The 41,428-nt window shown below is 67.9% G+C and carries 45 protein-coding genes and 1 pseudogene (1 of these 46 only partly in view); 24 read left to right on the top strand and 22 right to left on the bottom strand.

What is annotated here, in order from left to right; all coding sequences use genetic code 11:
- Nucleotides 1-113: pseudogene (locus LCF40_RS12325) on the top strand (IS1595 family transposase); the annotation flags it as partial.
- 1 nt (nucleotide 114) lies between these two features.
- On the opposite strand, the gene LCF40_RS12320 reads toward LCF40_RS12325, so the two are convergent.
- Nucleotides 115-327 (bottom strand): hypothetical protein, encoded by a 213-nt coding sequence (locus tag LCF40_RS12320; protein WP_224828658.1) that lies wholly within the window; start codon nucleotides 325-327, stop codon nucleotides 115-117.
- 82 nt (nucleotides 328-409) lie between these two features.
- Here LCF40_RS12320 and LCF40_RS12315 point away from each other — a divergent pair, with 82 nt between their 5' ends.
- Genes LCF40_RS12315 through LCF40_RS12305 form a run of 3 tightly spaced genes read left to right on the top strand, consistent with a single transcriptional unit; the run spans nucleotide 410 to nucleotide 3,263 of the window.
- On the top strand, nucleotides 410-781 hold the full coding sequence (locus LCF40_RS12315; RefSeq protein WP_114578297.1) for a response regulator transcription factor: 372 nt from the start codon (nucleotides 410-412) through the stop codon (nucleotides 779-781).
- Entirely contained in the window at nucleotides 778-1,866 is a 1,089-nt protein-coding gene (locus LCF40_RS12310) for a HEAT repeat domain-containing protein (RefSeq protein ID WP_224828657.1), read from the top strand. The genes LCF40_RS12315 and LCF40_RS12310 overlap by 4 nt, the downstream gene beginning before the upstream one ends.
- On the top strand, nucleotides 1,857-3,263 hold the full coding sequence (locus LCF40_RS12305; RefSeq protein ID WP_114578295.1) for a glycosyltransferase family 2 protein: 1,407 nt from the start codon (nucleotides 1,857-1,859) through the stop codon (nucleotides 3,261-3,263). Before LCF40_RS12310 ends, LCF40_RS12305 begins: the two co-directional genes overlap by 10 nt.
- On the opposite strand, the gene LCF40_RS12300 is transcribed toward LCF40_RS12305, so the two are convergent.
- From LCF40_RS12300 to LCF40_RS12290, 3 genes are all read right to left on the bottom strand, one after another.
- Nucleotides 3,161-3,751 carry a hypothetical protein gene (locus LCF40_RS12300; RefSeq protein ID WP_224828656.1) on the bottom strand — a complete coding sequence of 197 codons (591 nt, stop codon included), beginning with the start codon at nucleotides 3,749-3,751 and terminating at the stop codon, nucleotides 3,161-3,163. The genes LCF40_RS12305 and LCF40_RS12300 overlap by 103 nt on opposite strands.
- A gap of 135 nt (nucleotides 3,752-3,886) precedes the next feature.
- The gene (locus LCF40_RS12295; protein ID WP_114578293.1) at nucleotides 3,887-4,945 is read right to left on the bottom strand and encodes a CNNM domain-containing protein; all 1,059 of its coding nucleotides are present in this window, start codon (nucleotides 4,943-4,945) and stop codon (nucleotides 3,887-3,889) included.
- Nucleotides 4,946-4,990: 45 nt separating this feature from the next.
- Nucleotides 4,991-5,521 (bottom strand): DUF6789 family protein, encoded by a 531-nt coding sequence (locus LCF40_RS12290; RefSeq protein ID WP_224828655.1) that lies wholly within the window; start codon nucleotides 5,519-5,521, stop codon nucleotides 4,991-4,993.
- A 280-nt stretch (nucleotides 5,522-5,801) separates the two neighbouring features.
- Between LCF40_RS12290 and LCF40_RS12285 the strand changes: the two genes are divergently transcribed.
- Together LCF40_RS12285 and LCF40_RS12280 are read left to right on the top strand one after the other, a co-directional pair.
- A complete protein-coding gene (locus LCF40_RS12285) occupies nucleotides 5,802-8,870 on the top strand; it encodes an FAD-binding and (Fe-S)-binding domain-containing protein (protein ID WP_224828654.1) in 3,069 nt (1,022 codons plus the stop codon).
- Nucleotides 8,871-8,955: 85 nt separating this feature from the next.
- A complete protein-coding gene (locus LCF40_RS12280; protein ID WP_114578291.1) occupies nucleotides 8,956-9,219 on the top strand; it encodes a DUF8006 family protein in 264 nt (87 codons plus the stop codon).
- Here LCF40_RS12280 and ahbB read toward each other — a convergent pair whose 3' ends face one another.
- The gene (gene ahbB / locus LCF40_RS12275) at nucleotides 9,220-10,257 is read right to left on the bottom strand and encodes a siroheme decarboxylase subunit beta (RefSeq protein ID WP_114578290.1); all 1,038 of its coding nucleotides are present in this window, start codon (nucleotides 10,255-10,257) and stop codon (nucleotides 9,220-9,222) included.
- Nucleotides 10,258-10,376: 119 nt separating this feature from the next.
- Between ahbB and LCF40_RS12270 the strand changes: the two genes are divergently transcribed.
- Both LCF40_RS12270 and LCF40_RS12265 read left to right on the top strand, forming a co-directional pair.
- Nucleotides 10,377-10,814, top strand: coding sequence for an SHOCT domain-containing protein (locus LCF40_RS12270; protein WP_224828653.1), 438 nt, complete (start codon nucleotides 10,377-10,379; stop codon nucleotides 10,812-10,814).
- 115 nt (nucleotides 10,815-10,929) lie between these two features.
- Nucleotides 10,930-11,994 carry an anthranilate phosphoribosyltransferase gene (locus LCF40_RS12265; RefSeq protein WP_224828652.1) on the top strand — a complete coding sequence of 355 codons (1,065 nt, stop codon included), beginning with the start codon at nucleotides 10,930-10,932 and terminating at the stop codon, nucleotides 11,992-11,994.
- Between the two features lie 7 nt (nucleotides 11,995-12,001).
- On the opposite strand, the gene LCF40_RS12260 is transcribed toward LCF40_RS12265, so the two are convergent.
- Nucleotides 12,002-13,579, bottom strand: coding sequence for an acetolactate synthase large subunit (locus LCF40_RS12260; protein ID WP_114578287.1), 1,578 nt, complete (start codon nucleotides 13,577-13,579; stop codon nucleotides 12,002-12,004).
- Nucleotides 13,579-14,979 carry an NAD-dependent succinate-semialdehyde dehydrogenase gene (locus LCF40_RS12255; protein WP_342764187.1) on the bottom strand — a complete coding sequence of 467 codons (1,401 nt, stop codon included), beginning with the start codon at nucleotides 14,977-14,979 and terminating at the stop codon, nucleotides 13,579-13,581. Before LCF40_RS12255 ends, LCF40_RS12260 begins: the two co-directional genes overlap by 1 nt.
- Nucleotides 14,980-15,168: 189 nt before the next feature.
- Here LCF40_RS12255 and LCF40_RS12250 point away from each other — a divergent pair, with 189 nt between their 5' ends.
- Nucleotides 15,169-15,720, top strand: a complete 552-nt coding sequence (locus LCF40_RS12250; protein WP_114578328.1) for a peptidylprolyl isomerase — start codon at nucleotides 15,169-15,171, stop codon at nucleotides 15,718-15,720.
- Between the two features lie 33 nt (nucleotides 15,721-15,753).
- Here the strand turns inward: LCF40_RS12250 and lysA are convergent, their stop codons facing one another.
- The 5 genes from lysA to dapA all read right to left on the bottom strand — a co-directional run bounded on the left by lysA (nucleotide 15,754) and on the right by dapA (nucleotide 20,743).
- Entirely contained in the window at nucleotides 15,754-16,977 is a 1,224-nt protein-coding gene (lysA, locus tag LCF40_RS12245) for a diaminopimelate decarboxylase (RefSeq protein WP_114578285.1), read from the bottom strand.
- A gap of 68 nt (nucleotides 16,978-17,045) precedes the next feature.
- Nucleotides 17,046-18,122, bottom strand: a complete 1,077-nt coding sequence (locus LCF40_RS12240) for a phosphotransferase family protein (RefSeq protein WP_198667944.1) — start codon at nucleotides 18,120-18,122, stop codon at nucleotides 17,046-17,048.
- 54 nt (nucleotides 18,123-18,176) lie between these two features.
- Nucleotides 18,177-19,016 carry a 2,3,4,5-tetrahydropyridine-2,6-dicarboxylate N-succinyltransferase gene (locus LCF40_RS12235; protein WP_114578284.1) on the bottom strand — a complete coding sequence of 280 codons (840 nt, stop codon included), beginning with the start codon at nucleotides 19,014-19,016 and terminating at the stop codon, nucleotides 18,177-18,179.
- Between the two features lie 42 nt (nucleotides 19,017-19,058).
- Nucleotides 19,059-19,826: a 4-hydroxy-tetrahydrodipicolinate reductase gene (gene dapB / locus LCF40_RS12230; RefSeq protein WP_114578283.1), complete on the bottom strand. Its 768-nt coding sequence runs from the start codon at nucleotides 19,824-19,826 to the stop codon at nucleotides 19,059-19,061.
- Nucleotides 19,823-20,743: a 4-hydroxy-tetrahydrodipicolinate synthase gene (dapA, locus tag LCF40_RS12225; RefSeq protein ID WP_114578282.1), complete on the bottom strand. Its 921-nt coding sequence runs from the start codon at nucleotides 20,741-20,743 to the stop codon at nucleotides 19,823-19,825. Before dapA ends, dapB begins: the two co-directional genes overlap by 4 nt.
- Nucleotides 20,744-21,132: 389 nt before the next feature.
- On the opposite strand from dapA, the gene LCF40_RS12220 reads away from it, so the two are divergent.
- From LCF40_RS12220 to LCF40_RS12205, 4 genes are read left to right on the top strand one after another with little or no spacing between them, the layout of a single operon-like run.
- The gene (locus LCF40_RS12220) at nucleotides 21,133-21,957 is read left to right on the top strand and encodes a M48 family metallopeptidase (protein ID WP_114578281.1); all 825 of its coding nucleotides are present in this window, start codon (nucleotides 21,133-21,135) and stop codon (nucleotides 21,955-21,957) included.
- 51 nt (nucleotides 21,958-22,008) lie between these two features.
- Nucleotides 22,009-22,506 carry a LabA-like NYN domain-containing protein gene (locus LCF40_RS12215; RefSeq protein ID WP_114578280.1) on the top strand — a complete coding sequence of 166 codons (498 nt, stop codon included), beginning with the start codon at nucleotides 22,009-22,011 and terminating at the stop codon, nucleotides 22,504-22,506.
- Nucleotides 22,503-22,970, top strand: coding sequence for a PUA domain-containing protein (locus tag LCF40_RS12210; RefSeq protein ID WP_114578279.1), 468 nt, complete (start codon nucleotides 22,503-22,505; stop codon nucleotides 22,968-22,970). Before LCF40_RS12215 ends, LCF40_RS12210 begins: the two co-directional genes overlap by 4 nt.
- A 55-nt stretch (nucleotides 22,971-23,025) precedes the next feature.
- Complete coding sequence (locus LCF40_RS12205; RefSeq protein WP_114578278.1) at nucleotides 23,026-24,024, top strand: ICP22 family protein; 999 nt, start codon at nucleotides 23,026-23,028, stop codon at nucleotides 24,022-24,024.
- Between the two features lie 18 nt (nucleotides 24,025-24,042).
- Here the strand turns inward: LCF40_RS12205 and LCF40_RS12200 are convergent, their stop codons facing one another.
- Nucleotides 24,043-24,438 carry a hypothetical protein gene (locus LCF40_RS12200; protein WP_114578277.1) on the bottom strand — a complete coding sequence of 132 codons (396 nt, stop codon included), beginning with the start codon at nucleotides 24,436-24,438 and terminating at the stop codon, nucleotides 24,043-24,045.
- A gap of 95 nt (nucleotides 24,439-24,533) precedes the next feature.
- Between LCF40_RS12200 and LCF40_RS12195 the strand changes: the two genes are divergently transcribed.
- The 3 genes from LCF40_RS12195 (at nucleotide 24,534) to LCF40_RS12185 (ending at nucleotide 26,620) form a co-directional block, all read left to right on the top strand.
- Entirely contained in the window at nucleotides 24,534-25,337 is an 804-nt protein-coding gene (locus LCF40_RS12195; protein WP_224828651.1) for an alpha/beta fold hydrolase, read from the top strand.
- 94 nt (nucleotides 25,338-25,431) lie between these two features.
- Complete coding sequence (locus LCF40_RS12190) at nucleotides 25,432-25,815, top strand: nascent polypeptide-associated complex protein (RefSeq protein ID WP_114578275.1); 384 nt, start codon at nucleotides 25,432-25,434, stop codon at nucleotides 25,813-25,815.
- Between the two features lie 67 nt (nucleotides 25,816-25,882).
- A complete protein-coding gene (locus LCF40_RS12185) occupies nucleotides 25,883-26,620 on the top strand; it encodes a methyltransferase domain-containing protein (RefSeq protein ID WP_114578274.1) in 738 nt (245 codons plus the stop codon).
- A 211-nt stretch (nucleotides 26,621-26,831) separates the two neighbouring features.
- Here LCF40_RS12185 and LCF40_RS12180 read toward each other — a convergent pair whose 3' ends face one another.
- Both LCF40_RS12180 and LCF40_RS12175 read right to left on the bottom strand, forming a co-directional pair.
- On the bottom strand, nucleotides 26,832-27,140 hold the full coding sequence (locus tag LCF40_RS12180) for a transcription factor S (protein ID WP_114578273.1): 309 nt from the start codon (nucleotides 27,138-27,140) through the stop codon (nucleotides 26,832-26,834).
- 43 nt (nucleotides 27,141-27,183) lie between these two features.
- Nucleotides 27,184-27,438 carry a DUF5789 family protein gene (locus tag LCF40_RS12175; protein WP_114578272.1) on the bottom strand — a complete coding sequence of 85 codons (255 nt, stop codon included), beginning with the start codon at nucleotides 27,436-27,438 and terminating at the stop codon, nucleotides 27,184-27,186.
- A gap of 105 nt (nucleotides 27,439-27,543) precedes the next feature.
- Between LCF40_RS12175 and LCF40_RS12170 the strand changes: the two genes are divergently transcribed.
- The 5 genes from LCF40_RS12170 (at nucleotide 27,544) to LCF40_RS12150 (ending at nucleotide 31,059) form a co-directional block, all read left to right on the top strand.
- A complete protein-coding gene (locus LCF40_RS12170; protein ID WP_114578271.1) occupies nucleotides 27,544-27,729 on the top strand; it encodes a DUF7525 family protein in 186 nt (61 codons plus the stop codon).
- Nucleotides 27,730-27,816: 87 nt separating this feature from the next.
- Nucleotides 27,817-28,041 (top strand): DUF7123 family protein, encoded by a 225-nt coding sequence (locus LCF40_RS12165; protein WP_114578270.1) that lies wholly within the window; start codon nucleotides 27,817-27,819, stop codon nucleotides 28,039-28,041.
- A 49-nt stretch (nucleotides 28,042-28,090) separates the two neighbouring features.
- Complete coding sequence (locus LCF40_RS12160; protein WP_114578269.1) at nucleotides 28,091-28,525, top strand: SRPBCC family protein; 435 nt, start codon at nucleotides 28,091-28,093, stop codon at nucleotides 28,523-28,525.
- Nucleotides 28,522-29,364, top strand: coding sequence for a carbon-nitrogen family hydrolase (locus LCF40_RS12155; RefSeq protein WP_114578268.1), 843 nt, complete (start codon nucleotides 28,522-28,524; stop codon nucleotides 29,362-29,364). The genes LCF40_RS12160 and LCF40_RS12155 overlap by 4 nt, the downstream gene beginning before the upstream one ends.
- Before the next feature lie 231 nt (nucleotides 29,365-29,595).
- Nucleotides 29,596-31,059 carry a polysaccharide deacetylase family protein gene (locus tag LCF40_RS12150; RefSeq protein ID WP_114578267.1) on the top strand — a complete coding sequence of 488 codons (1,464 nt, stop codon included), beginning with the start codon at nucleotides 29,596-29,598 and terminating at the stop codon, nucleotides 31,057-31,059.
- Between the two features lie 3 nt (nucleotides 31,060-31,062).
- Here the strand turns inward: LCF40_RS12150 and LCF40_RS12145 are convergent, their stop codons facing one another.
- On the bottom strand, nucleotides 31,063-31,353 hold the full coding sequence (locus tag LCF40_RS12145) for a hypothetical protein (RefSeq protein WP_114578266.1): 291 nt from the start codon (nucleotides 31,351-31,353) through the stop codon (nucleotides 31,063-31,065).
- 248 nt (nucleotides 31,354-31,601) lie between these two features.
- Here LCF40_RS12145 and LCF40_RS23225 point away from each other — a divergent pair, with 248 nt between their 5' ends.
- Entirely contained in the window at nucleotides 31,602-31,736 is a 135-nt protein-coding gene (locus tag LCF40_RS23225) for a hypothetical protein (protein WP_263623671.1), read from the top strand.
- A gap of 221 nt (nucleotides 31,737-31,957) precedes the next feature.
- A complete protein-coding gene (locus LCF40_RS12140) occupies nucleotides 31,958-33,361 on the top strand; it encodes a dihydroorotase (protein WP_224828650.1) in 1,404 nt (467 codons plus the stop codon).
- A 26-nt stretch (nucleotides 33,362-33,387) separates the two neighbouring features.
- Here LCF40_RS12140 and LCF40_RS12135 read toward each other — a convergent pair whose 3' ends face one another.
- The 6 genes from LCF40_RS12135 to LCF40_RS12110 form a co-directional block, all read right to left on the bottom strand.
- Entirely contained in the window at nucleotides 33,388-34,419 is a 1,032-nt protein-coding gene (locus tag LCF40_RS12135) for an LLM class flavin-dependent oxidoreductase (protein ID WP_114578264.1), read from the bottom strand.
- On the bottom strand, nucleotides 34,416-35,651 hold the full coding sequence (locus LCF40_RS12130; RefSeq protein WP_114578263.1) for a Zn-dependent hydrolase: 1,236 nt from the start codon (nucleotides 35,649-35,651) through the stop codon (nucleotides 34,416-34,418). The genes LCF40_RS12135 and LCF40_RS12130 overlap by 4 nt, the downstream gene beginning before the upstream one ends.
- Before the next feature lie 172 nt (nucleotides 35,652-35,823).
- Nucleotides 35,824-36,255: a hypothetical protein gene (locus LCF40_RS12125; protein ID WP_114578262.1), complete on the bottom strand. Its 432-nt coding sequence runs from the start codon at nucleotides 36,253-36,255 to the stop codon at nucleotides 35,824-35,826.
- Nucleotides 36,255-37,796 (bottom strand): uracil-xanthine permease family protein, encoded by a 1,542-nt coding sequence (locus tag LCF40_RS12120; protein WP_198667943.1) that lies wholly within the window; start codon nucleotides 37,794-37,796, stop codon nucleotides 36,255-36,257. The genes LCF40_RS12125 and LCF40_RS12120 overlap by 1 nt, the downstream gene beginning before the upstream one ends.
- Before the next feature lie 280 nt (nucleotides 37,797-38,076).
- Nucleotides 38,077-39,138 carry a TIGR03842 family LLM class F420-dependent oxidoreductase gene (locus tag LCF40_RS12115; RefSeq protein WP_114578261.1) on the bottom strand — a complete coding sequence of 354 codons (1,062 nt, stop codon included), beginning with the start codon at nucleotides 39,136-39,138 and terminating at the stop codon, nucleotides 38,077-38,079.
- A 159-nt stretch (nucleotides 39,139-39,297) separates the two neighbouring features.
- On the bottom strand, nucleotides 39,298-40,773 hold the full coding sequence (locus LCF40_RS12110; protein ID WP_114578260.1) for a CoA-acylating methylmalonate-semialdehyde dehydrogenase: 1,476 nt from the start codon (nucleotides 40,771-40,773) through the stop codon (nucleotides 39,298-39,300).
- Nucleotides 40,774-40,941: 168 nt separating this feature from the next.
- Here LCF40_RS12110 and LCF40_RS12105 point away from each other — a divergent pair, with 168 nt between their 5' ends.
- On the top strand, nucleotides 40,942-41,428 hold the start of the coding sequence (locus tag LCF40_RS12105) for an aminotransferase family protein (RefSeq protein WP_114578259.1). The gene runs 851 nt beyond the window's last position; only the first 487 of its 1,338 coding nucleotides appear in the window; it begins with the start codon at nucleotides 40,942-40,944; the stop codon falls past the right edge of the window.

Raw genomic sequence — 41,428 nt, 5'->3', positions numbered from 1 at the left:
AGCAGGGCTTGGAGCAGGCCGCTCGCACCTTCGGGCTTCTGCGCTCTCTGAACCTCGTCGGAGCCCCGATCCACAGCCTGGTCGACTGTATCGCTGTCACCGTGTTCCGCTAATCTACACAAGAGCGATCCTCGCAGTGGCGCCGCCGGCGTCCTCGAGACGATCGCGGCCAACGGTGCCGACGTCGCGGTCCTCGATACCGGGACGGAAGGGGTCGACGCGGAACTCGTCGCGGCGCTGCGGGACCCGGCGGAGCCGGCCCACCTCCCGCTGGTGGCCGTCGGCCCGCCGCCGACCGGCGGCGAGTGGACGGCGATCACGGGCCACGATCAGTTCGCCCACCGGCCGCTCTCGACGGTCGAACTCGCGGGCGAGGTGGTGTCCGACCTCTCGCGGAGGGGAGCGACGGATGGCTGAACGGGTTCTGGTCTGTGAGGACGACGAGCACGTCCGGGAGTTGCTCGCCTACCGCCTCGAGACCGACGGCTACGACGTCGTGGCGATCGACGACGGCGAGGACTGCTGGGAGCGCCTCGAGGGGGCCGACGAGCTTCCCGACGGGCTCGTCCTGGACCTGATGCTGCCGGGGCTCGACGGCTTCGGAATCCTGAGCCGGCTGCGCGACCACGACGACCTCGAGGAGCTTCCGGTGGTCATGGTCACCGGCCGCGGGTTGGAACGCGACGTCGTTCGGGGGTTCGAACTCGGCGCCGACGACTACGTCACCAAGCCGTTCAGTCCCTCGGAGGTCTCCGCGCGGCTGGGGCGGCTGGTCCGATGAACGCTCTCGGGAGCGCCTTCGTAGCCATCGTCGCCGCGACCGCCGTCGTCGGCGCGCTCGCGCTCGTGGTCTCGATCCTCCTGGCCCGGTTCGACCGCCGGCGCGAGCGGGCCCGTCCTCGCCTGGTCGAGGAGTTGTTCGCCCGGCTCGACCGGCCGGACCCGAACTGGTCGGGGTGGGTCGGGGAGCTGTCGCTCACCGAACGGTTCGTCCTCCGGCGGCTTCTCGCCCGCTACCTCCGCCAGCTCCGCGGGCGCGAGCGCGACCGGCTCGTCGACCTCGCCGAGGCCCTCGGGGTCGGCGACCGCGCGGTCGACCTGCTCGCCAGCCGGACGGTGACCAGCCGGCTCCGGGGACTGATCTGGCTGACCCTCCTCGAGCGCGACGTTCCGACCGAGCGCCTCCGGGAGCGCTGTACGGACCACCCCGCGACCCGTGCGGGAGCCGCCCGCCTGCTCTCCGTCGCCGGCGGACCCGACGCCGCCCGCGACGGGACCTCGCTCCTGTTGTGGTCGGGCGAGGAGCGGCTGTCGGTGTTCGGACTCGACACGCTCTACCGGCTCAATCGCCGGGACGCGACCCCGCTGCTGGCTCACGCCGACGCGGAGGCGACCTGGTGGTCGGAGGGGCTGGTGGTCCAGACCCTGACCGTTCTCGCTCACTGCCAGGCGACCGAGCGGACCGACCGGTTCGCGTGGCTCCCCGCGCTCCTCGACCACGACTCGCCACAGGTGCGGGCAACGGCGCTGTCGGCGTTCGCCCGCCAGGGCTGGCGCCGGGAGCTCCGCGAGCGCGTCGACGCCGAGCGGGCGCTCGCGGACCCGGAGCCGGCGGTCCGGACGGCGGCCTACGAGCTGTTCGGCAAGTGGGGCGACGGTGAATCGGTCGACTGGCTCCGGTACGGCGTCTACAACGATCCCGACGACCGCGCCCGGCTGGCGGCCGCCCGGACCCTCCGGCGGGTCGGCGGGCTCGAGAGCGTGACCGACGGGACGGGCCAACCGGACGAGGCGGTCGCGCGGACCGTCGCGTGGGCCGGGGCCGAACGACGGACGCCGAGGAGGGTTGCGACCGGATGGACGTAGCCGCCGGCGTCTCGACGGCGCTCTGGCTCGCCAGTTGGTTTTTCGTGCTCTACTTCGCGCTCGTCAACGGCAGCTACCTGCTGATCCACCTCGTCTCGATCGCGGTTCTGGCGGGCAACGTCCGCGACTGGCTGATCGAACCGGCCTACGAACCACACAACTCGCCGTTCCTGCCGGGGATCAGCGTCGTCGTCCCCGCCTACAACGAGGAGGTGACGATCGTCGAGACCGTCCGGTCGCTTCGCAACTTAGAGTACGGAAACTACGACCTCGTCGTCGTCAACGACGGTTCGACCGACGCCACGCTCGACGTACTCGTCGAGTCCTTCGACCTCGAGCCGATCGAGGCGCCGGTCCCCGTCGACCTCCCCTGCGAGGAGGTCCGGGGAGTCTACCAGTCCCCGCGGATCGACCTCGTCGTCATCGACAAGGAAAACGGCGGAAAGGCGGACGCCCTCAACGCGGGCGTCTTCTTCACCGACCAGCCCCTGTTCTGTGCCGTCGACGCCGACACCGTCATCGAGCGGGGGGCGCTTCTGGAGGTCGCCGAACCGTTCCTCCGGGATCCCGACCGGACGATCGCCACCGGCGGCGCGGTCCGGGTCGCCAACGGCTGTTCGATCGGCCGCGGGGTCGTCCGGGAGGTCGGACTCTCGAGGAATCGTCTGGCGAACCTCCAGGTCGTCGAGTACCTCCGGGCGTTTCTCTCGGGACGGATCGGCTTGAGCGGGATCGGTGGCCTCCTGATCATCTCGGGGGCGTTCGGCCTCTTCCGGACCAGTGCCGTCCGGGAGGTGGGCGGGTACTCGACGGACACCATCACCGAGGACATGGAGCTGATCGTCCGGCTCCACCGCGAGTTCGCGGGCGAGGACTACCGGATCGAGTTCGTCCCCTACCCCGTCGTCTGGACGGAGGTGCCCGCCTCGCGGGCGGTACTGGCCCGCCAACGGGGCCGCTGGTTCCGGGGAATGGTCGAGACGCTGTGGATCCATCGCCGGATGATCGGCAATCCGAACTACGGCGTCATCGGGCTCGTTGCGCTCCCCTTTTTCCTCCTCGTCGAGACGATCGGCCCGCTGATCGAGGGCGTCGGCTACCTCCTCGTCCCGATCGCCTTCCTGCTCGGGATCCTGAACGCCCCCTTCTTCCTGCTCTTCCTGGGGATCGCCGTCGGCATAGGCACCCTCCTGTCGTGGCTCTCGGTGCTGAACGAAGTCGTCAGCTTCCGGCGCTACCGGAACCCGCGGGACATCGCCAGGCTGCTCGGCTACGGCCTCGTAGAGCACGTCCCCTACCGACAGTGGAAGTCCTGGATCGCCTGGGTCGCGGTCGTCCGGTACCTCCGCGGGGAGGGCGGGTGGGGGGAGATGATCCGGGTCGGCTTCGACCAGTAGGTGCTCCCGCCGGGACGCTTACGTGTCGATGCCCCCGCTGAACCGTTCGGGCGTTCCGAGAGTTCGTCGAACCGATTCCGGTTTCGGCGGCGGCGTCGGCTTTCTCCGGGGAGGCGCTCGACCGCCACGAGGTCGCCCTCGTCGTCGAACCACGAGAGGAGGGCGTCGCACTCGCTTGCGCCGGGGAGGATCGGGTCGTCGGTCTCGAGGACGGCCCGGTCTTCGCTCTCGACGAGGATCACGACGAACCGTCCGTCGACGATCCGGTCAACGATCGCGATCGCGGCGTCGGACGAGGTCGCAAACGGCGGACCCGTGGCCTCCCTGGGTGGGTGCCCTCCACCCTCGCGGCCGGGCGGTTCCGGGCCGGGCGGCCCGCTCCCGTCGCGGACACTGGTTGCCGTTCCGAACAGCGAGGCGAGGGCGATCGCCGCGAGCGTTCCCAGCACCTCCAGCACCGTCCGCCGTCCGTAGGCGCGGTCGGACATGGCCCGCCTGGCCCCGTCATCGCGTAAAAACTCCGGGATCGACGGGAGCTCCGAGGAGATGGACGAGGGAGTGTCGTGGACCGCCCTCTCGAGGACGGCCGTCGAGAGTCGAGACCTGCCGCCGGGAAGAGAGACTTAGTCCAGTTGTTCGCGGTCGATGGGGTCTTCGATCTCGCCGACGACCTCCTCCAGGAGATCGGTGACGGTCACCAGCCCGACGACCTCGCCGTCCTCGATCACGAGCGCGAGCTCCTGGTTTTCGGCCTGGAACTGATCGATCGCGTCGCTGACGTCGGCGTCGGGCGACAGCGTCATCGGCGGCGTCGCGATCTCGGCGAACCCGATCTCGCCGGACGCGAGTTCCTCGCGGTGTTTGGCGAACAGCGGCGAGTAGATGACGCCCTCGAAGTCGGTCAGTTTCTCGCCGACGAGGGGGTACCGGGTCCGGGGGCTCTCGGCCATCCGTCGGACGTTCTCCTCGACGGAGTCGGCCGTCGAGAGGGTGACGATCTCCTCGGCGGGCACCATCACGTCACTGACGGGCTGTTCGCCGACGTAGAGGGCGTTCATCACCTCGCCACGGCGTTCCTCGCTCAGGTCGCTCTCCTCTAGCACCGTCCCGAGACTGTTTCGCAGGTCCGCCCGGGACTCGATGACCTCCGTCTCGGTCTCGGTCCAGGAGCCGGTCATCTCGATTCCGAACAGCCGGAGGGTCCCCTTTGCGACCCAGTCGCCGAACTTGATCAGCGGCGAGATCAGCCACGCGAACCAGTACAGCGGGCCCGAGCCGTACTCACAGACCTGCTTCGAGCGCTCGACGCCGAGGTAGGTCGGCGTCTGCTCGCCGTGGGTGAGGTGGACCATGTTGATGAGGAAGAAAGCGAGGAGGGAGCCGGCACCGATCGAGGCCAGCCAGGTGTTCTGGAAGAACGGCTCGAAGATCGCGGCCAGCCCCGGTTCGGCGACGATCCCGAGGGCGATGCTGGTCCCCGAGATCCAGATCTGACAGGTCGTCAGATAGATCTCGAGGTTGTCGGTCATCTCCCAGGCCCGCCGGAGTCCGGGGGTATCGAACTCGGACTCGGGATACTGTCGCGCCCGGGTGAGGCCGAACTCGATCGCGACGAAGTAGGCGTTGATCAGAATGAGCGCGACCCCGGCAAACAGCCGCGCACCGATCTCGAGGGGTTCCATCACCGGCCCGTACCGACCCGCGCCATAAATGAGTACGGAATCCGATCAGTTGCCGTCGTCGTACTCGTATTCGGCCTCGGGGTCCTCGACCCCCTCGGCTCGCGAGCCGACCCAGGCGCCGAGCGAGATCCCGTAGACGAGGTGGGCGGCGTGAAAGAGCGCGAGTTCGTCCGCCTCGAGTCTGATGTCGAGTAGTTCGTCGAGCATGACCTGCGAGCCGAAGGCCGACATGGCCATTCCGTAGACGGCGCCCCAGACGAGCCCGCGCTGTTCGGGCTCGATCGAGCGTTCGGACTCGAGCAGAGCGAACAGCCCGCCGAAGAGGGCGCCGCCGCCGACGCCGTAGGCGAGGTGCAAGAGGAGGCCCATCGCCGGGTGGTCCTCGGGCTCGCCGCCGCTTACGTACTGCGCCCAGAAGTTCGCCGAGGGCGGCAGCGACCGGAGGATCGGGAGCCGGAAGGCGGTCATGATCAGCGTCGCGACCAGGCCCGCCTGGAGCCCACGGGCGCTTGCGTACGCCGCGTGCTCGAGCCGCGAGCGTGCGGCCGGACGGTCGGAGATCGATCGGTCGGTCACGTTCGGGCCGACGGGAAGCGGGAAGTTAAGCCCCGGTCCGGCAGGGCCAGGTTTCGGCCGGCTCCCGCCGGGTCCCTGGCCGACGAACGACGGCCGGCCGGAACACCTACTCACGTAGGGGGTGGACTCGTCCGGGGTCGGAGCCAACTACGCGTGCCGTCCACCCGCGGACGGCGGCCCCGGGGGCGCACGTGGGAAAACGGGGCCACTCCGATTCTCCCCGCCGACGCTTCGGCCGCGAGCCGGGACCCTTTATGTCGTCGTTCCGCTAGGGCGAGCCATGGCAACGGAGCCCCGGGAGGACCCGGCCGACGACCGCCGGGCGAACTACGACTACGCGAGCGACGACGTCGACCGGCCGGCCCTGGTCGCCGATCTCGAGGACCGCGTTGAGGGCGACGTCCGCTTCGATTCCTATTCGCGGGAGCTGTACGCGACCGACGCCAGCGCCTACGAGCTGACCCCGATCGGGGTCGTCTTCCCCCGCTCGACTGACGACGTCGCCGCGGTTGTGGAGTACTGTGCCTACCGGGAGATCCCGGTGCTCCCACGGGGTGGCGGGACGAGCCTCGCGGGCCAGACCGTAAACCGCGCGGTCGTCCTCGATTTCACCCGGTACATGAACGACGTCGTCGCCGTCGCGCCCGACGACCGGGAGGCGACCGTCCAGCCCGGGGCGATCCTCGGGAGCCTGAACGAGCGCCTGGCGACCCACGACCTGAAGTTCGCACCCGATCCCGCCTGGGGCGACAAGAGCGCCATCGGCGGCGCGATCGGCAACAACTCGACGGGCTCACACTCCCTGCAGTACGGCAAAACTGACGCCTATATCGACTCCTGTGAGGTCGTCCTCGCCGACGGCACCCGCACGGAGTTCGGCGAGGTCACGCTCTCGGAGATCGCGAAGCGAGCGGACCCCGACGGCGACCTCGAGGCCCGGATCTACGCCGAGATAGAACGGATTCTCGAGGAGGACGCCGATGCGATCGGCGAAGCGTACCCCGACCTCAAGCGAAACGTCTCGGGGTACAACCTGGATCGGCTCGTCTGCGAGGCGCGGGGAGAGCCCCTGCCGGGCGACGAGGAGACCGGCGAAGCCGGCACGGTCAACCTCGCGCGCCTGCTCGCGGGCAGCGAGGGAACGCTGGCGACCGTCACCGAGGCGACCGTCTCCCTCGAGCCGGTGCCCGCGACGAAGTCCGTCGCCCTCCTCTGTTATGGCGGGCTCCACGAGGCGATGGCCGACGTCGAGAACGTCCTCGCACACGATCCCGCGGCCGTCGAGGTTCTCGACGACGTCCTGATCGACCTCGCGCGCGGGACCGCCGAGTTCGGCCCCGTCACCGGGATCCTCCCCGACGGCACGAACGCCGTCTTGCTCGTGGAGTTCTACGCCTCCGGCCCCGAGGAGGGTCGCGATCGGGTCGCCGACCTGCTCGCCGACCGTGTTCCCGATGCCGATCCCGAGGGAGAACCCGCCGAGGAGATCCCCGACGGCGGGGACCCGATCGCCGTCGATGCCCTCGAGGCCTACGACGCCGAGGAGCGCGCGACGTTCTGGAAGCTCCGGAAATCGGGGCTTCCGATCTTGCTTTCGCGGACGACCGACGAGAAACACGTCTCCTTCATCGAGGACACCGCCGTTCCGCCCGAATCCCTCCCCGAGTTCGTCGAGGGGTTCGAGGAGATCCTGGAGAGCTACGACACCTACGCGAGCTTCTACGCCCACGCCGGTCCCGGCGTGCTCCACGTCCGCCCCCTGATTAACACGAAAACGGAGTTCGGGCTCGACCAGCTCCACGGCATCGCCGACGAGGTGACCGACCTCGTGGTCGAGTTGGGGGGGTCGGTGTCGGGCGAACACGGCGACGGCCGCGCCCGAACCCAGTGGAACCGGAAGCTGTACGGCGAGGGGGTCTGGGAGGCGTTTCGGGGGCTGAAGACCGCCTTCGACCCAGACTGGCTCCTGAACCCGGGCCAGGTCGTCTACCGCGAGGGCGACCCCACCGATCTTCGAGAACACCTCCGGTTTTCCCCCGACTACGAGTTCGAGTCGGGCTTCGAGCCCGCACTCGAGTGGGACAACGACAACGGGATGCAGGGGATGGTCGAGCTCTGTCACGGCTGTGGGGGCTGTCGGGGCGACCAGGAGACCACCGGCGGGGTGATGTGTCCGACGTTCCGGGCGAGCCGCGAGGAGATCACGAGCACCCGCGGCCGGGCGAACGCGCTCCGGTCGGCGATGGACGGCGACCTCGAGCCCGGGGAAGCGTTCTCCGACGAGTTCGTCGAGGAGGTGATGGATCTCTGTATCGGCTGCAAGGGGTGTGCGATCGACTGCCCGAGCGAGGTCGATATGGCGAAGCTCAAAGCCGAGGTGACCCACGAGTACCACCAGCGAAACGGCGCCACGTTCCGCGACGAGCTGTTCGCCCGCGTCGAGGAACTGTCGAAGTGGGGAAGCGCCCTGGCGCCGCTGTCGAACCTCGCGCCGAAGGTTCCGGGCGCCCGCAAACTCATGGAGGCGACCGTCGGGATCGCCACGGACCGATCGCTACCGACGTTCCACCGGGAGACCTTCGAGGACTGGTTCGACGAGCGCGGGGGAAGCGCCGTCGACCCCCACGAGGCCGACCGACGGGTCGTGCTCTACCCCGATACCTACACCAACTACTCCAATCCGGCGGCGGGCCGGGCCGCGGTCCGCGTCCTGGAGGCCGCGGGCGTCCACGTCGCGGTTCCCGACGTCTCCGACACCGGTCGGCCCGCGTTCTCGAAGGGCTTTCTCGACCGCGCTCGAGAGACCGCCGAGGAGAACGTCGATGCGCTCTCGCCGGCGGTCGAGGCGGGCTACGACGTCGTCGTCGTCGAGCCCTCCGACGCGGTCATGCTCCAGTCGGACTACCTCGACCTCCTCTCCGGGGAGGCCGTTCGGGAACTCGCCGCCAACAGTTATGGAATCTGTGAGTACGTCGATCGGTTTGACCTCGACGGCCGACTCGAGTTCGAGGCACCCGAGACGGCTCTGGCCTACCACGGCCACTGCCACCAGAAGGCCGCGGCGCGGGACCACCACGCCGTCGGCGTCCTCCGGCGGGCCGGCTACGCGGTCGACCCGCTGGACTCGGGGTGTTGTGGGATGGCGGGCTCCTTTGGCTACGAGGCCGAACACGCCTCGATGAGCGAGGCAATCGGGTCGGTGCTCTACGACCAGGTCGAGGCCAGTCCCGGCGAGCGGGTCGTCGCTCCCGGCGCGTCCTGTCGGACCCAACTCGGCGACCGTCCCGGAGCGGAGGCGAAACCGCCGACGCCGATCGAACTCGTCGCGGCGGCGCTTTCGGCGGAGTGAGACGCCCTCACCCGGGCCGACGCGTAACGCCGTAACGGGCCTATCGCAAGGTTAAAGGCCGGATCGGAGGGAGATACGAACAGGAATGCTCGAGCTACCCCTCCAGGCGATCGACAACGTCCTGCGCCAGTTCAACGTGGGACAGATCATCCTGGGCGTGTTCCTGTTGTCGATCCTGGGCGTCTTGCCGCTGAAGTCGATGAAGGTCGTCGGGCTCGTCCTCATCACCTTCGGCGCGGTCTTCCTGTTGTTGCCGACCTCCCTGGCCGGCGGGTCGATGCTGTTCCGGATCGCGGGCGTCGGCCTCGTCGTCGTCGGGCCGATGATGTACGCCGTCGCCGAGAGCTGATCAGTCGCCGACGAGTTCCTCGTAGCGCGCTCCGGTCTGTTTCAGCGTCTCCGTCGAGTGGAGCCGATCGTGGGCGACCGGCAGGTAGTCCGCGGCGAGTTCGTCGATCTTCTCCCCGACCGCCTCCCGGTCGCGGCCGTGGATCATCGTAAAGAGGTTGTACGGCCATCCCTGGTCGGGCCGGCGGGGGCGGTGATAACAGAGGGTGACGTAGGGAAGCCCGCCGGCGCGCTCGCCCCACTCCTCCAGACGGTCGTCCGGGACGTCCCAGACGACCATGCAGTTGGCGGTAAAGCCCGTGACGACGTGGTTGACGACGCAGCCGACGCGCTTGATACAGCCCCGCGCGAGTAGCCCTTCGATGGCCGCCGTAACGTCGCCAACGGGGACGCCGAGTTCAGCCGCGAGCGTCCGGTAGGGGGTCGCCGAGAGCTCGAGACCCTCCTGGATCGCAAGGAGGAGTCCGGCCTCGAACGCCGAGAGGTCGCCCGCGGCCTCCTCCCCGACCTGCGTCGCGGCGGCGTCCGTCGTTTCGACGCTCTCGCGGGCGAAGCGATCGCCGTTGACGACGGGGAACTCGAGGTCGATGTAGAACTCCGTGTGCATCGGGAGGTCGAGGGCCTCGAGGCCGGTGCGATCCTCGATCCCGCCGACGATCCGCTCGCGTTCGGCGAGCGAGCCCGCGGTGACGACGAACCACATGTTCCAGGCGTGGTCCCGGCGGTAGTTGTGGTTGACCTGGCGGTAGCCGTTGACGACCTCCGCGACCCTCTCGAAGCGCTCTTCGGGGACCCGGAGGGCGGCGAGCGTCGAGGAGCCGATGGCTGGCGGGTTGAGCACGGGCCCGAACCGGCGGAGGACCCCCGCCTCCCGGAGGCGGCGGACGCGCTCGACGGCCTCGTCCTCCTCGATCCCGAGGTCGCGCCCGACGGCCCGGAACGGCCGCTCCTGGATGGGGAAGCCGCTCTGGTAGCCGTCGATCAGGGCGGCATCGACGTCGTCTATCTCGTCGCGCCAGTCGCGCGACAGCTCGTTCATTGGCCGATCTAGGGACACACGGCAGGTATCGCTTTCGGCTTTCGTCGGGGGCGACCGCCCGCCAGGCCGCCCCCCGGCGCGAGGATAGTTTATAGTGGCCGTGCCGCCGAGAGGGAGGTATGGGGGACCGAGAGCGGCTCCGGGAGTTCGTCGCCGACGACCTCTGGCTGCTGATCGGGATCGTCACGTTCGGCCTCATCAGCCTCGCCGGGATGGCCGGACTCGGCGGGCTCGCGGGGGCGCTCTCGATCGTAGGCTGGTTCGTCCTCGCGCCGATCTTCCTGTTCTGGGGCGAGGAGATCGCGGAGATCCTCTTCGAGGACGAGGAGCCGTCGATGTCGGCCACGAGCGAGCGCGAGGACGACGCCATCGACGAACTCAAACGCCGGTACGCCGCCGGCGAGATCGACGACGCGGAGTTCGAGGCCCGCCTCGAGCGCCTCGTCGCCGTCGAGGATCTCCCCGAGGACCTCTTTGCGGACGGCTCTTCGCGAACGGACTCGATCGGGGACCGATCGACCGAGCCGGGGTCTCGCGAGCCCGAGCGCGAGCGATAGTCCTCGCCGTCGAACGCGGGGACTCTGCCGGTTCGGACGGCGGCGGAAACTGCCCGTTCGTCCGGAATTCGAACGGAAGCGGGACGCTTTTGCGGCCGCCGGCCCAACCCGGACCATGGCACACGCGACCCAGGAGTTCGGCGAGTGGCCGCTCACGCGGCTGATGACGGAGGTCGTCGGCTCGGGACACAAGTCCGCCGAGGACATGAGCCGCGAGCAGGCTCGTGAGGCCCTCCGGCGGATCCTCGCGGACGAACCCGACCACACGACGCTGGGGGCGTTCTGGCTCGCGAACCGCTGGAAGCGCAACACGCCCGAGGAACTCGCGGCCTACGCCGACGTCATGCACGAGGAGAGCGTTTCGAGTACCGCCCCCGACTGCGATCCCGTCGACTGCGGGGCGAACTACGACGGGAAACACACCTCGGCGCTGCTGGGCGTCGGTGCCGGCGTCGTCGCCGCCGCAGCGGGCACCCCGGTCGTGACCCACTCCGGGGACCGCGTGCCGACCCAGAAGGCGACCGCGTACAAACACGTGCTCGACGAGCTCGGCGTCCGGACCGACATAGAGCCCGCAGAGAGCGCGGAGATGGTCGACGAGACCGGCTTTGGCTTCTACTACCAGCCCGCGTTCAATCCCGGCATCGACGCCCTCCACGACCGGCGGGAGATGATGGGCGTGCGCACGTTCGTCAACACGATCGAGACGCTCGCGAACCCCGCCGACGCCGACGTCCACCTCGGCTCCTTTTATCACCTCGCGTTCGCGAAGAAGACCACCGACCTCGTCGCCGAGAGCGACCACGCCTCCTTCTCTCGGGTCATCATGTTCCAGGGAATGGAGGGCTACGACGACATCCGACCCGGCTACACGAAGGTCGCCGAGTGGTCTCCTGAGCGATTCGAGGACTACGAGATCGAGACGGGCGAGTACGGGATGGACTTCGAGGGCGACGATCTCGCCGTCCCCGACATCACGGCCGACTCGGCAGCGATCACCGAGGCGGTTCTCGCGGGCGAGCGCCACGACGAGTTCGCCGACGCGATCGCGCTCAACGCCGCGTTCAGGATCTACGCCCGCCGCGACGTGGACTCGCTCGAGGAGGGCCTCGAGACCGCTCGCGACGTCATCGCCGACGGGAGCGCCGAGGCGGCCTTGGAGGAGCTCCGGGCGTTCTGATACCCGGCTACTGGATCGGGATCTCGACGAGCGCCATCCGGTCGGACGGAATCACCTCCTCGAGAGTGGTCTCGACGTCCGCCCACGTCTCCGGGCGGTGGCCCTCGATGCCGAAGCTCTCGGCGAACCCCACGAAGTCGGGGTTGGTCAGTTCGGTCCCGAAGTGGCTGCCGGTGTGTTCGATCTGTTTCTCCGAGATGAGGCCGTAGTCGTCGTCGTTGAACACGATGACGGTGTAGCCGAGACCGAGCCGCGTCGCCGTTTCCAGCTCGGCCCCGTTCATCAGGAAGCCGCCGTCACCGGTCGCGACCACGACGTTGTCGTCGGTGGCGAGATCGGCGGCGATCCCGCCGGGGACCGCGATGCCCATGCTCGCGAGGCCGTTCGAAACGATACACGTGTTCGGCTCGTACGTCGGGAACGATCTCGCGATGGCCATCTTGTGGCTCCCGACGTCGGAGAGCAACACGTCCTCGTCGGCCATCGCGTCCCGGAGATACGGGAGCGTCCGCTCGACCGAGAAGGGATCCCCCGAATCGGGCGTCCGGCGGACGTCCTCGACGATCCGTTCTCGGGGGCCACGACACCAGTCGGTCCCCCAGGTCGCGTCGATGCGCGTTCGCAGGCCGTCGAGGACGGCCGAGATGTCGGCGACCAGTTCGACGTCGGGGTTGTAGTGGCGGTAGACCTCTGCGGGCTCGTGATCGACGTGAACGATCGTCTTGTCCAGATCGGGGTTCCACGATTCGGGGTCGTGTTCGGCGATGTCGTACCCCACCGCGAGCACGCAATCGGCCCGCTCGATCGCCGCCGACGCCTCGCCGTTCGGCCCGGAGTCGAGCGTCATCAGCGAGCTGTCGTTCCGGTCCGAGATCGCTCCCTTCCCCATGTACGTCGCGACGACGGCCATCCCGGCGTGTTCGACTAACTCCTGGAGCCCCGTCGCCGCGGGCGTTCGGACCGCGCCGTTTCCCGCCAGAACCACCGGCGTATCGGCCGCCTCGATGAGGTCTGCTGCTCGATCGAGCGATCGCGTCCCCGGATCCGGTCGCTGGACGTGCTCGCGTGGGGGAAGCGGGTCCGCGTCGAGTTCCTCGGCAGCGACGTCCTCGGGGAACTCGATGTGGGTCGCGCCGGGTTTCTCGTACTCGGCCAGCTTGAACGCCTTGCGGACGGATTCGGCGATGATCTCGGGGTCCGTGATCTGTGTGTTCCACTTCACCACCGACTCGAACGTGTCGACGATATCGAGCGCCTGGTGGCTCTCCTTGTGCAGGCGCTCGAGCCCGCCCTGACCCGTGATCGCAACCAGCGGCGACTTGTCGAGATGTGCGTCGGCCACGCCGGTGAGGAGGTTCGTCGCCCCCGGTCCCAGCGTCGAGAGACAGACGCCGGCCTCGCCGGTCAGTCGGCCGTGGACGTCGGCCATGAACGCCGCGCCCTGTTCGTGACGGACGGGGATGAACTCGATATCGGACGCCTGTAACGAAAAGAGGAGATCCTCGAGTTCCTCGCCCGGGAGTCCGAAGACGTACTCGACGCCCTCGGTTTCGAGACACTCGACGAGGAGGTCGGATGCCTTCATCACTCCACCGGCACGTCGGTGTCGGGCTCGTCCGTGAGCCAGACCGTCTTTCGGTTGGTGAACTCCTTGATTCCGTCCGCCGAGAGCTCGCGACCGTACCCGGACTCTTTGATCCCCCCGAACGGAACTCTGGGATCCGATTTCACGAGTTCGTTGACGTAGACACAGCCCGCCTCGACCTCCGTGGCGAGGCGCTCCGCCCGGTCGAGATCTGTGGTCCAGAGACTCGCCCCGAGCCCGAACTCGGTGTCGTTGGCCTTCTCGATGGCTTCGGACTCCCCGCCGACGCGGTAGACCGCGGCCACGGGGCCGAACAGCTCCTCGGTGTCGGCCGGAGACCCCTCCGGGACGTCCGTGAGAACCGTCGGCGGGTAATAGGCACCCTCCCGATCGAGCGGCTCGCCGCCGGTTTCGACGGTCGCTCCCGCCTCGACGCTCGCCTCGACCTGTTCGTGAAGCTCATCCAGGAGGTCCTGGCGAGCCTGCGGCCCCATGTCCGTCTCTTCATCCATCGGATCGCCGACCGCGAGCGAGTCGACGGCGTCGACGAACCGGTCGACGAACTCGTCGTAGACCTCGTCGACGACGACGAACCGCTTGGCGGCGATACACGACTGGCCGCCGTTCTGGTTGCGCGCCCACGCGCCGGTCGTCGCCGCGGCTTCGAGGTCGGCGTCATCGAGGACGACGTACGGATCGCTCCCGCCGAGTTCGAGCACCGTCTTTTTGAGGTTCTCGCCCGCCGTGGAGGCGATCGCTCGACCGGCCCCGCCACTGCCGGTGAGCGTCGCCGCCCTCACCCGCTCGTCGCCGAGGAGGTCCTCGATCTCGTCGGAGGAGATCAGCAGGGACCTGAAGACACCCTCCGGGTAGCCCGCCTCGCGAAATACCTCCTCGATGGCGAGCGCACAGCCGGGGACGTTCGAGGCGTGTTTGAGGAAGCCGACGTTGCCCGCCGTGAGATACGGCGCGGCGAACCGGAACACCTGCCAGAACGGGAAGTTCCAGGGCATCACGGCGAGCACCGGCCCGAGCGGTTCGTACACCGTCTTGGCCGTGGTTCCCGGGGGACTCGGGTGGTGATCCGCCTCGAGATAGCTACTCGCGTGTTCGGCGTAGTGATCGCAGGCCCACGCACACTTCTCGACCTCCGAGACGGCCTGCTCGATCGGCTTTCCCATCTCCTCGGTCATCGTCTCCGCGTACTCGCCTTTGTTCTCCCGGAGGACGTCGCCGGCGGCCGCGAGGAGGTCCTCGCGTTCGCGAAGCGGGCGTCGGCGCCACTCCTCGAACGCCGAAGTCGCGTCCTCGAGGGCCGTCTCCACCTCCGACTGGGTGTGTTCGTCGTACGAGTCGACCCGCTCGCCGGTCGCGGGGTTGATCACGTCCATGCGTCCGATTGACGGTCGCCGGGACCATTACTCTTCAGCCGGCAGCGGAGAGCGATGACCCTCGCGTTCGATCCGGGACGGACTCCCCACACGGTGGCCTCGCTCGCGGCCGTACTCCCCGTCGGCAGAATCGCCGGTACCCGTTCGGCCCCGACCGGGACCACCACGGTTTTCACCCGGCACGTCGTCGGCTTCCCCATGGCAAATCCGACAGCCACGCTCCACACCACGCACGGCGACGTCGAGGTCGAACTGTTCGAGGACCGTGCGCCCCGCACCGTCGAGAACTTCCGGAAGCTGGCCGAACACGAGCCGGCCGCCGACGCAGAGCCCGCGCCCGACACCGTCACCTGGGAGGACCCCGAAAGCGGCGAGATCCGCGGCGACGGCCTCTACAACGGCGTCGAGTTCCACCGGGTCATCGAGGACTTCATGATCCAGGGCGGCGACCCGACGGGGACCGGCCGAGGCGGTCCCGGCTACAGCTTCGATGACGAGTTCCACGACGAGCTCACCCACGACTCGCCGGGAACGCTCTCGATGGCGAACTCGGGACCCGATACCAACGGCTCGCAGTTCTTCATCACCCTGGCCGAGACGCCCCACCTCGACGGCCGCCACGCCGTCTTCGGCGAGGTCACCGAGGGGATGGACGTCGTCCGCGAGATCGGTTCGACGGAGACCGACGCCGAGGACCGGCCGACCGAGGAGATCGAGATCGAGTCGGTGACGATCCACGACGAGGACTGAGTCCGGAGACCCATTTTACCGGCCGCGACCGACTTACTGCTCGACCCGCGTCACGTCCTCCAGGCTCTCGCGCCTGCGGACGATCCGATCCTCGCCCGCTTCGAGAGCCACCTCCGCGGGCCGGGGCTGTGAATGAAACTGGCTCGCGAGTTCGTAGCCGTAGGAGCCGGCCATTCCGATCGCGAGAGTGTCCCCGCGCTCGAGGCGGGCGACCGGGCGGTCGTGGGCGAAGACGTCCGCGCTCGTACAGACTGGGCCGCCGACGGTCACCGGGTGGTGGTCGCGTTCGGGTGCGGTGACGTTCACCATGGGGTGGTAAGAGCCGAACATCGCCGGCCGGATCAGCGTCGCGAGGCTGGCGTCGATCCCGACGACGGTCGTGTCGGGGGCCTCCTTGATCGTGTTCACCGTCGAGAGGATCAGCCCCGCGTCGGCGACGACGTAGCGTCCGGGTTCTAACTTGAGTTGCGCGTCGATCTCTCCCACCGCATCGCGGACCATCTCGGCGGTTCGCTCCAGGTCGAGGGGCGGCTCGTCCTCGCGGTAGGGGACGCCGTAGCCGCCGCCGACGTCCACGAACTCGAGGTCGCCCACCCGCCGGGCCATCTCGCCGACCCGGGAAATGGCCCGGCAGTGCTCCGCCAATCCGTCGGTCAGCACGCCGCTGCCGGCGTGGGCGTGGAGCCCGACGAGGTCGAACTCCGCACGGACGCGCTCCGCGACTTCGGGCACCTCCTCGTAGGGGATTCCAAATTTGGCGTCGGCGCCGGTGGCGACCTTCTCGTGGTGGCCCGTCCCGATGCCGGGATTGATCCGGATCGCGATCCGGCCGTCGTACCCCCGTTCGGCGAGGCGTTCGAGCGTGTCCGTCGCGCCGATCGTGACCGTCAGTCCCGGGTTCTCTGCGCCGAGGTCGGTCGCGTAGTCGAGATCGTGGGCCGGCGGGTTGACCGCGGTGTACTGGAGCGTGTTCGGGCCCGCGCCCGCGTCGATCGAGCGCTTGAGTTCGCCCCAGGCCGCACACTCGATCGTTCCGCCGGCTTCGAGGACGGCTTCGAGGACCGCCCGGCCGGTGTGGGCCTTCGCGGCGTACATCACGCGAGCGTCGGGGAACGCGGCCGAGAACCGCCGATAGTTGGCCTTCACGCGGTCGAGATCGATCACGTACAGCGGGGTGTCGTACTCGTCGGCCAGGGACTCGAGACGATCGGTGTCCCAGTCGGCGAGCCGGCGAACGGCGGGCGAGGGGTCGGCCATTGGCGAATAAACGCGTAGGGCGGCTAACAAGGGTTCCGTTTCCGGGTGCGGATGACGAACGCGGGGGCTCAGAGATAGCGATCGAGGAACTCGCGGTGGTATCGTTCCTGCTCGTCGCGCTCGGCCGGCGTCGCGTCCTCGTACCACAGGGGGAGACAGGCCATCGCGTCGAGACGGTCAACGAGGCGGTAGACCTCGATCCGTTCGCGGACGCCGGCGTCGAACGACCATCCCTCGCGCCCGTCGGCGTACGCGTCACGGAACGCGGTCCGGAGGCCCGCGACGAGGTCGTCGTCCTCGTCGACCGGGTCGAACAACAGTGATTCCGTGCCCGCGAGGGCGGACGCGGGCTCGGCGGCCATGGTCCCCGCCCAGTCCAGCACTGCCTGCGTCTCGCCGGTGTCCGGATCGACCAGGAGGTTCCCGTAGCGGTAGTCCCGGTGGTGGTAGGTCGGCGGTTCGGGCTCGGACAGTGTTGGGATCGTCTCCCGAAGATACTCCCGGAGCGGGTCGACGAGGTCGGCGAACCGCTCGCGGTCGTCGGCCTTCCCCGGGAAGAAGCCCCCCTCCGCGAGCGCATCCAGAGTGTCCTCGCTTCCATCGAGAACCATCTCCCTGCAATCGTCGTATGAGGGATGGTCCTCGGAATCGAGCACGGCGAGTTCGCCGTCGACGACGCCGACGGTCCCCGCCGCGGGCAGCGGTCCCAGTTCGTGGAGGGCAGCGAGGTTCCGCCCCGCGTCCCCACAGATCCGTTCGCGGACCGCCCGCCGAAGCTCCCCCGATCGGCCCTCGTGGTTCTCGCCCGCAACGTGTTCCATCAGGTAAAACGGCGCCGGAAGCGAGGGGTGGTGGTCGCGGACGCCGTAGACCGCGGGGACCGGAATCCGCGTTTCGCGGCCGACCAGCTCGAGCATCCGGGGCTCGGCGCGGGCGCTCTCGGGGGCGACGAAGCCGGCCGTCGTCGCTTTCAGAACCGCCGACCGCGGGCCGTCGGGAGTCTCGACCCCGACGACCGCGACGAAATCGGTGCCGTGCTCGACCCGTTCGATCGTCTCGACCGACCACGTCTCCCGGAGGTCGTCGACCATCTCCCGGACCGCGGCGTCGGAGAGTTCGCTCCGGGACCACTCCTCGTCGCCCATACGCCGTGGCCGGGACGGGGATTCAGAAACCTTCCGGCGGTGTGCGACGAGATCTCACTCCCGTAACGCCGCCTCACGCTCGGTGGCCTCGAGCGTCCGGTCCTCGAGATCGGTCGCGACGACAGCGGGCTTGTACGCACCTCCCGAAAAGAGGTCGTGGTCGCCGACCGAGGACTCGACGAACCGGGTAAAGGCGCGGCGTTCGGGCGGGAGTTCGCCGAACAGGATCTCCTCCCCGACGAGATCGTAGACCGGAATTCGGGGAGTGAGCAGCGTGTTCTCGCCGACGACGCTTCCCTCGCCGACGACGAACCCCGAGGTGACCCGACAGCCCGCGCCCAGCGAGACGCCGTCCTCGACTACGACCGGCGCGTCCTCGACGGGCTCCAGAACCCCGCCGATGAGGGTGTTCGCGCCGAGTTTGACGTTTTCGCCGATCTGGGCACACGAGCCCACCGTGTCACAGGAGTCGACGAGCGTACCGCTCCCGACGTGGGCGCCGATGTTGACGAAACTCGGGCTCATCATGATACAGTCCGATCCCAGATGCGCGCCCCGGCGGACCGTCGTCCCGTCGGGGGTGTTTCTGGTCCCTCGGTCGCCCAGATCCTCGGTGTCTCGAAGGGGAAGGACGTCGTAGTGGGCGACGCCGCCGTACTCGAAGGCGCGGTTCTCCCGGAGCGAGAAGTTGAGCAAGATTCCCTGTTTGACCCACTCGTTTGCCTCCCACTCCCCGTCCTGGGCCTCGGCGGCCCGGACCTCGCCGCCCTCCAAGGCCTCCAGAAACGCCTCCAGGGTAGCGAGTTCCTCGCTTCCCGCCGATGCCGCGTCGATCTCGCCGCGTTCCGTTCGCTCCCAGAGTGCCGCGATCTCGGCTTCGAGTGCGTTCGTCATATTCGGGAATGGCACACCGGAGCCCAAATAGGGTCCGATCCCTCAGCCGAGGACGTCCGCGAACTCGTAGCGCCCCGGCTCCCGGTCCGCGAGCCAGACCGCCGCGTCGAGGGCGCCGGCGGCGAAGACGCCACGGTCGGCGGCCCGGTGGGTGAGTCGAAGCTCCTCGTGGTCGTCGGCCAGCAGGACCTCGTGTTCGCCCGCAATCGCGCCCGCCCGTAGCGCGTGGACGCCGATCTCGCCCTCGACGCGAGGGTCGTCGCCCTCCCGGCCGTGTTTTCGCCCCGAAAAGTCGCCCTCGGCCTCGATCGTCTCGAGCAGGCGCTCCGCAGTCCCGCTCGGCGCGTCCCGTTTCCCGTTGTGGTGGGTCTCCGCGAGTTCGACGTCGTAGCCCGGCAGGCTCCCGACGGCCTCGCGGACGACCTCTACGAGAACGGAGACGCCCCTGGAGAAGTTCGGCGCGTGGAGGACGGGGATCGCGTCGCTCGCCCGATCCAGGGCCGTGATCTCGTCCGCTCCGAGTCCTGTCGTTCCGGTGACGAACGACACCCCCGCCTCCCCACAGGCCGCCGCGTAGCCCGCGGTCGCCTCCGGTACCGTAAAGTCGACGACGGCATCCGGTTCCCGGTCGGCGACCAGGTCCTCGAGTTCCCCCGCGGGTTCGACCTCGTATCCCTCGACGGTCGTGCCGGCGTCCGCACTCTCCGAGACCGCGAAGGCGATCTCGCAGTCCCCGCGTTGGCCCGCGGCCGCGAGCACCTCCCGGCCCATCCGGCCGGTCGCGCCGGTGACTCCCACCGCGACCGTCATCGGGGGCTGGCGGCGTCGGCTTCGGTGACTGTCTCGTCCTCGAGCCCCTCCAAGACCGCCGCGAGCTCCTCGCGGTACTCCTCTGAGAGCCGGGTGAGCGGCGGCCGGAGCACGGGCGCGGCGTCGGTCCGGATCGCCATCGCCTCGGTGACGGGGATCGGGTTGGTCTCGACGAACAGGGTTCGAAAGAGGTCGCCGAGTTCGTGGTGGAGCGCCCGTGCGCGCTCGTAGTCGCCGTCGAGTGCCGCGCCGACCATCGCGCAGGTCCGCTCGGGCTCGACGTTTCCGGCGACGCTGATCGTCCCCGTCGCCCCCACCGAGATCATCGGGAGGGTGAGCGCGTCGTCGCCCGAGAGGACCGAAAAGTCCTCCCCCTGTGTGCGCTCGACGACCTCGCCGATCTGGCCGAGGTCGCCGCTTGCGGCCTTGTAGCCCGTGATGTTTTCGTGGGCAGCGAGTTCGACCGCGGTGTCGGGCTCGATGTTTCGGCCGGTCCTCGACGGAACGTTGTAGACGATCTGGGGGAGGTCCACGGCGTCGGCGATCGTCCGGTAGTGTTCGACGAGGCCGCGCTGTTCGGGCTTGTTGTAGTACGGCGAGATCAGCAGGAGGCCGTCGGCGCCCGCGTCGGCCGCGCGCTCGGAGAGCTCGAGGGCCTCGCGGGTGTTGTTGCTCCCGGTGCCCGCGATCACGGGGACGTCCGAGACCGCCTCGATGACGGCCTCGACGACCTCGACGTGTTCGTCGTGGGTCAGGGTCGCGCTCTCGCCGGTCGAGCCGACGGGGACGAGGCCGTCGACGCCCGCACGCTCGAGGCGTCGGGCGTCTGCCTGCAGTTGGTCGAAGTCGATGCGTTCGTCGTCGTGAAACGGCGTCGTCATCGCGGGGAAGACGCCGGTGAAGTCGATGTCTGTCATGGGTGGATCCTGTGGGTTCGCCGTAGTCGCCTCGCGGTCCGAAGTCGGTCCCGAACGCGCCCGAAACGGGGTGCCAGCCCGCAGCGAGCGCTCTCAGACGCGTTTTTTCGGTTTGGAGAAGGGGGAGACGCCGCTCGGACGCGTCCGCCGTCGGCGGGAGGCGACGTCTCGCATGCCCCGACATGGTTCGTGAGTCGGCTTATTCGTTTCGCTCCCGGTCACGACCCGATTCGAAGGTCCGGTTCCGATCGATCGGTCGGGTTCCGCCGCGAGCGCTCGGACGCCTACCGTGGCGACTCCGGGATCGGAATTCCCTCCGAGTGGATCCCACGGACCGCAGGAAATGGGTTCCGCACGTTTTATCCCCTCATGGGGCCTAATCGCACGACATGACCGATTTCGGGCTGAAGATGCGGATGTTCGTCGTCGGCTCGCTGCTGGCGGCGCTGTACCTGTTCGTCGGGCTCGTCGGGATCTCGTTCCTGGGGACGGGCGCCTGGCCGATCGTCCTCCTGCTCCTGGTGACGTTCCCGGTCGTCCAGTACAAGATCGGGACCTGGAGCGCGACCCGCGGGGCGGAGGAAATGCCCGAGGAGGGCCAGTACGCCGAGATCCACCGGATGACCGAGTCACTGTCCCGGGACATGGGTATCGAGAAGCCGAAACTGATGGTCCGGGAGATGGGCGTCCCCAACGCCTTCGCGACCGGCCGGAAGGGCGCGGGCATCGTCGTCCTCTCGCCGGAGCTGATCCGTCTGCTGGAACGCGACGAACTCGAGGGCGTCGTCGCCCACGAACTCGCACACATCAAGAACCGGGACGTCCTCGCGATGACGGTCGGCAGTTCGATCGGGATGATGGTCGGCTACGCCGTCTACCTCGTCTACATGTTCGCCGGCGAGGACAATCCCGGCGGCTTCGTCGTGGGTTGGATCCTCTCGATGATCGCCCAGATGCTCGTCACGGTGCTGGTGATGGCCATCTCCCGGTACCGCGAGTACGTCGCCGACGACGACGCCCGCCAGGCCATCGGCAGCGGCGACCCGCTGGCCCGTGGCTTGGAGAAGATCTCGAAGGGAGCCGAGAACCGCGAGTCGACCATCGACGACAGCACGGCCGCCCTCTGTATCTTCAACTCTGAGCGCGGGCTCATGGAGCGAGTGTTCGCCACCCATCCGCCCGTCGAGAAGCGCATCGAGCGCCTCCGGAGCTGACCGGCCGGATCGAAGGAAGCTGTTTTGGCCCTCGCGTCCGCACGCTCTCGCATGTCAGTGAGTCATCCCGGACAGCGCGTCGCCGTTCTCGCCGACGCTCAGAACCTCTATCACACAGCCCAGACCATCTACAGCCGGAACATCGACTACTCCGAGCTCCTCGCGGAGGGCGTTTCCGGCCGCCAGCTCACCCGCGCCATCGCCTACGTCATCCGGGCGGATTCGCCCGAAGAAGAGAGCTTCTTCGAGGCCTTAGTCGACATCGGTTTCGAGCCGAAGATCAAGGAGATCAAGACGTTCTCCGACGGCTCGAAGAAGGCCGACTGGGACGTCGGGATGAGCCTCGACGCGATAACGCTCGCGAACCACATCGACACGCTCGTGCTCTGTACCGGCGACGGCGACTTCTCGCGGCTCTGTTCGCATCTCCGCCACGAGGGGGTCCGCGTCGAGGTGATGGCCTTCGAGTCCTCGACCGCCGAGGAACTGATCGAGGCCGCCGACTCCTTCGAGGACCTGGGCGAACGTCACGAGACCTACCTGCTGTGACGGGGGGAATAGGGGAGCTCGCGACTATCGCCGACTACCAGTTCGGGCGGGGAGCCGGCGAGGCCCTCTTCGGGTTCCCGGAGTCGCTGTCGGTGAGCCGGAGCTCATCCGGGCGCCCCCAGCAGGTCCACGCGCCGGAGGGCCGGCTGGTCTCCTTCGGCACCGACGGCCGCTTCACCCTCGGAATCGAGGGCGGACGCCGGCTCCAGGCGGTCCTCGAGCCCCCCGCCTACCGGGTGGTCGTCGACGACGAGAGCGAGCCGTTCGTCCGCGACGGCAAGAACGTCTTCGCGAAGTTCGTCCGCGAGGTCGGCGAGGAGATCCGGCCGGGCGACGAGGTGCTCGTCGTCCACGAGGAGGGGGACCTGCTCGCGGTCGGACGCGCCGAACTCGGTGCCGAGGCGATCGCGGACTTCGAGACCGGGATGGCGGTCAAGGTCCGCGAGGGAGTTGTGGATAGCTGAAACGGACGTTTCACTCTCCCCGAGCGTTTTACCCGTTGCTCGTCTCGAGACGGGCATGAACCGACGAGCCCTCCTCGCCAGCCTTGGCGGGGGGACTAGCGTTGCGTTCGCCGGCTGTCTCGACAGTGGGTCGGAGGGGATCGGAGACCGTGCTCCCGACGACGGCGGCGAGAACGCCTCCGGTGGGACGGAAACCGATGGAACCGACGGCGGGACGGAAGTCGATGAAGACGGTGACGACCGGACGGACGCCAGCGGGAACGATAGCCCGACCGAGGCGAACGGAACCGATCGAACCGATGGAGCCGACGAAAACGACGGAACCCACGGGGACGGTGACGGGGCGAGCGTCCCGGAACCCGACGGGAACTGTGGCCCCGACGCCGAGCCGCTCTCGAGCGCCCTCCTCGATAGGGTAGACCAGAACGAGGGGGTCTGTCACGAGGACCTGACTCCCTCGTTCGTCGTTGCAAACGAGCGCGAGGGCGCGGTGACCGCCGCAGTCGAGATCACATCGGGGGAGGAACCGATCTTCGAGGGGTCGTACTCCCTCGGGGCCAGCGAGCGCGCTATCGAGCAGGACGTAGGGGCAGCCGCGGACCTCGAGTCGGTGACCGTAACCGTCGAGGGGGACGAGGAGCTTTCCGGGGGCTGGGTCGGCACGGCCTGTTATCGCCACGCCGCGGTGCTCACGGACGACGGACTCGCGACGGGGTACGTCAGCCCGTTGGCGGGCCTCGGCGACACCCAACACGACTGCTATGCGGGCGATCCCGTTTCGATTCGGGTGTCCAACGAGGGCTCCCCGCGGACGGCGACGATAACGGTGGTCGATCACTGCCGGGAGTCCGTCGTGGAGGAGTCCCTCCCGCTGGAGGACGAGGGGGTCGCACGGCTCGAGGACGCCCTGACCAACGGCGGCCGCTACGACGTGGCCGTCGAGGTCGAAGAAGGCGGCGTCGCCGTCGAGGAGTTTCGCGACGCCTGTTGGGGATTGTCGGTCTCGATCGACGGGGAGGGCGAGCCCGAGATCGGGCCCGTCGAGATGGACTGATCGGGAGACCGTCGCCCCCTACCGGGCTGGCTCACGGAGCCGTTCGGGGACGACCGTCTCCTCGGCGAGAACCACGATCACGGCGCCGATCCAGGTCCCGATCAGTCCCTCGTAGTAGAAGAGGCCGACGGTGCCGGTGACGAGGCCGACGCCGACCACGAGCGGGATCGAGAGGACAGCGAGGCCGGCGAGGGCGTAGCCCAGGTTCTCGCGTCGTTCCCGGGGAATCCGGTCCCGGGCGGCCCAGGCGACCGGCCCCACGAGGAGGGCGGTCACGACCCCGAACGCCGCGATCAGTCCCCACGAGATCGAGCCCCGCTCGAGGAGAGCCAGCCCGGCCTGGACGACGAACAGTGAGGTCATCCCTAGACAGAGCCCACGGCGGACCCGAGGCGAGAGATCGGGAAACTCCATACGAACCCCTCATCACCGAAGGACAAGTAATTGATGGGAACGCCGGCCCATGTAGGCCCGGGCTCTATACTGCTGCTCGATGTGGGTGCCGTCGCATGTCCTACGTGACCGCCGACGACGGAACGGAGCTGTACGTTTCCGACCTCGGCTCCGGCGATCCGATCGTGTTCTTGCATGGCTGGCCGCTCAGCCATCGGATGTTCGAATACCAGTACCACGACCTGCTCGAAGAGGGGTTTCGGTGCATCGGGATCGACCTCCGCGGCTACGGGAACTCCGACAAGCCCGCGGGCGAGTACAGCTACGACCGCTTCGCCGACGACGTGAAGGCCGTCCTCGACGCCCTCGAACTCGAGGACGTCACCCTCGCAGGGTTCTCGATGGGTGGGGGGATCGCGACCCACTACATGAGCCGCCACGACGAGGCCGGAGTTGGAAAGCTCGCGCTGCTCGCCGCCGCGAGCCCGTGTCTCACCGAAAAACCCGACTTCCCCGAGGGGTTGGACGAGTCCGACGTGAACCCGCTCATCGAGGGCGCCCGGACCGACCGGGCGGCGATGAACGCCCAGTTCGACGGGATGCTCTTTCACACCGACCAGAGCGACGAGATGATGGACTGGACCTGGAGCCTCGGGATGGAGGCCTCCGGCGTCGCGACGGTCGCCTCCGCGGAGACCTGGCGCGACGCTGACCTCCGGCCGGATATGGCCGACATCACCGTTCCCACGCTCGTCTGTCACGGCGTCCACGACGAGATCACGCCCATCGAGATCACGGGCGAGGTGCTCGAGGAGGGCATTGAGAACGCCGAACTCGTCCGCTTCGAGAACAGCGGGCACGGCCTCACCGCCGACGAAACCGAGAAATTGAACGAGGAACTCGCCGGGTTCGCGGGTTGAGGACGGGGGGACGGACGGCGACAGTCTCCGTCGCCGTTCGTCCCACTGTCGGACGTTCGGTATCCTTTTTGCCGCGGCCGCCGACGGGTCGAGCATGTTCGGAGGAGGCGGCGGGGGGTTCAACCCACAGAAGATGGAACAGATGATGAAACAGATGGGGATCGACGTCGACGAGCTCGACGCCGAGGAGGTGATCATCCGGACCGAGGACACCGAGCTCGTCTTCTCGAGCCCGGACGTCACCAGGATGGACGCCCGGGGCCAGGAGACCTACCAGGTCATCGGCTCGCCCGAGGAGCGCGAGCGGGGTGCCGGCGAGGAGAGCGGGGAGCCCGCCCTCGAGGGCGGCGAGGACGCGATCCCCGACGACGACGTCGAGATCGTCGCGACCCGGACCGGTGCCACCGAGAGCGAGGCCCGCGCGGCCCTGGAGCGCCACGACGGCGACCTCGCGGCGGCCGTCGAGTACCTCGAGTGATCGCGGATCGGGCGACGCGACGGATCGAGGCCGGAGCGACGACTGGACGCGCACGCGAGCGCCGGCCGTGACGGTCCTGGTGATCGCCGAGGACGAAGACCGGGAGTTCCTCGTCGAACCCGGAGAGGAGTTCGGTACCGATCTCGGCGTTCTGGAGGTGCCCGAGGGCGTCGAGCCAGGGGCTGTAATCGAGACCCATCTCGGCACGGCGTTCCGCGTCAGACGACTCCGGGGACCCGATCTCTTCCATCACTTCGAGCGGACCGGGGCGCCGATGATCCCCCGGGACGTGGGGCTCGTCATCGGCGAGACCGGCGTGTCGGTGGATGACCGGGTGTTAGACGCGGGCACCGGAACGGGCGTGCTCGCGGCCTCGATGGCGCGGGCTGGCGCCTCGATACTGACCTACGAACGCGACCCCGAGTTCGCCGAGGTCGCACGCGAGAACATGGCGCTGGCGAACGTCTCCGATGCCGTCGAGGTCCGGACCGGCGACGTCCTCGAGGCGGTCGAAGCGGGGACGTTCGAAGCCCCCTTCGACGTGCTCACGCTCGACACCGAGGACGCCCCGTCGGTCGTCGAGCGGGCGCCCGACCTGCTCGTAGACGGCGGTTTCGTCGCCGTCTACAGCCCCTTTATCGAGTCCACTCGAGCGGTCGCCGGGACGGCCCGCGAGGTCGGGCTTTCGGGCGTTCGGACCCACGAGACGATCCAGCGCGAGATGCAGTTCGACGAGCGGGGCTCGCGACCCTCGACCGCGCCGGTGGGTCACACCGGCTATCTCACGATCGGACGGAACGGATAGCGGAGTGGAACGCTGAGGCGGGGCGGTACGGGGTTGTAGCGGAGAAATGGTCCGGTGTAGAACCGGTGGGTGCCGAAGCGGTACCGTCTACCGCGAACGAAGCGAGCGGGTTCCTGAGCGCGGCCGGCGGCCGCGCTCGGGCTTTTTCATCGACGTTTTTCGCGCGAGCGGTCGGCTGAAGGCCGGCCCGAACGGAAGAACGATCGGTCCGTCAGTTGTCGTCCTCGCGCCACTTGTGTTCGCACTCGGTACAGACGAAGAAACGGGTCTCGGACTCGTCGGCCGAGCGGATCTGTTGCATGTACCAGTACGCCCGGTCGTTGCCGCATTCGGGGCATGTGGCGTCGGTCTCGGGCAGGGAGTTCTCGCCGGAGGACTCGATGATCTCGGAGGCCTCCTGGTCCTCGGTGACGGTGTAGGACTCGGCGCTGCCTCTCGGTTTCGTAAAGCCACAGCTCCCACAGACCCACTCGCCGTCGTCGGCTTTCATCATCGAACCGCAGTCGTCACAGAATTCCATCGCATCGGAGTAGGCGGTTCGCCCGCCTTAAGCCACACGTTCGCTATCCCTCGCCCTCGGACTGGTAGGGCTCGCCGACGGCCTCCCGCGGGAGGACGGTGTGGAGTTCGGCCTCGAGGTCTCCCGCCGACTCGAACCGTTCGACGCCCATCTCGGCGACGAGCCCGCCGAGGTCGGCCTCGCCGTCGGCGAACAGGAGCGTGGTCCCCGCGAGGCGGTTCCCGGCGTCCGAGCGGGAGATCGGGTAGGGGAGGTCCTCGAGGACGGTTTCGACGCGACCGAGTTTGACCGATTGCATGGGGTGCGTAGGGAAGCGAGGGGCTTGTAGCTTCGCTGCCGGCAACCGACAGGTCGGCGGGGTGGAATGCGTGCGTTTAAGAGATCGGCCCGACAACGCCGGCGCATGGCTGTACCAACGGAGACGACGACCGACAAGGGGACGGGACTCGCGGTGGTCTTCGGCGTCCTGGCGGCTCTGGGTGCCGTCGGGATGGCGGTGCTTGCGCCCTCGCCCGACGCGGGGTTGGCCTTTGCCGCGGCGGTCGCGTTCGGCTCGATCGCGGTCGTCGGCATCCATCTCTGGGAGTGAGCCGTCGGTCGGCAGACGCCATCGGTCACAGCGGCCAATATCGCCTGCCAAGAGTTAAGACGACCACGACCCTATTACACCGAAAGGATGACCGACTATTCCGACGACGAACGGCGAATCCTCTCGTACCTCCGCGAGAGTGCAGCCCGGGGCGAACAGTACTTCCGGGCGAAGAACATCGCTGACGCCATCGGGCTCTCCTCGAAACAGGTCGGCGCGCGCCTCCCCCACCTCGCGGAGAAAAGCGAGGAGGTCGAGATCGAGAAGTGGGGCCGTGCCCGCTCGACGACCTGGCGAGTGACGGAGAGCTAAAGCGAGTGCAGTCACGGTCTTTTTACCCCCGTCTCCCGGAGAGAGTCCCATGACCGTGCGGGTAACACGGACGTTCGAAGTGACGGCCTCGCCCGAGCGCGTCTGGGAGTTCATCGTCGATCCCGAGAACCGTGCGCGGGCGATCAGCGTCGTCGAGGACTACTCCGTCAACGCGGACGGGCGACGAGCCACCTGGCATGTCGAACTCCCGATTCCGTTCGTGAGCAAGACGGTGCCGATCGAGACCGAGGACGTGACTCGCAGGGAGCCCGAGTACGTGAAGTTCCGCGGGGAGTCGAAGGCCATGACGGTGACCGGCGAACACGAGATCGTGCCGACCGACGAGGGCTGTCGCCTCGAGAACACGTTCGTCGTCGACGGCCGGCTGCCTGGCGTCGAGACGTTCTTCGAGCGCAACCTCGACGGCGAACTCGAGAACCTCCGGACCCATCTGGAGGCCTACCTCGAGGGCGAGCAGGGATGATCGACGAGGACGGCGACGGAGGGTATCGCCTCGTGCTCGCCCAGCTCCGGATCGAGGGCGGCGACGTCGCCGGCAACCGTCGTCGGGCCATGGAGGCCGTCGGGCGGGCGGCCGACCGGGGCGCGGACCTGGTCGCGCTTCCGGAGCTGTTCACCGCGGGCTACTTCGCGTTCGATCGCTACGAGGAGACCGCCGAGGGGCTGGACGGCGAGACCCTGACCCGGATCGGCGAGCTCGCGGCCGACCGGGGGGTCGCGGTGCTCGCGGGGACGGTCGTCGAGGACCTCGCGGCGACCGCCGACGCGGAACCCGACGTGGAGACCCCCGCCGACGAGGGGCTCGCGAACACCGCCGTGCTCTTCGATTCCGACGGCGAGCGCCGGCTCGTCTACCGCAAACACCACCTCTTCGGCTACGAGTCCGCCGAAAGCGAGCTGCTCGTCCCCGGGGAACGCCTCGAGACCGCGGAGATCGGCCCCTTTACCGTCGGCGTGACGACCTGCTACGACCTCCGATTTCCCGAACTCTACCGCCGGCTCGTCGAGCGGGGCGCGACGCTCGTTGTCGTCCCGAGCGCGTGGCCCTACCCCCGGCTCGACCACTGGCGGACCCTCTCGCGGGCGCGGGCGATCGAGAACCAGTGGTACCTCGCGACGGCCAACGGCAGCGGAAGCTTCGGCGGCGAGCGGCTGGTCGGCGAGTCGACCGTCTACGACCCCTGGGGGACGCCCGTCGCCGCAAGCGGCGACGAGCCGACGACGGTCGTCGCCGATCTCGACCCCGGTCGCGTCCGGGAGGTCAGAGGGGAGTTCCCCGCGCTGTCCGACCGACGGTACTGACCGGAACCGGGGGCCTTTTGGGGCTCGCGGCCGAACCGACGGCTGCCGGAACCCGACGCTTTTCACGTCGCAACCGGCACACAACGCCCGCTCCGGCCCGGCACCGCTCTCCGGAAGCGGTGCCGACCCGTCCGTCCCGACACCACTGCCGTCTCCTCTCCGTTTTCGGCTTCCCTCGAGCCGTCGGTGTCGCCGGTATCGTGATAACGGTTCGCGTGTATAGTGTGACCGATGGCCGACCCATCGACCACCAGACGCCGGCTGCTCGGGTTCGGGGGAGCGACGGCCGTAACCGCGATTGCGGGCTGTGCCGGCGACGGAGGGGACGGTAACGGGAACGGGACCGAACCGACTGACGATGAATCCGATGAAGGGACGACGGAGACGAACGCAAGCGAGGGCACGGAGACCGACGGCGACGAGACCGGAAACAGGACGGAAACCGAGACGGAGGAAAACGAAACGGACGGGAACGGCGCGGAAAACGGAACCGACGAGGGTGGGAACGAAACGGACGAGGACGTAGCGGATCTGGAACTCGCCCTCGAGACGGAGTACAACAGCCGCGAGGAGTACGCCCGGCCCGGCGACTCCTTCGACGACTTCGAGGACCTCTCTTCGTGGTCGATCACGGAGGGAGAGGCCGAGGTCGACGACGAGGTCGTCTTCGCCGGCTCCCAGAGCGTCCGGCTGTACACGGAAGAGGAGGGCGCGAACATGGTCATCGAGCGCGACCTCGAGGGCGACAACCCCGACCTGACCGACCGTGACGTCTCGATGGCCGTCCGGACGCCGACGCCCGAGAACATCGCCGTCGAGCTCCGATTCGTCGATATCTACGGCAGCAGCCGGATCTACCAGCTTCCCTCGATCGCCTACCGAACCCGCGACGTTGGCTGGTTCCGGACGGCTCCGGGCGTCTTCGAGGAGGACGAGTATCCCCCCGAGATGGATTCCCTCGCCCGCCTCGAGGTGCGGGTTCACCACACGGGCGAGGGCGCCGAGGTCTGGGTCGACGACATCCGGACCCACGGGAAGCCCGACTCGGGGTACGTCGTCCTCGGCTGGGACGACGGCCTGCGGACCTACTACGAGGAGGTCGCCCCCCTGCACGACGAGTACGGCGTCGACGCCGTCCAGTCGGTCGTCCGCCAGTGGACGAGCAACGCCCGCGAGGACGTGATGACCCGCGGGGCACTCTTAGAGCGCCAGCAAGCGGGCGACCAGATCGTCGCCCACGGCACCCACGCCCGCTTCGCCGAGATGGACCCCGGCGACCTCCGGGAGGCCCTCGAGACGGACAAACAGTGGGCGGTCAACAGCGGTTTCGAGGGCGCGAACTTCATCACCTTCCCCCACAACAGCTTCGACGCGACCGTCCTCGATATCGTTTCGGACTACTACTACGCCGGCGGCTACAACCAGGCCGGGAACGTCAACCTCACCGCCGTCCACGGCTTCGACCCTCTCGTCCTCCCCCGGACGATCGGTTACGACCTCGAGATCTGCCGGCAGTGTGTCGATCACGCGGCCGCGTACGGCCAGTGTACGGTCCTCAACTTCCACGACTTCGATCTCGACAACACCGTCGACCGCGACGAGTACGACCAGCTCCTCGAGCATATCGACGGCACCGACGGCGTCGAGGTCATCACCCTCGACGAACTCTGGCGGATGCGCCGGGAGGGCCACTAGCGCTCACTCCTCGACCGACTCGAGGGCTTCCTCGAGTAGCTCCCGGAGTTCGCGGGCTTCCCCGACGGTGAGTTCGACGTCGGCGTGGCCCGTGCCGTGGTCGCCGGCCATCGTGTCGACCGTCAGCCCGATCCTGCCCTCGACCGTCCCGACCGAGAGGTCGGCCCGGTCGGGATAGTCCCGTGGGCGGCCGATCGAGCGTTCGGTTTCGCCGCGGGTGACGCCGACGCCGACGCGCTCGGGATGGTCTACGTCGATCGAGCCGATCGTCCCCGTCTCGGAGTCGTCGGTCATGGCCGCCCCTTCTCCTGCCGGGGCCTTAGGCAGTGTGCCTCGCTCCCGCGGCACGAACGCCCTTTTGGGAGTTCGCCGACGAGCCGGTCGAAACGGGGACTTCGCGGTCGCCATTTGTACCGATCCCACCTATCCCTACAACGGGATCGACGCCGGCCGCACGGCGACACACATGCAACTGGTCGCCCGGGAGGTGGGTTGGCTCGTGTCTGTACACCACCGGCGAGGACGCCGTCGACGTGCTCGCGGTGCCCGGAGAGTACGAACTGACGGCCGTCCTCGGCTTCGGCTACCTCACACGGGAGCTCGAGGGCCGAAAGGAGCGCGAGCCCCTCGAGTCGATCGCGTTCGACGGGCGGTTCGGCGAAGAGTTGGACCTGTAGCGCCGGGACGGGGGAGGTTCGTGTCGTCATCCCGTCGGGCAGGCAGCGCGACCGGACGCCGGTCGTCGCGTCCGCCGGCCGTTCTCGAAGATCGGAAGTTCGATCGGTCGGGCCGTTACGATACTGGTGTCTCGTGGCCCGTTCGGCTCCGATCGGGAGTGATTACTCTCCGAGGGTACGCCAATCACAATCCTTATGCGGCCGCCGCGTGCTCACTGAACATGGTAGTCGACCGCATCATTACCGGTGGGACGTTGGTCACGGCCGAGGGATCCGCGTCGGGAGCCATTGCCATCGACGACGGACGCATCGTCGCCGTCGGGGACGCAGAAAACCTCCCCGACGCCGAGGAGACCGTCGACGCGACCGGCCAGTTCGTCATTCCAGGCGCGGTCGACGTCCACGTCCACGTCGACGACATGTTCTCGGTTGATAGCTACGAGACGGCGACGGGCGCCGCCGCCGCCGGCGGAACGACCACGTACATCGACTTCGCGTGGCAGGCCTGGGACGGCGACCTGAGCCTCTGGGACGAGCCGGGAACGCTCCTCGAGGGCGTCGAGCGAAAGCGCGAGAAGGGCGCCGATGCCCTCGTCGACTACGGGCTCCACGGCGCGATCACCCGCGAGGACCCGGCGGTGTTCGACGAACTCGCGGACGTGATCGATGCAGGCGTCACCTCGTTCAAGATGTTCACGACCTACGAACACGGTCTCTCGAACGGCTTCATGCGCCGGGCGATGGAGCACATCGCCGAGGAGGGCGCCGTCGGCGTCTTCCACACCGAGGACGACTCCGTCGTCGAGGAACTCACCGCCCGGTTCAAGGAGGAAGGGAAGGGCGACCCCGAGTGGTATCCGAAGTCGCGGCCGGATTACGTCGAGGCGATGGCCGCCGACGACGCGGTCCGGATGGCCAAAGAAACGGGGCTCCAGTACTACGGCATCCACACCTCGAGTCGGGCGGCCGCCGACGTGATCGACTCCTACCGCGAGGACGGCAGTCAGATCAGAGCCGAGACCTGTACGCACTACTGTACGCTCGACGACAGCGTCTTCGAGGAGATGGGGAACCTCCCGATGATCGCGCCGCCGATCAGGAAACCCGACGACATCGAGGCGATGTTCGAGTACATCCGCTCGGGAACCCTCGACGTGGTCTCGACGGACCACTGTGGCTACCGTCTCGACCAGAAGGAGGTCGACAACTGGTGGGACAGCGCCTTCGGCGCGAACGCCCTCCAGGTCAGTTTGCCGGTGTTCTACGACGAGGCCGTCAACCGCCGCGGCCTCGATCCCGCGCTCGTCGTCGAAGTGATGTGTACGAACCCAGCACGGACGTTCGGTCTCGAAGGGAAGGGGACGCTCGAGCCCGGCACCGACGCCGACGTCGTCCTCTTCGACCCCGAGGAGACCTACACGATCGACCCCGCCGACAACCACTCCGTCTCGGAGTTCTCGATCTACGAGGGTCGCGAACTCCAGGGGAAGGTGACGAAGACGTTCGTCAGAGGCGAGTTGGTCGCAGCGGACGGCGAGATCGTCGGCGAATCCGGCCACGGCGAGTTCGTCTCCCGCGAGGTCCCCGAGTGGGGGCCGGCTGGCCACACGCGGACCGCCGAATAGTTGCCGGGTACCGAGAGCTGACCGTCTCAGGACGCCTTGTGGGCCGCGAAGACGTCGATGACCTCCTCGACGTTGTCGCCGAGCGAGTAGACGACCGGCTCCGTACAGCCCGCCTCGCAGTAGTCGCCGACGCGGGAGACGACGTCCTCGGGGGTGCCCGCTGCGACGACGTTCGTCACGATCTCGTCGTCGACGAGCCGCGATGCCCGCTCGATGTCCGCTTCGCTCGCCGGCCAGCTTCCGAGTTCCTCCTTGATCTCCTCGCCGCGTTCGGGGTCGATACCACAGGCCTTCCGGATGTGGGGCTGCTGGCCGATGTACTGGGTGACGAGGTGGCGAGCGTTGTCGACGGCGGTCTCGTAGTCCTCGTCCATCGAGACCGCGATGAGCTGTGGCCGGTCGACGTCCGCGAGGGTGCCGCCCTGTTTCTCGACGCCCCGCTCGAGGCGCTCGACGCCTTCCTCGTTGTGCTCCGGGGGAATGAGGTAGTTCATGAACACCCCGCCACAGATCCCGAGGCCGACGAGTTCGCCCGTGAGTTCGTGCATCGTCGGTCCGGTCGCGCCGACGTAGATCGGGACGTCGCGGGCGTCGGCGTTCGAGCGCACCAGGTCGAGTTCGATGTCGGAGACCGAGAGCGTCTCGCCCTCGTAGGTGACGTTCTCGAGGTCGAGCAGGCGCTTGACGACGGTGCAGTACTCCCACATCCGCCGGAGGGGTTTCTCCCTCTCGATCCCGACGTTGCTCGCGAGCGGGTCCCACCACGCGCCGATCCCGAGTTTCATCCGCCCTCCGGAAAGCTCGTCGAGCGTCGAGAACGTCTGGGCCATCAGAGCGACGTTTCTGGTGTAGCAGTTCGTCACGCCCGGCGCGATGTCGATCTCGTCGGTGACCTGGGTGTAGGCGCCCATCACGGTCATCGCGTCGCGCACGAGCCGGGACTCGCCCTGCCAGACGGAGTCCAGACCCTGCTCCTCTGCGTACTGGGCATAGTGGAGTTCCTCCTCGATGTCGGGACGCTCCCAGTTCCAGATCCCGACGCGGTCGAACGTCGTCATCGGTCCTCCGTCGCGAGCTCGTAGGCCGCGTTGACGTAGGTGGTGACGGCGGCGTGGCAGTCCTCCCAGCTCGTGTATTCGGACTCGCTGTGGCTCTTGCCGTTCTCGCTGACCGCGAACACCATCCCGGTGTCCATGTGTTCGGTCATGTGGGTCGCGTCGTGGCCCGCGCCGCTGAAGATCCGTCTGGCGTCGTAGCCCGCGTCGTCGGCCGCACCCGCGACCGCCTCGACACACTGATCGGCGAACTCGACGGCGGGCGCACGCATCCGTTCCTCCCACTCCCAGTCGACGCCCTCGCGCTCGGCGGCGGCCTCCGCCTCGGCGAGCACCCGCTGGTAGGCCTCCTCGACGATCTCGTCGTCGGGGTCCCGAAAGCCCCACGTGAACGTGACCTCGCCGGGGATGATGTTGATCGAGTTCGGCTTCGCGTCGATGTAGCCCGTCGAGCCGACGGTCCGCTCGCCGAGCGTGCCCGGAATCCGCCGGATCTGGGTGATGACGTCGGCGGCGGCGACTAACGCGTCGCTTCGATACTCCATCGGCGTCGGCCCCGTGTGGTCTGCCTCGCCGTGGTACGTGATCGCGCCCCAGGTGAAGCCGACGATCCCGGTGACGACGCCGACGTCGTGGTCGCCCTCCTCCAGATACGGTCCCTGCTCGATGTGGAGTTCGAGATACGCCTCGTACTCCTCGGTCGGTTCCGCGGGAACGTCGCCCTTGTAGCCGATGCGCTCGAGTTCGTCCTCGAACCTGTTGCCGTCCTCGTCGGTCTGGTCGTACTGTTCGTCGATGTCGTGGACGCCTGCCCAGACGCCGCTTCCCTGCATCGCGGGCTGGTAGCGCGAGCCCTCCTCGTTGGTCCAGTTGACGACCTCCACGGGGTGGGCGGTCTCGATGCCCTCCTCCTCGAGCCCGCGGACGAACTCGAGTGCGGCGACGACGCCGAGCGCGCCGTCGTAGATCCCGCCGTAGGGCTGGGAGTCCAGATGCGAGCCCAGGAGGACGGTATCGAGGTCCTCGGTGCCCTCGCGCCGACCGAACATATTCCCGAACGCGTCGACCCGAACGTCGAGACCCAACTCCTCCATCTCCTCGCGGAGCCAGTCTCTGATCCGCTCGTCGTCGTCCGACAGCGTCAGTCGGTGGAGACCGCCGTCGTCGGTGGCGCCGATCTCGGCCTGTTCTTCCATCGTCTCGATGAGGCGCTCCTCGTCGACCTCGAGTCGCATGACCGTACGACGGACACCAGTGTCTTAAGTTTTGTCCAGAGTGTAGAACTGATTGGCCCGTTATTCACACTACATCGAACGATGTCCGATGAAACGCCCGTATTTACCGTTTATTTCCAGTCGATTATCCAGCGGGATCGCGCGGTGACCCCCTCGGCCGAACAGGGGACGGTCAGTCGAGGTGTCCGGCGAGGCGTTCGTGACACCGCTTCGGATGGGCGGGGTAGACCGTCACCGACTTCCCGCCCTCGACGCGGATCTCGAGCTCGTAGCGCTTGCGGTAGGTCCGATAGAGGCTCAGTGCCCCGACGACGGCGAACCCGATCCCCACAAGGGTGTTGCCCGTCATCGAGACGTAGCCGCCGACGCCGACGAGCAGGAGGCTCATCACCACCAGGTCCCACTCGACGACTCGAAGCGTGATCCGCGTGACGTCCTCCCCGCGGAGTTTGATCCGATCGTCGCGGGCGACGTAGAGGGCGTCCTCGTCGTACCCGAGCCATCCCCCCGTCCGCAGCGACGTCTTCGTGATCGAGGTTCCGGCGTCGCCCCCCGAACTCGGCGGCGATCCGGCCGCTGTCGTCGCCTCGCGGGCGTGGGCCATCAGTCGTCACCCACGGTCCTGTCGGCGGAGCCGTCGTCCGAGAGGTACCGTTCGTGGAACGGCTCGAAGGCGGTCTCGTCCTCGGTGATCTCCTCCCAGGCGGTGAGGCCGCGTTCCTCTTTGGTCCCGGGGATCGTGTTGTCGAGGACGAACGCCGCGATGCCGCCGACGGCGATCTCGGTTCCCAGCACGATCGAGATGGTGCTCGCGACCTCGGGGATGCCGAGAACGGACCCCAACACCGGAACGCCCGCGAGCCCGGCCTCGAAGGAGACGTCGGAAGCCTGGACGTTCGCGACGTACTGGGGAATCGAGAGGCCGGCGAACAGCCCGAAGCCGACGACGAACACGTTCCGGTTTTGGTTCATGTCGACGTGCTGGAGCTGTGAGAGGCCGACGCCGACGATCTGGGCGAACATCGCGAGGAACAGTCCGCCGACGATCGGGTCGGGGATCGTCGTCACGAACGCCCCGAAGTAGCCCACGTAGCCGACGATGATCATGACGACGGCACCGATCTGGACGACGTAGCGCGAGGCCACGCCCGTAATTCCGATCGCGCCGACGTTCTCGGTATACGAGGTCGAGCCGTTGCCGGTACCCATGATCCCGGCGAAGACGTTGCCGATCCCCTCCATCCCGAGGCCGTGGTTGATCCGCTTCTTGTTCGGAGCACCCTCTCCGGCCATCCGGGCGACCGAGTGGTAGTCGCCGAAGCTCTCGATCGCCGAGGCGAGCATGCCGGCGAGCATCCCGACGATGAACGATCCGGTGAACAGCGGCATCCCCCACTGGAAGGGGACGATCCCGCGGACCGGGGGTGCCGACGCCACCGGACTCAGGTCGACGACGTTCGCGATGCCGGCCACCGAAACCACGACCGCGATCAGGTAGGCGGCCCCAAGTCCGAGGAGCACGGGAAACAGCTTGAACACCTTCGAGCGCGCGTTGAGGTACTGGGAGAACAACACGATCAACGCGAGGGTCAGCCCCGCGAGATACCAGTTCTGGGTCGCGGAGGTGATCTGTCCGACGCTGAGCAGCGCCAGCCCGATGAGACTGATCACGACCGCGATCACGATCGGCCCCATGTACTTCTTCAGGCGGCCGAAGAGCCCGAAGTAGCCGATGGCGACCTCGACGAGCCCGGCGACGATGATCGCCCCCTGGAGCTCGCGCATCATCACCGTCGACGAAGCGTCGCTGGTCGCGAGTACGCCGATGATGGCGATCGCCGGCCCGAGCATCGAGAACGTCCCGCCCTGGACGATCGGATACCGGTTTCCGACCGTGGTCTGTGCGAGCGTGGCGACCCCCGAGACCACGAAGAAGGTCCCGACGAGCTGTGCGGTCTGGGCGGCGTCGAACCCGAGCGACCCCGAGAGCACAAGCGGGATCGCGATCGTCGAGCCGACCATCGTCATCCAGTGTTGGACGCCGAGCAGGATCGACTGCCCCAGCGGTGGCTTGTCGTCGACCCCGTACAGCACCATGCTCTCGTCGTCGGCCGACCCGGCGGGTGCATCGCCGCCCTCAGCCATGGGCGGGCCCCGATCGGTCGGATGAAACGTCAGTCAGTCGGTGTGCGAACATTACGCTGTGAACAACGTCGGGAGACTGACTTAGATGTTCGGGTTGTTTTCGACATTCCGAAATCTATACGAAGATTGTTTCGATGTTCGGCCCGTTTTTTGGAACGTAGTTGGATCTATGCACACCGGGGCGGCGCGAGCGTCCGGTATCGGATTCCGGGCGGACTCCTACCGGGGCGCGGACGCGGAACCTCGCTGTCGGCGACGAGCGCGGACCCGTGCCCACCGCTTACGAGTCGATACCCGCCTCGGCGTACTGTTTCCCGTCGGTGAACGCCGGGATCACCTCCCGCCCGTAGGTCTCGACGTGTCTGGCCTCCTCGCCCGACATGAGATAGACGTTGAACTGATCGACGCCCCGATCCTCGAGCTCTTCGAGCTTCGCGACGTGCTCCTCGGGCGTACCGAGGACACAGAAGCGGTCGATCATCGGGTCGGGGATCCACTCTAAATGATCCGCGTCCTGTTCTGCGTGTTCGGTGTAGTCGTAGCCGCCCTCGGCGCCCTCGCCTTTCCGGCCCTCGATGTAGTTCGTCAGCTCCTCGGGGAGCTGGTCGCCCTTGTGGTGGGTGTCGACGAGGTCGGCGACGTGGTTGCCGACCATCGCGAGGAACCACCGGAGCCTGTCGCGGGCCTCCTCTTCGTCCTCGCTGAGCCAGACCGGCGCACACGACATCACCCTGATCTCGTCGGGGTCCCGGCCGTGTTTGCGCGCGCCCTCGCGGATCTGGTCGACGAACCAGCCCACGAGATAGGGATCGGAGATCTGGAGGATCACGCCGTCGGCGATCCTGCCCGCGAGCTCGAGCATCTTCGGGCCGTAGGCGGCCACCCAGGTCACGAGCTCGGTGTCGGTCCACGTGAGTTCGATCTCCCGGCCGGTGTCAGGGTGCTCGATCGCCTCGCCACGGTGGAGCTCGCGGATGTAGTCCACCTGCTCCTCGAACTCGTGCCAGGGCACGGGCTCCTCGCCGAGCATCCGGAGCGAGCTGTCGCCGCGGCCGATGCCCAGCTCCGCGCGGCCGCCCGAGAGCTGGTTCAGTCCCGCAAAGGAGCTCGCGGTCACCGAGACGTCCCGTACTTTGGGATTGGTGACGAGCGTCCCCGTCTTCATCCGGTCGGTGTTCTCCAGCAGCTGTGTCATCTGTGGGTAGGGATCCTTCCAGAGGACGTGCGAGTCGTAGAACCAGCCGTAGTCGAACCCCGCGTCCTCCGCGAGCCCCGCGAGCGCCACCGTCCGCTCGGGCGAGATATCTCCTTTGAACGTGATCGCGAACTCCTCGAGTGGCATACGACCACACGACTCGTCCGTTCCCAATATGTCTATCGGTTCCGCTAATTGATGGTCGAACGTTCACTGTTCTTCGGAATAACTCGAATTAATTCGATAGTCGCCGCTCGAACCGACGTCGGCCGGTCGGTGCTGGCGGGTCGAACGGGCCGTTCGGGCTCAGGCGTCGGGCCAGCGCTCGATGTAGACCATCTCGTCCGTGTAGAACCGGATCATGTCGTCGCCCTGGGCGTGGAGGTCCCCGAAGAAGGAATCCTTCCAGCCGCCGAAGTGGAAGAACGCCATCGGGGCGGCGGTGCCGGCGTTGACCCCCAGGTTACCGACGTCGGCCTCGTGGCGGACCTTCCGGGCATCCGCACCGCTCGCCGTAAACAGGCTCGCGGCGTTGCCGAAGTCGCTCCGGTTCAAGACGTCGATGGCCTCCTCGACGTCGGCGACCGGCAGGAGGCCGAGCACCGGGCCGAACGTCTCCTCGCGCGCGAGGGTCATCTCGGGGTCGAGGTCGCCGAAGACGGTCGGGCCGAGGAAGTTGCCGTCGGGACGCTCCTCGACCTCGACGTCGCGGCCGTCGACGAGGAGTTCGGCCCCCTCGTCGACGCCCGTCGCGATCATGTCGCGGACGTTCGACTCGTGGTCGGCGCTGATCAGCGCGCCGATGTCAGTGTCCTCGTCGAGTCCGTCGCCGACCGTCTGGTTCTTCGCTACGTCCACGACCCGCTGGGCGAACTCGTCGTAGACCGATTCGTCGACGACGACGACGTCGTTCGCGAGACACCGCTCGCCCGCACACGCACACGCCGAGGAGACCGTCTTCTCGGCGGCAAAGTCGAGATCGGCGCTCTCGGTCACGATGACGTGGTTCTTCGCTCCACCTTGAGCCTGGACGCGCTTGCCGCTTTTGGCCGCCCGCTCGTAGATGGTGCGTGCGACGGGCGTCGAGCCGACGAAGGAAGCCCCCTCGATCCCCTCGTGGTCGAGCAGGGCGTTGACGGTGTCGACGCCGCCGTTGACGAGCTGAACCACGCCGTCCGGGAACCCGGCTTCCTCCATGAGCTCGAACAGTCGCTGGGCCACCACGGGGTCCTGTTCGCTGGGTTTGAGGACGAAGGAGTTGCCCGTCGCGACGGCGTAAGGAAGGAACCACAGCGGGATCATTCCGGGGAAGTTGAAGGGGGTGATCGCCGCGAACACGCCCAGCGGTTTCCGGACCGCGGTCTCGTCGATCTCGGGAGCGGCGTTGGGAAGGTGGCCCGCCTGCATCATCGAGGGGATCCCGCAGGCGACCTCGACGTTCTCGATCCCGCGCCGGAGTTCGCCCCTGGCCTCGGCGAGCGTCTTGCCGTGCTCCTGGACGAGAACCCGCGCGAGGTCGTCGTGGTGTTCCTCGAGGAGCTCCTTGAGCGCGAACAGCGGCTGGATCCGCTCCTCGACGGGTGTCTTCCGCCACTCCTCGAACGCCGCCTGTCCGGCCCGGACGGCCTCGTCGACCTCCTCGTCGGAGCTGAAGCCGACGTAGGAGATCGTCTCGCCGGTCGTCGGGTTGACGACGTCGAGCCCCTCCTCGGAGGGCGCGCGCCAGTCGCCGTCGATGTAGTTCCGTACGTCGTCCCACGGCGGGGTCGTATCGAGTTGCATGCGATACCCGTGCATGCGTGCTCTCGGCCTTAAGTCTTTGCGACGAAATTCATCTAAACGTCCGAATCGTCGACTTCTGTTCCGTTATTCCGCTGGCGGTCGTCCTTCGTCCGCCACTTCCGGATTTGAGCCAAAGACTAATCAGAGAGTGCTGAGTAGGGGGGACGTATGAGCGACCAGGAATCAGCCACGGAGGGCGCCAACGAGGTAGAGCGGACCGACCGCGAGCACGTCTTCGGCACGTGGTCCTATCAGAAGGAAGTCGATCCCACGCAGGTCGTCGACGCCAGCGGCGTCAGGTTCACGACTGCCGACGGGGAGGAGTACATCGACCTCTCGGGCCAGCTCATGTGCTCGAACCTGGGCCACTCCGCAGATCGGGTCGCCGACCGGGTCGCCGAACAGATCCGGGACGTCCCCTTCGTCTCGCCGGGGTACACCACCGAGGCGCGGTCGGAACTGGGGCGCGAACTCGCCGAGATCACGCCGGGCGATCTCACGAAGACGTTCTTCTCGACCAGCGGCACCGAGGCCGTCGAGGCCGCGGTCAAGATCGCACGATTCTACACGGGCAAACAGAAGATCATCTCGCGCTATCGCTCCTACCACGGCGCGACCCACGGGTCGATCAGCGTCACCGGCGACCCCCGGCGGC

This window comes from Saliphagus infecundisoli (genome assembly GCF_020177375.1).
Lineage (GTDB): Archaea > Halobacteriota > Halobacteria > Halobacteriales > Natrialbaceae > Saliphagus > Saliphagus infecundisoli.
Note: the sequence above shows the minus strand (reverse complement) of the source record. Positions and strands in the feature narration are given on the sequence as shown.

Bases quoted from the DNA above. Each gene is read 5' to 3' on its own strand.
- LCF40_RS12315 (WP_114578297.1), top strand. From the start codon at position 410: ATGGCTGAACGGGTTCTGGTCTGTGAGGACGACGAGCACGTCCGGGAG.
- LCF40_RS12310 (WP_224828657.1), top strand. From the start codon at position 778: ATGAACGCTCTCGGGAGCGCCTTCGTAGCCATCGTCGCCGCGACCGCC.
- LCF40_RS12305 (WP_114578295.1), top strand. From the start codon at position 1,857: ATGGACGTAGCCGCCGGCGTCTCGACGGCGCTCTGGCTCGCCAGTTGG.
- LCF40_RS12300 (WP_224828656.1), bottom strand. From the start codon at position 3,751: ATGTCCGACCGCGCCTACGGACGGCGGACGGTGCTGGAGGTGCTGGGA.
- LCF40_RS12295 (WP_114578293.1), bottom strand. From the start codon at position 4,945: ATGGAACCCCTCGAGATCGGTGCGCGGCTGTTTGCCGGGGTCGCGCTC.
- LCF40_RS12285 (WP_224828654.1), top strand. From the start codon at position 5,802: ATGGCAACGGAGCCCCGGGAGGACCCGGCCGACGACCGCCGGGCGAAC.
- LCF40_RS12280 (WP_114578291.1), top strand. From the start codon at position 8,956: ATGCTCGAGCTACCCCTCCAGGCGATCGACAACGTCCTGCGCCAGTTC.
- ahbB (WP_114578290.1), bottom strand. From the start codon at position 10,257: ATGAACGAGCTGTCGCGCGACTGGCGCGACGAGATAGACGACGTCGAT.
- LCF40_RS12270 (WP_224828653.1), top strand. From the start codon at position 10,377: ATGGGGGACCGAGAGCGGCTCCGGGAGTTCGTCGCCGACGACCTCTGG.
- LCF40_RS12265 (WP_224828652.1), top strand. From the start codon at position 10,930: ATGGCACACGCGACCCAGGAGTTCGGCGAGTGGCCGCTCACGCGGCTG.
- LCF40_RS12260 (WP_114578287.1), bottom strand. From the start codon at position 13,579: ATGAAGGCATCCGACCTCCTCGTCGAGTGTCTCGAAACCGAGGGCGTC.
- LCF40_RS12250 (WP_114578328.1), top strand. From the start codon at position 15,169: ATGGCAAATCCGACAGCCACGCTCCACACCACGCACGGCGACGTCGAG.
- lysA (WP_114578285.1), bottom strand. From the start codon at position 16,977: ATGGCCGACCCCTCGCCCGCCGTTCGCCGGCTCGCCGACTGGGACACC.
- LCF40_RS12240 (WP_198667944.1), bottom strand. From the start codon at position 18,122: ATGGGCGACGAGGAGTGGTCCCGGAGCGAACTCTCCGACGCCGCGGTC.
- LCF40_RS12235 (WP_114578284.1), bottom strand. From the start codon at position 19,016: ATGACGAACGCACTCGAAGCCGAGATCGCGGCACTCTGGGAGCGAACG.
- dapB (WP_114578283.1), bottom strand. From the start codon at position 19,826: ATGACGGTCGCGGTGGGAGTCACCGGCGCGACCGGCCGGATGGGCCGG.
- dapA (WP_114578282.1), bottom strand. From the start codon at position 20,743: ATGACAGACATCGACTTCACCGGCGTCTTCCCCGCGATGACGACGCCG.
- LCF40_RS12220 (WP_114578281.1), top strand. From the start codon at position 21,133: ATGACCGATTTCGGGCTGAAGATGCGGATGTTCGTCGTCGGCTCGCTG.
- LCF40_RS12215 (WP_114578280.1), top strand. From the start codon at position 22,009: ATGTCAGTGAGTCATCCCGGACAGCGCGTCGCCGTTCTCGCCGACGCT.
- LCF40_RS12205 (WP_114578278.1), top strand. From the start codon at position 23,026: ATGAACCGACGAGCCCTCCTCGCCAGCCTTGGCGGGGGGACTAGCGTT.
- LCF40_RS12200 (WP_114578277.1), bottom strand. From the start codon at position 24,438: ATGGAGTTTCCCGATCTCTCGCCTCGGGTCCGCCGTGGGCTCTGTCTA.
- LCF40_RS12195 (WP_224828651.1), top strand. From the start codon at position 24,534: ATGTCCTACGTGACCGCCGACGACGGAACGGAGCTGTACGTTTCCGAC.
- LCF40_RS12190 (WP_114578275.1), top strand. From the start codon at position 25,432: ATGTTCGGAGGAGGCGGCGGGGGGTTCAACCCACAGAAGATGGAACAG.
- LCF40_RS12180 (WP_114578273.1), bottom strand. From the start codon at position 27,140: ATGGAATTCTGTGACGACTGCGGTTCGATGATGAAAGCCGACGACGGC.
- LCF40_RS12175 (WP_114578272.1), bottom strand. From the start codon at position 27,438: ATGCAATCGGTCAAACTCGGTCGCGTCGAAACCGTCCTCGAGGACCTC.
- LCF40_RS12170 (WP_114578271.1), top strand. From the start codon at position 27,544: ATGGCTGTACCAACGGAGACGACGACCGACAAGGGGACGGGACTCGCG.
- LCF40_RS12165 (WP_114578270.1), top strand. From the start codon at position 27,817: ATGACCGACTATTCCGACGACGAACGGCGAATCCTCTCGTACCTCCGC.
- LCF40_RS12160 (WP_114578269.1), top strand. From the start codon at position 28,091: ATGACCGTGCGGGTAACACGGACGTTCGAAGTGACGGCCTCGCCCGAG.
- LCF40_RS12155 (WP_114578268.1), top strand. From the start codon at position 28,522: ATGATCGACGAGGACGGCGACGGAGGGTATCGCCTCGTGCTCGCCCAG.
- LCF40_RS12150 (WP_114578267.1), top strand. From the start codon at position 29,596: ATGGCCGACCCATCGACCACCAGACGCCGGCTGCTCGGGTTCGGGGGA.
- LCF40_RS12145 (WP_114578266.1), bottom strand. From the start codon at position 31,353: ATGACCGACGACTCCGAGACGGGGACGATCGGCTCGATCGACGTAGAC.
- LCF40_RS12140 (WP_224828650.1), top strand. From the start codon at position 31,958: ATGGTAGTCGACCGCATCATTACCGGTGGGACGTTGGTCACGGCCGAG.
- LCF40_RS12135 (WP_114578264.1), bottom strand. From the start codon at position 34,419: ATGACGACGTTCGACCGCGTCGGGATCTGGAACTGGGAGCGTCCCGAC.
- LCF40_RS12130 (WP_114578263.1), bottom strand. From the start codon at position 35,651: ATGCGACTCGAGGTCGACGAGGAGCGCCTCATCGAGACGATGGAAGAA.
- LCF40_RS12125 (WP_114578262.1), bottom strand. From the start codon at position 36,255: ATGGCCCACGCCCGCGAGGCGACGACAGCGGCCGGATCGCCGCCGAGT.
- LCF40_RS12120 (WP_198667943.1), bottom strand. From the start codon at position 37,796: ATGGCTGAGGGCGGCGATGCACCCGCCGGGTCGGCCGACGACGAGAGC.
- LCF40_RS12115 (WP_114578261.1), bottom strand. From the start codon at position 39,138: ATGCCACTCGAGGAGTTCGCGATCACGTTCAAAGGAGATATCTCGCCC.
- LCF40_RS12110 (WP_114578260.1), bottom strand. From the start codon at position 40,773: ATGCAACTCGATACGACCCCGCCGTGGGACGACGTACGGAACTACATC.